This window comes from Streptomyces sp. NPDC002619, assembly GCF_042889305.1.
Classification (GTDB): Bacteria; Actinomycetota; Actinomycetes; order Streptomycetales; family Streptomycetaceae; genus Streptomyces.
This window is the reverse complement of sequence record NZ_JBIAQV010000022.1, coordinates 1-54,415: the sequence shown is the minus strand read 5'-3', so window position 1 is coordinate 54,415 and position 54,415 is coordinate 1. Positions and strand designations below refer to the sequence as shown.

The 54,415-nt window shown below is 69.8% G+C and carries 55 protein-coding genes, 1 tRNA gene and 2 pseudogenes (1 of these 58 cut by a window edge); 25 read left to right on the top strand and 33 right to left on the bottom strand.

Annotated features, from left to right (window positions below):
• Positions 1 to 177: the start of an alternative ribosome rescue aminoacyl-tRNA hydrolase ArfB gene (arfB, locus tag ACFYXB_RS28690; protein WP_389587218.1), read on the bottom strand. 294 nt of this gene lie to the left of the window's left edge; 177 of the gene's 471 nt are visible here — the first part of the coding sequence; its start codon is at positions 175 to 177; the stop codon falls past the left edge of the window.
• A gap of 164 nt (positions 178 to 341) precedes the next feature.
• On the opposite strand from arfB, the gene ACFYXB_RS28685 reads away from it, so the two are divergent.
• From ACFYXB_RS28685 to ACFYXB_RS28675, 3 genes are all read left to right on the top strand, one after another.
• On the top strand, positions 342 to 917 hold the full coding sequence (locus ACFYXB_RS28685; RefSeq protein WP_389587216.1) for a TerD family protein: 576 nt from the start codon (positions 342 to 344) through the stop codon (positions 915 to 917).
• A 112-nt stretch (positions 918 to 1,029) separates the two neighbouring features.
• A complete protein-coding gene (locus ACFYXB_RS28680) occupies positions 1,030 to 1,395 on the top strand; it encodes a hypothetical protein (RefSeq protein ID WP_389587214.1) in 366 nt (121 codons plus the stop codon).
• A 66-nt stretch (positions 1,396 to 1,461) separates the two neighbouring features.
• The gene (locus ACFYXB_RS28675; RefSeq protein WP_389587212.1) at positions 1,462 to 2,427 is read left to right on the top strand and encodes a GNAT family N-acetyltransferase; all 966 of its coding nucleotides are present in this window, start codon (positions 1,462 to 1,464) and stop codon (positions 2,425 to 2,427) included.
• Between the two features lie 109 nt (positions 2,428 to 2,536).
• On the opposite strand, the pseudogene ACFYXB_RS28670 reads toward ACFYXB_RS28675, so the two are convergent.
• Positions 2,537 to 2,734: pseudogene (locus tag ACFYXB_RS28670) on the bottom strand (heme-binding protein); the annotation flags it as partial.
• Between the two features lie 41 nt (positions 2,735 to 2,775).
• Between ACFYXB_RS28670 and ACFYXB_RS28665 the strand changes: the two are divergent.
• Positions 2,776 to 3,276, top strand: coding sequence for a hypothetical protein (locus ACFYXB_RS28665; protein ID WP_351355521.1), 501 nt, complete (start codon positions 2,776 to 2,778; stop codon positions 3,274 to 3,276).
• A 9-nt stretch (positions 3,277 to 3,285) separates the two neighbouring features.
• On the opposite strand, the gene ACFYXB_RS28660 is transcribed toward ACFYXB_RS28665, so the two are convergent.
• The gene (locus ACFYXB_RS28660; RefSeq protein ID WP_389587209.1) at positions 3,286 to 3,978 is read right to left on the bottom strand and encodes a pentapeptide repeat-containing protein; all 693 of its coding nucleotides are present in this window, start codon (positions 3,976 to 3,978) and stop codon (positions 3,286 to 3,288) included.
• A gap of 140 nt (positions 3,979 to 4,118) precedes the next feature.
• Here ACFYXB_RS28660 and ACFYXB_RS28655 point away from each other — a divergent pair, with 140 nt between their 5' ends.
• From ACFYXB_RS28655 to ACFYXB_RS28645, 3 genes are read left to right on the top strand one after another with little or no spacing between them, the layout of a single operon-like run.
• Complete coding sequence (locus tag ACFYXB_RS28655; protein ID WP_389587207.1) at positions 4,119 to 5,273, top strand: FAD-dependent oxidoreductase; 1,155 nt, start codon at positions 4,119 to 4,121, stop codon at positions 5,271 to 5,273.
• Positions 5,274 to 5,326: 53 nt separating this feature from the next.
• Positions 5,327 to 6,307 carry a zinc-binding dehydrogenase gene (locus ACFYXB_RS28650; RefSeq protein ID WP_389587205.1) on the top strand — a complete coding sequence of 327 codons (981 nt, stop codon included), beginning with the start codon at positions 5,327 to 5,329 and terminating at the stop codon, positions 6,305 to 6,307.
• A 56-nt stretch (positions 6,308 to 6,363) separates the two neighbouring features.
• Complete coding sequence (locus ACFYXB_RS28645; protein WP_389587203.1) at positions 6,364 to 7,860, top strand: MFS transporter; 1,497 nt, start codon at positions 6,364 to 6,366, stop codon at positions 7,858 to 7,860.
• Between the two features lie 11 nt (positions 7,861 to 7,871).
• Here ACFYXB_RS28645 and ACFYXB_RS28640 read toward each other — a convergent pair whose 3' ends face one another.
• From ACFYXB_RS28640 to ACFYXB_RS28630, 3 genes are read right to left on the bottom strand one after another with little or no spacing between them, the layout of a single operon-like run.
• Positions 7,872 to 8,354, bottom strand: a complete 483-nt coding sequence (locus ACFYXB_RS28640) for a GNAT family N-acetyltransferase (protein ID WP_389587201.1) — start codon at positions 8,352 to 8,354, stop codon at positions 7,872 to 7,874.
• A 20-nt stretch (positions 8,355 to 8,374) separates the two neighbouring features.
• Positions 8,375 to 9,781, bottom strand: a complete 1,407-nt coding sequence (locus tag ACFYXB_RS28635; RefSeq protein ID WP_351355503.1) for an FAD-dependent oxidoreductase — start codon at positions 9,779 to 9,781, stop codon at positions 8,375 to 8,377.
• Positions 9,782 to 9,790: 9 nt separating this feature from the next.
• Entirely contained in the window at positions 9,791 to 10,456 is a 666-nt protein-coding gene (locus tag ACFYXB_RS28630; protein WP_389587198.1) for a rhomboid-like protein, read from the bottom strand.
• Positions 10,457 to 10,466: 10 nt separating this feature from the next.
• On the opposite strand from ACFYXB_RS28630, the gene ACFYXB_RS28625 reads away from it, so the two are divergent.
• The 3 genes from ACFYXB_RS28625 to ACFYXB_RS28615 all read left to right on the top strand — a co-directional run bounded on the left by ACFYXB_RS28625 (position 10,467) and on the right by ACFYXB_RS28615 (position 13,634).
• Positions 10,467 to 11,357: an aminoglycoside phosphotransferase family protein gene (locus ACFYXB_RS28625; RefSeq protein ID WP_389587197.1), complete on the top strand. Its 891-nt coding sequence runs from the start codon at positions 10,467 to 10,469 to the stop codon at positions 11,355 to 11,357.
• Between the two features lie 60 nt (positions 11,358 to 11,417).
• Positions 11,418 to 12,542, top strand: a complete 1,125-nt coding sequence (locus tag ACFYXB_RS28620; RefSeq protein ID WP_389587195.1) for a nitrous oxide reductase family maturation protein NosD — start codon at positions 11,418 to 11,420, stop codon at positions 12,540 to 12,542.
• A 96-nt stretch (positions 12,543 to 12,638) separates the two neighbouring features.
• Positions 12,639 to 13,634, top strand: coding sequence for a methyltransferase (locus tag ACFYXB_RS28615; RefSeq protein ID WP_389587333.1), 996 nt, complete (start codon positions 12,639 to 12,641; stop codon positions 13,632 to 13,634).
• A gap of 86 nt (positions 13,635 to 13,720) precedes the next feature.
• Here the strand turns inward: ACFYXB_RS28615 and ACFYXB_RS28610 are convergent, their stop codons facing one another.
• The 7 genes from ACFYXB_RS28610 to ACFYXB_RS28580 all read right to left on the bottom strand — a co-directional run bounded on the left by ACFYXB_RS28610 (position 13,721) and on the right by ACFYXB_RS28580 (position 19,025).
• On the bottom strand, positions 13,721 to 14,044 hold the full coding sequence (locus tag ACFYXB_RS28610; RefSeq protein ID WP_351355488.1) for a TcmI family type II polyketide cyclase: 324 nt from the start codon (positions 14,042 to 14,044) through the stop codon (positions 13,721 to 13,723).
• 22 nt (positions 14,045 to 14,066) lie between these two features.
• A complete protein-coding gene (locus tag ACFYXB_RS28605) occupies positions 14,067 to 14,546 on the bottom strand; it encodes an SRPBCC family protein (protein WP_351355485.1) in 480 nt (159 codons plus the stop codon).
• Between the two features lies 1 nt (position 14,547).
• Positions 14,548 to 14,805 (bottom strand): acyl carrier protein, encoded by a 258-nt coding sequence (locus ACFYXB_RS28600; RefSeq protein ID WP_389587192.1) that lies wholly within the window; start codon positions 14,803 to 14,805, stop codon positions 14,548 to 14,550.
• Between the two features lie 99 nt (positions 14,806 to 14,904).
• Entirely contained in the window at positions 14,905 to 16,155 is a 1,251-nt protein-coding gene (locus ACFYXB_RS28595; protein WP_388505977.1) for a beta-ketoacyl synthase N-terminal-like domain-containing protein, read from the bottom strand.
• 12 nt (positions 16,156 to 16,167) lie between these two features.
• Complete coding sequence (locus tag ACFYXB_RS28590; protein WP_389587190.1) at positions 16,168 to 17,427, bottom strand: beta-ketoacyl-[acyl-carrier-protein] synthase family protein; 1,260 nt, start codon at positions 17,425 to 17,427, stop codon at positions 16,168 to 16,170.
• Positions 17,424 to 17,894 carry a cupin domain-containing protein gene (locus ACFYXB_RS28585; protein ID WP_389587188.1) on the bottom strand — a complete coding sequence of 157 codons (471 nt, stop codon included), beginning with the start codon at positions 17,892 to 17,894 and terminating at the stop codon, positions 17,424 to 17,426. Before ACFYXB_RS28585 ends, ACFYXB_RS28590 begins: the two co-directional genes overlap by 4 nt.
• Positions 17,895 to 17,951: 57 nt before the next feature.
• Positions 17,952 to 19,025, bottom strand: coding sequence for a SchA/CurD-like domain-containing protein (locus tag ACFYXB_RS28580; protein WP_389587186.1), 1,074 nt, complete (start codon positions 19,023 to 19,025; stop codon positions 17,952 to 17,954).
• Positions 19,026 to 19,236: 211 nt separating this feature from the next.
• Here ACFYXB_RS28580 and ACFYXB_RS28575 point away from each other — a divergent pair, with 211 nt between their 5' ends.
• A complete protein-coding gene (locus tag ACFYXB_RS28575) occupies positions 19,237 to 20,862 on the top strand; it encodes an FAD-dependent oxidoreductase (RefSeq protein ID WP_389587184.1) in 1,626 nt (541 codons plus the stop codon).
• 69 nt (positions 20,863 to 20,931) lie between these two features.
• On the opposite strand, the gene ACFYXB_RS28570 is transcribed toward ACFYXB_RS28575, so the two are convergent.
• The 3 genes from ACFYXB_RS28570 to ACFYXB_RS28560 form a co-directional block, all read right to left on the bottom strand.
• Positions 20,932 to 21,663 carry an NDP-sugar synthase gene (locus tag ACFYXB_RS28570; protein WP_389587182.1) on the bottom strand — a complete coding sequence of 244 codons (732 nt, stop codon included), beginning with the start codon at positions 21,661 to 21,663 and terminating at the stop codon, positions 20,932 to 20,934.
• A 121-nt stretch (positions 21,664 to 21,784) separates the two neighbouring features.
• Complete coding sequence (locus tag ACFYXB_RS28565) at positions 21,785 to 22,258, bottom strand: hypothetical protein (protein ID WP_389587180.1); 474 nt, start codon at positions 22,256 to 22,258, stop codon at positions 21,785 to 21,787.
• 227 nt (positions 22,259 to 22,485) lie between these two features.
• Complete coding sequence (locus ACFYXB_RS28560; protein ID WP_389587178.1) at positions 22,486 to 23,622, bottom strand: ABC transporter ATP-binding protein; 1,137 nt, start codon at positions 23,620 to 23,622, stop codon at positions 22,486 to 22,488.
• Positions 23,623 to 23,828: 206 nt separating this feature from the next.
• Between ACFYXB_RS28560 and ACFYXB_RS28555 the strand changes: the two genes are divergently transcribed.
• Positions 23,829 to 23,902, top strand: a tRNA-Thr gene (locus ACFYXB_RS28555).
• A gap of 81 nt (positions 23,903 to 23,983) precedes the next feature.
• Here the strand turns inward: ACFYXB_RS28555 and ACFYXB_RS28550 are convergent.
• On the bottom strand, positions 23,984 to 25,135 hold the full coding sequence (locus ACFYXB_RS28550; protein ID WP_389587176.1) for a tyrosine-type recombinase/integrase: 1,152 nt from the start codon (positions 25,133 to 25,135) through the stop codon (positions 23,984 to 23,986).
• A 489-nt stretch (positions 25,136 to 25,624) separates the two neighbouring features.
• Here ACFYXB_RS28550 and ACFYXB_RS28545 point away from each other — a divergent pair, with 489 nt between their 5' ends.
• Both ACFYXB_RS28545 and ACFYXB_RS28540 read left to right on the top strand, forming a co-directional pair.
• Complete coding sequence (locus ACFYXB_RS28545; protein WP_389587174.1) at positions 25,625 to 28,798, top strand: LuxR C-terminal-related transcriptional regulator; 3,174 nt, start codon at positions 25,625 to 25,627, stop codon at positions 28,796 to 28,798.
• Positions 28,799 to 29,003: 205 nt separating this feature from the next.
• Positions 29,004 to 29,732, top strand: a pseudogene (locus ACFYXB_RS28540) (transposase family protein); the annotation flags it as partial.
• Positions 29,733 to 29,986: 254 nt separating this feature from the next.
• On the opposite strand, the gene ACFYXB_RS28535 reads toward ACFYXB_RS28540, so the two are convergent.
• Positions 29,987 to 30,445 (bottom strand): MarR family winged helix-turn-helix transcriptional regulator, encoded by a 459-nt coding sequence (locus ACFYXB_RS28535; RefSeq protein ID WP_015663146.1) that lies wholly within the window; start codon positions 30,443 to 30,445, stop codon positions 29,987 to 29,989.
• Positions 30,446 to 30,610: 165 nt separating this feature from the next.
• Between ACFYXB_RS28535 and ACFYXB_RS28530 the strand changes: the two genes are divergently transcribed.
• Positions 30,611 to 31,576, top strand: coding sequence for an alpha/beta hydrolase (locus ACFYXB_RS28530; RefSeq protein WP_389587172.1), 966 nt, complete (start codon positions 30,611 to 30,613; stop codon positions 31,574 to 31,576).
• 450 nt (positions 31,577 to 32,026) lie between these two features.
• Here the strand turns inward: ACFYXB_RS28530 and ACFYXB_RS28525 are convergent, their stop codons facing one another.
• Positions 32,027 to 32,548, bottom strand: a complete 522-nt coding sequence (locus ACFYXB_RS28525; RefSeq protein ID WP_389587170.1) for a hypothetical protein — start codon at positions 32,546 to 32,548, stop codon at positions 32,027 to 32,029.
• Positions 32,549 to 32,918: 370 nt separating this feature from the next.
• On the bottom strand, positions 32,919 to 33,077 hold the full coding sequence (locus tag ACFYXB_RS28520) for a hypothetical protein (RefSeq protein ID WP_389587169.1): 159 nt from the start codon (positions 33,075 to 33,077) through the stop codon (positions 32,919 to 32,921).
• 516 nt (positions 33,078 to 33,593) lie between these two features.
• On the opposite strand from ACFYXB_RS28520, the gene ACFYXB_RS28515 reads away from it, so the two are divergent.
• Positions 33,594 to 34,544, top strand: coding sequence for a Ppx/GppA phosphatase family protein (locus ACFYXB_RS28515; RefSeq protein ID WP_389587167.1), 951 nt, complete (start codon positions 33,594 to 33,596; stop codon positions 34,542 to 34,544).
• Complete coding sequence (locus tag ACFYXB_RS28510) at positions 34,541 to 34,957, top strand: hypothetical protein (RefSeq protein ID WP_389587165.1); 417 nt, start codon at positions 34,541 to 34,543, stop codon at positions 34,955 to 34,957. The genes ACFYXB_RS28515 and ACFYXB_RS28510 overlap by 4 nt, the downstream gene beginning before the upstream one ends.
• 84 nt (positions 34,958 to 35,041) lie before the next feature.
• On the opposite strand, the gene ACFYXB_RS28505 is transcribed toward ACFYXB_RS28510, so the two are convergent.
• Both ACFYXB_RS28505 and ACFYXB_RS28500 read right to left on the bottom strand, forming a co-directional pair.
• Entirely contained in the window at positions 35,042 to 35,920 is an 879-nt protein-coding gene (locus ACFYXB_RS28505) for a hypothetical protein (protein ID WP_389587163.1), read from the bottom strand.
• A gap of 465 nt (positions 35,921 to 36,385) precedes the next feature.
• Entirely contained in the window at positions 36,386 to 36,850 is a 465-nt protein-coding gene (locus ACFYXB_RS28500) for a hypothetical protein (RefSeq protein WP_389587161.1), read from the bottom strand.
• Between the two features lie 341 nt (positions 36,851 to 37,191).
• Between ACFYXB_RS28500 and ACFYXB_RS28495 the strand changes: the two genes are divergently transcribed.
• Positions 37,192 to 37,425: a hypothetical protein gene (locus ACFYXB_RS28495; RefSeq protein WP_389587159.1), complete on the top strand. Its 234-nt coding sequence runs from the start codon at positions 37,192 to 37,194 to the stop codon at positions 37,423 to 37,425.
• A gap of 424 nt (positions 37,426 to 37,849) precedes the next feature.
• On the opposite strand, the gene ACFYXB_RS28490 is transcribed toward ACFYXB_RS28495, so the two are convergent.
• The 7 genes from ACFYXB_RS28490 to ACFYXB_RS28460 all read right to left on the bottom strand — a co-directional run bounded on the left by ACFYXB_RS28490 (position 37,850) and on the right by ACFYXB_RS28460 (position 44,531).
• Entirely contained in the window at positions 37,850 to 38,092 is a 243-nt protein-coding gene (locus ACFYXB_RS28490; protein WP_389587157.1) for a helix-turn-helix domain-containing protein, read from the bottom strand.
• A gap of 95 nt (positions 38,093 to 38,187) precedes the next feature.
• Complete coding sequence (locus tag ACFYXB_RS28485) at positions 38,188 to 39,891, bottom strand: DoxX family membrane protein (RefSeq protein ID WP_389587155.1); 1,704 nt, start codon at positions 39,889 to 39,891, stop codon at positions 38,188 to 38,190.
• 117 nt (positions 39,892 to 40,008) lie between these two features.
• Positions 40,009 to 40,950 carry a 23S rRNA (guanosine(2251)-2'-O)-methyltransferase RlmB gene (gene rlmB, locus ACFYXB_RS28480; protein WP_351361668.1) on the bottom strand — a complete coding sequence of 314 codons (942 nt, stop codon included), beginning with the start codon at positions 40,948 to 40,950 and terminating at the stop codon, positions 40,009 to 40,011.
• 95 nt (positions 40,951 to 41,045) lie between these two features.
• Positions 41,046 to 42,449, bottom strand: coding sequence for a cysteine--tRNA ligase (cysS, locus tag ACFYXB_RS28475; RefSeq protein WP_389587152.1), 1,404 nt, complete (start codon positions 42,447 to 42,449; stop codon positions 41,046 to 41,048).
• Between the two features lie 74 nt (positions 42,450 to 42,523).
• Positions 42,524 to 43,018, bottom strand: coding sequence for a 2-C-methyl-D-erythritol 2,4-cyclodiphosphate synthase (ispF, locus tag ACFYXB_RS28470; protein WP_388506287.1), 495 nt, complete (start codon positions 43,016 to 43,018; stop codon positions 42,524 to 42,526).
• Positions 43,008 to 43,757 (bottom strand): 2-C-methyl-D-erythritol 4-phosphate cytidylyltransferase, encoded by a 750-nt coding sequence (gene ispD, locus ACFYXB_RS28465; RefSeq protein ID WP_389587150.1) that lies wholly within the window; start codon positions 43,755 to 43,757, stop codon positions 43,008 to 43,010. The genes ispF and ispD overlap by 11 nt, the downstream gene beginning before the upstream one ends.
• A gap of 291 nt (positions 43,758 to 44,048) precedes the next feature.
• On the bottom strand, positions 44,049 to 44,531 hold the full coding sequence (locus ACFYXB_RS28460) for a CarD family transcriptional regulator (protein ID WP_003953493.1): 483 nt from the start codon (positions 44,529 to 44,531) through the stop codon (positions 44,049 to 44,051).
• 626 nt (positions 44,532 to 45,157) lie between these two features.
• Between ACFYXB_RS28460 and ACFYXB_RS28455 the strand changes: the two genes are divergently transcribed.
• A complete protein-coding gene (locus ACFYXB_RS28455; protein ID WP_389587148.1) occupies positions 45,158 to 45,823 on the top strand; it encodes a DUF461 domain-containing protein in 666 nt (221 codons plus the stop codon).
• A gap of 97 nt (positions 45,824 to 45,920) precedes the next feature.
• Here ACFYXB_RS28455 and ACFYXB_RS28450 read toward each other — a convergent pair whose 3' ends face one another.
• Positions 45,921 to 46,601: a response regulator transcription factor gene (locus tag ACFYXB_RS28450; protein WP_010358452.1), complete on the bottom strand. Its 681-nt coding sequence runs from the start codon at positions 46,599 to 46,601 to the stop codon at positions 45,921 to 45,923.
• Positions 46,598 to 47,872, bottom strand: a complete 1,275-nt coding sequence (locus ACFYXB_RS28445) for an ATP-binding protein (RefSeq protein WP_351361683.1) — start codon at positions 47,870 to 47,872, stop codon at positions 46,598 to 46,600. Before ACFYXB_RS28445 ends, ACFYXB_RS28450 begins: the two co-directional genes overlap by 4 nt.
• Before the next feature lie 222 nt (positions 47,873 to 48,094).
• Between ACFYXB_RS28445 and phoU the strand changes: the two genes are divergently transcribed.
• The 3 genes from phoU (at position 48,095) to ACFYXB_RS28430 (ending at position 49,524) form a co-directional block, all read left to right on the top strand.
• A complete protein-coding gene (phoU, locus tag ACFYXB_RS28440; RefSeq protein ID WP_389587146.1) occupies positions 48,095 to 48,784 on the top strand; it encodes a phosphate signaling complex protein PhoU in 690 nt (229 codons plus the stop codon).
• A gap of 165 nt (positions 48,785 to 48,949) precedes the next feature.
• The gene (locus ACFYXB_RS28435) at positions 48,950 to 49,105 is read left to right on the top strand and encodes a hypothetical protein (RefSeq protein WP_389587144.1); all 156 of its coding nucleotides are present in this window, start codon (positions 48,950 to 48,952) and stop codon (positions 49,103 to 49,105) included.
• Between the two features lie 167 nt (positions 49,106 to 49,272).
• Positions 49,273 to 49,524: an SCO4226 family nickel-binding protein gene (locus tag ACFYXB_RS28430; protein WP_389587142.1), complete on the top strand. Its 252-nt coding sequence runs from the start codon at positions 49,273 to 49,275 to the stop codon at positions 49,522 to 49,524.
• An 86-nt stretch (positions 49,525 to 49,610) separates the two neighbouring features.
• Here ACFYXB_RS28430 and ACFYXB_RS28425 read toward each other — a convergent pair whose 3' ends face one another.
• Together ACFYXB_RS28425 and ACFYXB_RS28420 are read right to left on the bottom strand one after the other, a co-directional pair.
• Complete coding sequence (locus ACFYXB_RS28425; protein WP_389587141.1) at positions 49,611 to 50,429, bottom strand: hypothetical protein; 819 nt, start codon at positions 50,427 to 50,429, stop codon at positions 49,611 to 49,613.
• Positions 50,430 to 50,641: 212 nt separating this feature from the next.
• The gene (locus tag ACFYXB_RS28420) at positions 50,642 to 51,013 is read right to left on the bottom strand and encodes a hypothetical protein (RefSeq protein WP_389587139.1); all 372 of its coding nucleotides are present in this window, start codon (positions 51,011 to 51,013) and stop codon (positions 50,642 to 50,644) included.
• Positions 51,014 to 51,428: 415 nt separating this feature from the next.
• Between ACFYXB_RS28420 and ACFYXB_RS28415 the strand changes: the two genes are divergently transcribed.
• The 3 genes from ACFYXB_RS28415 (at position 51,429) to ACFYXB_RS28405 (ending at position 53,954) form a co-directional block, all read left to right on the top strand.
• Entirely contained in the window at positions 51,429 to 51,839 is a 411-nt protein-coding gene (locus ACFYXB_RS28415; protein ID WP_389587138.1) for a cupin domain-containing protein, read from the top strand.
• Between the two features lie 1,123 nt (positions 51,840 to 52,962).
• Positions 52,963 to 53,388, top strand: coding sequence for a VOC family protein (locus tag ACFYXB_RS28410; RefSeq protein ID WP_351361705.1), 426 nt, complete (start codon positions 52,963 to 52,965; stop codon positions 53,386 to 53,388).
• Positions 53,389 to 53,447: 59 nt separating this feature from the next.
• Positions 53,448 to 53,954 (top strand): hypothetical protein, encoded by a 507-nt coding sequence (locus ACFYXB_RS28405; RefSeq protein ID WP_389587136.1) that lies wholly within the window; start codon positions 53,448 to 53,450, stop codon positions 53,952 to 53,954.
• Positions 53,955 to 54,415 lie beyond the last annotated feature (461 nt).

Genomic DNA, 54,415 nt, shown 5'->3' with positions numbered 1-54,415 from the left:
GTCGAAACGCAGCTCCACCTGCGAGTCGCTGGTGTTGACGTGCTGCCCACCGGGCCCGGACGACCGCGAGAAACGCCACAGAAGCTCGGCCTCGGGGAGCGAGACGGAGCCGCGGATACTGTGTTTTCCGGGGGTCGAACCCCCAGACCCCCGAGAAGGACCGGACATGCCGTCCATGTTCCCGGGTGTGTCCCGTCCACGTCACCCGGTTTTCCCTCGGTAAAAAAGGTAAAGGCATCCGGAACCGGCGGGACCCCCCTCGACGTTGTCCCGGGTGACGGTAGCTTCGTCCCCAGTACGAAGCCTTACGTACGAAAAACGAGGGAAGGGACTCCCAAACCATGGCTGTAAGCCTGTCCAAGGGTGGCAACGTCTCGCTCACCAAGGAGGCTCCGGGCCTGACCGCCGTCACCGTGGGCCTCGGCTGGGACGTCCGCACCACCACCGGCACGGACTTCGACCTCGACGCCTCCGCCATCGCGGTCAACACGGAGGGCAAGGTCTACTCGGACGGACACTTCGTCTTCTTCAACAACAAGCAGACCCCGGACAACTCGATCGTCCACACGGGCGACAACCGCACCGGCGAGGGCGCGGGCGACGACGAGGCGATCAACGTCAACCTGGCCGCGCTCCAGGCCGACATCGACAAGATCGTGTTCCCGGTCTCCATCTACGACGCCGAGAACCGCGGCCAGAACTTCGGCCAGGTCCGCAACGCGTACATCCGCATCGTCAACCAGGCCGGCGGCGCCGAGATCGCGCGCTACGACCTGTCGGAGGACGCGGCCACCGAGACGGCGATGGTCTTCGGCGAGCTGTACCGCAACGGCGCGGAGTGGAAGTTCCGCGCGGTCGGCCAGGGCTACGCCTCGGGCCTGGTGGGCATCGCGCAGGACTTCGGCGTGAACGTCTGACGTACCGCGCAGGCAGATTGAGGGCCCCCGGCGAAAGCCGGGGGCCCTTCTGTGTCACGCGGCGATGTGGCCGGTTTCGTTCGCTCCACTCCTCACCGAACGTGTCCGCATAGTGGCCGGCCGCCTCCGCGCTCGGCGGCGTGTCGTCGCCCTCGCGGGGCCGGCCCTCACCGGCGCGGGGTTCTCCGTCTGGGGCGTGGCCACGACGTCGTGGCGGCAGCGGCTGACCCCCGACCACCTCCGGGGTCGGGCGGATGCCCTGCACCGGATGATCTCCTTGGGCATCAACCCGGTCGGGAGTGTCCTCGGCGGACCGATGGCCGCCCGCTGTGGCAGCCGGCTGCCGTTCTTCCTGGTCGGCTGCACGCCGCTCCTCCTGATCCCGCTGTTCCTACGGCGTATCGACTGCCCCGAGGACCGCGCGGTCCCGGTCGACGCTGCGACGGCCACGGAGGCCACCGCGGAACCGGCCGGCTGACCGCGGGCAACCTTGTGCCAAGGCTGGTCAGCCGCGCCCCGCTCCACCGCCCAGTACCGTGCAACCGTGATCCTCGAGCCGCTGCACCTCACCCCCGACCACGACATCCCGCTCCCCCTCCTCACCGAACTCACCGCGCTCTACGCCTCCAACCGGGAGTTCCACGCGCTCAGCGGTGACTTTCCCGACCCGGACGACGTCACGACCGAGCAGGTGGCGACGGCGCTGGCCGACGAGTTGGCGCACCCGGATGCGGAGGTGCTGCTGGCGCGCAGCGAGGGGCGGCTGGTCGGGGTCGCGGTGACCCTCGCCCACCACCCGGACCCGGCCGACCCGGATCCTTGGATCGGGCTGCTGATGGTGGACGCGACCGTGCAGGGCCGCGGGCACGGGCGGCGGATCGCCGAGCAGGTCGAGGAACGGTTCCGCGCCGGGGGCCGTACGGCCGTACGCCTCGCCGTTCTCGACAACAACCCGAAGGGGCTGGCCTTCTGGACCGCCCTCGGATACGAGGTCGTCGACCGGCGGCCGGACCGCGCGCTCGGTCGGCCCTGCGCCGTCCTGCGCAAGGTGTTGCGGACTCCGCGGCAGGCGGCCAGGGTCGCCGTGGTGGACCCGGAGGGCGCGGTGTTCCTGTTCCGGTACGACAACGTCGAGGTCGGCGTGCACTGGGCGCTGCCCGGCGGTGGGTTGGAGGCCGACGAAGGCCCGCGCGAGGGCGCGCTGCGTGAGGTGCGCGAGGAGACCGGCTGGACCGATCTGGAGCCGGGGTCCCTGCTGTGCACATGGGAACACGACTTCACGCACTCCAGCATCCCGGTGCACCAGCACGAGCACGTCTATGTCACCCGAGGTCCGCACCGCGAGCTCGCCGGCCCCCAACTGGCCGCCGCGCACGCCGCGGACGGCATCCTCACCTGGCGCTGGTGGACCCGTAAGGAACTCGCCGAGGAGCGCGAGCCGGTGTGGCCGCCCGGTCTCGCCGGGCTGCTGGACGAGTGGGAGGCGCAGGGCCGGGGACGAACCGACTGACCCTCACCTCTGCCCGGCCGAACGCCGGGTGTGGACAACGCCTACCGTCGGGGTCGGTGATCGTGCTCGGGGTGCCCGCGTAGCGCACGGTGGTGCGGAACGTCTCGCCCTTGTCCAGCTCGGAGGTGGGCGTGTTCCAGGACACGGCGGTGTACGCCTCGCGCTCGGCCGACTCGTACGACTGCGGGCCCGCGCCGTCGCCACGGAGCATGACGACCGTGTTGCCGCTGCGGTCCACGACGGCGACGGTGACGCGCTGGTTCTGCTTCTCGGCGGCGTCGTTCGCGGCCCGCGCGGCCCGGGTGGCCGGCGCCGCGGCGGTCCCGCCGCCGTGACACCATCACACCCGTGCTCGACATCGGCTACGCCCTCTCCAACCGCTTCCCGGACCCTCCGCAGACCGACTACCGCCGTGCGGACGTCCACGCTCTGCGGCACGACCTGTTCTGCGGGGACGTCTATCTCGCCGACACCAAGTCGGACCGCGAGCTGTCCACAGCCTGGGGATGGGTGCCGGTGCTCGACTTCGCATGGGCGCTGTGCGACATCGTGGAGCGGCTGGACCGGGATCCGGCGGGCTCGCGCGCGTCCCGTCCCCAACGGGCGGAACTGGACTTCACGGAGTCGACCGACCGCATGCTCTTCGAGCGCCGCTTCGGCTGGGTGGACGTGGAAGCCGACTGGATGCCCGCGGAGGAGGCCCCGCTCACCTTCCCGCACACCGAACTGCGGCGGGAGGCACGGGACTTCCTGCACGACCTGATCGCGGACCTCACCGACCTCCATGAGGACCTGTCGGAGAACCCGGCGATCTGGACGCTGCAGGCCCGCTTTCCCCGGGTGCCGTGAGCAGCTCGCTCATTCCACCCTGATCCCCAGCTCCGCCGCCAACACCGGTGCCAGATCCAGCAGTTGCCCGGTACTGATCACCGCCCCCGCCAGCCGCTCCACCCCCCTCGCGATCTCCAGCGAAACGGCCCCGCGCAGGTCCACGTCCTTGAGTGTCGCCCCGCCGAGGTCCACGCCCTTGAGGGCGCAGTCCATAAACTCGACGCGCTCCAGGTGGGCGCCGCCGAAGTCGGGCTCGACCAGGACGCAGCCCTCGAAGACGACGTCCCTGAGCCTGGCCTTGCGGAGGTTGAGGTAGTCGATCTTCCCGCCTCTGACGACTACCCGCTCCAGGACGGCGCCGTGGAGCTGGGTGCCGCCCAGGCGGGCCTCGGTCAGTTCGACGTCGCGCAGGGTGGACTCGGCGAGGTCGGTGCCCACACCCCGGACCGCCGTGAGGGCCGTATCAAAGATGCGGGCATGGCGCAGTCTCGTCTCGTCGAGCGCGCAGCCCGTCAGCGCGCAGTCCATGAAGCGGGCCCCGGCCCCGTCCTGGCCGGTGAAATCCACCTCCCGGAACGCGAGTCCGTCGTAGTCCCCGTCCGGCTCCAACTCCGCCCCGCCATACGCCTCCAGCGGCGGCAGCCGCAGCTCCGGACGGCGGGCCGCGCGGACGCCGCTCCCGCCCGCTCCACCCGTTCCTCCAGTCGCTCTCCTCGCCATGCCCCCCATGCTGCACCCCTCCACTGACAATCGCCCCGACCTGCGAGAACCCATCTCGCCATCGGCTGATGTCACATTCCGCGGCACTCGACCCGTCATAGCCACGGAAAGTCGACCCGAGCAGAGGGAGACCCCCAGCCATGCACCGCATCACCGTCGTCGGCGGCGGCTTCGCCGGTCTCACCGCGGCCATCTCCGCCGCCGAGGCGGGCGCCAAGGTCACCGTGTACGAGGCCCACCACACCCTGGGCGGGCGGGCACGGACCGCGGAGGGGCCGTACCGGACGAACGAGGGCCCGCACGCCCTCTACAGCGGCGGCCCGCACTGGTCCTGGCTCAAGCAGCGCGGCCTCATCGGGCCGCCGGCCCCGAGTCCGCCCCTGGCCCGGCTCAGGCTCCGGCATCACGGAGTCCTGCGCCGCACCCCGCCGTTCGCGCTGCTCAAGCTGCTGCGCCGGGGCGCCCGGCAGGCGCCCGTCGACAGGGACTTCCTGAGCTGGGCGACCGAGGAGGCGGGCGAAGAGGGGGCACGGGCCGCCGCGCACTACTCGGCCGTGGCCCTCTTCCACCACGACCCGGGCGCCCTGTCCGCCGCGTTCGTGCAGGAGCGGCTGCGCCGGGCGGCCAGACTGCCGATCGAGGCGCACTGTCCGCGTGGCGGCTGGGCCACCGTCATCGACCGGATGGCCGCGCGGGCCTGGAACCTCGGGGTAAGGATGGAGACCCTGTCCCGCGTCGACACCCTGCCGACGGACACGCCCGTCGTCGTCGCCACCTCGCTGGACGCGGCCCGCCGGCTGCTCGGTGACGACTCGCTGACCTGGACCGGCGGCCGTACGGCCCTCATCGATCTGGCCGTGCGGACGCGGCGCGGTGACGCCTTCGCCGTGTCCGACCTGGACGCGCCGGGATGGATCGAACGGTTCACCGCACAGGACCGCTCCCTCGCTCCGGCCGGCGAGCAGCTGATCCAGGGGCAGTTCCCGATCGCCCCGCACGAGTCCCGCGCCGACGGCGCCACCCGCGCCGAACAGCTTCTGGACCTGGCGTTCGAGGGCTGGCGGGAGAGGGTGACCTGGCGTCGCGAGGCCGTGGCGAGCGGCCGTACCGGAGCCGTCGACCTGCCCGGCACCAGCTGGCGCGACCGGCCCGCCATCGACCGGGGCGACGGGGTCTATCTGGCCGGTGACCAGGTCGCCGCGCCGGGTGTGCTGTCGGAGGTGTCCTTCAACAGCGCCCTGACCGCCATGTCCCTGGCCCTCGGCCGGCACTCCCTTGACCTCAAGCACGCTTGAGGTCGAAGAGTGGATGGCCACAACAGCACGTACGTCTTGGGGGGGATTTGACCATGCACGCCATCCGTCTGCACGCCTTCGGCCCGGCCGAGAACCTCACCTATGAGCAGGTCGACGACCCTGCGCCCGGTCCGGGTCAGGTCCGTATCGCCGTCGCCGCCGCCGGTGTCCATCTGCTCGACACCGCCCTGCGCCAGGGCCACCGAGGCCCGCTGCCCGAGCTGCCCGCCCTGCCGACCGTGCCCGGCCGTGAGGTGGCCGGTGTCGTAGAAGCACTCGGCGAGGGGGTCGCCGAACTGTGGCTCGGCAGACGCGTGGTGGCCCATCTCGGGTTCGCGCCGGGCGGCTACGCCGAGTTGGCGGTCACCGACGTCGACCGCGTCCACGAACTGCCGCGGAACCTGGACTTCGCCGAGGCCGTCGCCATGATCGGCACGGGACGTACGGCGCTGGGGATCGTGCAGTTCGCCGAGCTGGGCCCGGACTCGGTGGCCGTCGTCCCGGCGGCCGCGGGGGGCCTGGGCACGCTGCTCGTGCAGTACGCCCGCAACGCCGGCGCCACCGTCGTCGGGCTCGCGGGCGGCACCGAAAAGGTCGCGCGGGTGCGGGACAACGGCGCCGATCTCGCCGTCGACTACACCGATCCCGCCTGGCCGGGGAAGGTCCGCGCGTATCTGGGCGGCCGGGTGGCCACCGTCGTGTTCGACGGCGTCGGCGGGGACGTCGCCCGCGAGGCGGTCGCACTGCTCGGCGACGGCGGCCGGCACCTCGTCTTCGGCTGGTCGGGCTCAGGCCTCGCCGACGGGCGGCCGTATCTCGTCGAGGGGGTCTCTCAACAGGTGCTCGGCCCGGCGATGTTCGCCCGCGTCGGCGGCCCCGACCCCCTGCGCGCCCTCGAGCTGCGCGCCCTCGTCGAGGCCGCCGAGGAACGCCTCACACCCGCGCTCACCCGCTTCCCGCTGGCCGGGGCGGCAGCCGCACACCGAGCACTCGAATCACGTCGAACCATTGGAAAGGTGGTCCTGGAACCGTGACCAGGAACAGCACATCCCGGGATGCGACGCCTCCCGTTTCGTGGTCTTCCGACCAGGTGAATATCACCCGAAAGGGTGAGCCCACCGGAGGAGCCGACCCCCGCCGCTGGTGGGGTCTCGTGGTCATCGCCCTCGCCCAGTTGATGGTGGTGCTGGACGCCACGATCGTGAACATCGCGCTCCCCTCCGCACAGCACGACCTGGGCATGTCCGACGCCAACCGCCAGTGGGTGATCACCGCCTACACCCTGGCCTTCGGCGGACTGCTCCTGCTGGGCGGCCGAATAGCCGATCTCGTCGGCCGCAAACGCACCTTCATCATCGGGCTGGTCGGCTTCGCGGCCGCCTCCGCGCTGGGCGGCGCCGCCACCGGCTCCGGCATGCTGTTCGGCGCCCGCGCCCTGCAGGGCGTCTTCGCGGCCGTCCTCGCGCCGGCCGCGCTCAGTCTGCTGACCACGACGTTCACCGACCCCCGCGAACGGGGCAAGGCCTTCGGCATCTACGGCGCCCTCGCGGGCAGCGGTTCGGCGATCGGGTTCATCGTCGGCGGTCTGCTCACCGAGTACCTGAACTGGCGCTGGTGCCTGTACGTCAACGTGCCCATCGCGATCGTCGCGGTCTTCGGCGCCTTCGCCCTGCTGCACGACCGCCCCCGCGCCGGCGGCGCCCGCCTCGACGTGCCCGGCGTCCTGCTGGGCTGCGGCGGACTGGTCGCGATCGTCTACGGCTTCAGCGAGGCCGAGCCGCGCGGCTGGAGCGACCCGCTGGTGCTGGCCCTGTTCGCGGGCGGCGCCTGTCTGCTCGCGGCGTTCGTGTGGTGGCAGACCCGGGCGCCCGTGCCGCTGCTCCCGCTGCACATCGTCAAGGACCGCAACCGCGCGGGCTGCTTCCTGACGATGGCACTGGCCGTGATCGGCATGTTCGGCCTGTTCCTCTTCATGACCTACTACCTCCAGGTCATCCTCGGCTACTCGCCCCTCAGGACGGGCCTGGCCTTCCTCCCGCTCACCGCCGCGATCATCGTCGGCTCCACGCAGATTTCCGCCCGGCTCCTGCAGCGGGTGGCCCCGCGCATGCTCATGGTCCCCGGCATGATCCTCGCGGCGAGCGGCATGCTGATCCTGACCCGGATGACGGTCGACTCCTCCTACGCCTCCGAGATCCTGCCCGCCCTGCTCCTGATGGGCCTCGGCATGGGCCTCACGTTCATGCCGGTGTTCGCGACGGCCACCGCGGGCGTCGCCCCGCAGGACTCCGGCGTCACCTCGGCGACCGTCAACACCGCCCAGCAGGTGGGCGGTTCGATCGGTACGGCCCTGCTCAACACGATCGCCACCACCAGCAGCGCCACCTACATCGCCGCGCACCTGCACAGCCCCGCGCAGAAGGCGGCCGTGTCCGCGGCGGGCGTGGTCCACGGGTACACGGTCGCCATCTGGTGGGCGGCCGGCGTGATGCTCCTGGCGGGCCTGGTCGCGGGCCTGATGGTCACACAGAAGGCGCCGGGGCAAGGTGCCCCGGCACAGGCACCCGTACCCGAGTCGGTGAGCTGAAGCGCCGCGGGTCAGTCACCTGACCCGCCCAGCTCGGCCAGCGCCCCGTCCGTCAGGCGGTACACCGTCCAGCCGTCCTGCGGGCGGGCGCCGAGGGCGTCGTAGAAGCCGATGGCGGGCTCGTTCCAGTCGAGCACCGACCACTCCAGACGCTCGTATCCGCGCTCCACGCACAGGCGGGCCAGCTCGGTCAGCAGGGCCCGGCCGTGCCCGGCGCCGCGGGCCTGCGGACGGACGTACAGGTCCTCCAGATAGATCCCGTGAACGCCGCGCCAGGTCGAGAAGTTCAGGAACCACAGAGCGCAGCCGACCGTCTCGCCGCTGGTGTCGTCCACCGCGACATGCGCGAAGACGGCCGGCCGCTCGCCGAAGAGCGCGTCGCGCAACTGCTCCTCGGTCGCCCGCGCCTCCTGCGGGGCCTTCTCGTAGGCGGCGAGTTCACGGATCAGGGCGAGGAGGGCGGGGACATCGGCGGGGGTCGCGGTGCGAATCATGGGGCGAGACTATTTGCCGGTCAGTGCCGCCCCGCCACCCGGTCCGCGATCCGCGCCAGCCGGGACGAGTCGGCGCTGTGGGTGCGGCGCTCGCGCTCGTCGGCGGCGCGGTAGGTGGCGTACATGCCCTGGACGCCCAGCCAGCGCAGCGGCTCGGGCTCCCATTTGCGGACCTTGTGGTCGACCCACGGCAGGTCGGTCAGCTCGGTGCGGCCGCCCTGTCCGGAGTCCTGCTGGACCAGGTCCCGCAGGGTGCGGGCGGCGAGGTTGGTGGTGGCGACGCCGGAGCCGACATAGCCGCCCGCCCAGCCGAGGCCCGTCGAGCGGTCCAGGGTGACGGTCGCGCACCAGTCGCGGGGCACGCCGAGGACGCCGGACCAGGCGTGTTCGACGCGCAGCCCGGCCAGGGACGGGAAGAAGCGGACCAGGATCTCCCGCAGTGCCTCGACGGTCGTCTCCTGGGTGCGGCCGTCGTTGTCGGTGCGCGAGCCGAAGCGGTACGGCACTCCGCGTCCGCCGAGCGCGATACGGCCGTCGGCGGTGCGCTGCGCGTACATGTAGGCGTGCGCCATGTCGCCCAAGGTCTCCCGGCCGTCCCAGCCGACCTGCGCCCACTGCTCGTCGGTGAGCGGCTCGGTGGCGATCATCGAGGAGTTCATGGGCAGCCAGGTGCGCTTCTGGCCCTTGAGCGAGGCGGTGAAGCCCTCGGTGCAGCGCAGGACGTAGGGAGCGCGGACGGTGCCGTACGGGGTGACGGCGTGCTTGGGCCGGATCTCGGTCACCGGTGTCGACTCGTGGATGGTCACGCCGAGCGCCTCCACCGCAGCCGCCAGGCCCTTCACCAGCTTCACCGGGTGCAGCCGGGCGCCGTGCGGGGTCCAGGTGGCGCCGACCGCGTCGGCAACGCGGATCCGCTCGCGCGTCTCGCGGGCGCCGTACAGCTCGCGGTCCTTCTCGCCGTACGACAGCTCGTGCGCGTGGAAGGCCTTCAGCCGCGCCAACTGCGCGGGCGTGGTCGCCACTTCGAGCACCCCGCCGCGGTGGACGTCGGCGTCGATGCCCTCGGCCTCGGTGACGGCGACGACCTCGGCGACGGTGTCGTTCATCGCCTTCTGCAGCCGTACGGCGGCCTCGTGGCCGTGCAGTTTCGCGTACCGGTCGCGGCCCGCGACGCCGTTGTAGAGCCAGCCGCCGTTGCGTCCCGAGGCGCCGTAGCCGCAGAACTTCTGCTCCAGGACGGTGATGCGCAGGAAGGGCGCGGCCGTCTTCAGGTAGTACGCGGTCCACAGTCCCGTGTAGCCGCCGCCGACGATCACGACGTCGGCGGACGCGTCGCCGTCAAGGGGCTCCCGTACGGCCGGGAGACCGTCGTCCGCGTACCAGAAGGAGATGCCACCGTTGACGACACCGCTTGCCGAGCTGCTCATGGCGGGACGTTAACTCCTGAGGGCGGCCAGTGTCTCCTTCGGATTCCATGCTTTTCCGCGGCCTCTGACCAGCGGATAGCAGGCGAGGCCGATCAGTATCGAGACAAAGTGCCCGAAGTCGGTGAAGGTGCGGTCGGTGGCGAGCGGGATGCCGTACAGGGCGAAGACGACCAGCAGGTACGGGTAGCGCCAGGGTGCGGCGATGCGGTAGCCGAGCAGGGCGATGACGCCGGCGAGGGCGTAACTCACGCCGATGTCCAGGGTGTTGACCGCCGAGATCGGGGCCATCCCCTCCCGGATGGCGTTCAGCAGGACGCCCTCGCTCAGCAGCGTCGCGAACACGTGCGCGGACGCGCACACCCCCAGCCAGCGCAGGGTGCCCAGCCAGCGTTCGACCTGAGCGTGGAAAACGGTGTACAGGAAGGCGTACGGCAGCCAGTGTCCGCCGTCGATCCACATCGCGCTGGAGATGAGCACCCGCACGGGGTTTTCGGACAGCTCACGGATGTTGGTCGAGCGCTGCCGCAGGAACTGCTGCTCGAACTCCGGCGACATGTGGTGCAGGGCGACGGTCGTGACGAACAGGACGAGCAGCCAGCCGTACGTTCCCGGGGCGCTGCGGAGGTAGCCCGCCACCGTCCCGAGCCCACGCCGAATCCGGATGACCCCGTTCACACAGGTCAGTATGGTCGGGAAGGTGATCGAGGTGCCTGGCGAACTGGCCGCTTCGCTGGAGAGGTGGAACGGGGCGGCCGGGCGCGCGTTCGCCGCGGACCTGCCCGGGCGGGCCCGGGAGTTCGCCGGTCGGTGGGGGCTGCGGGTCGACGGGCCCGCGATGTACGGCGTGTGCGCGCTGGTCCTTCCGGTGGTCCGGGACGACAACACGCGTGCGGCGCTGAAGCTCCAGCCGCTCGACGAGGAGACCGCGGGCGAGCCGCTCGCGCTGCGCGCCTGGGACGGTGCGGGTGCCGTACGCCTCCTGGAGCACGACGAACCCACCGGCACACTGCTCCTCGAGCGCCTCGACGATACCCGCACGCTCTCCGACGTGCCGGACGCCCGCGAGGCGGTGCGCGTCATCGGCGCGCTGCTGGCCCGGCTGACCGCCGTACCGGCCCCACCGGGACTGCGGACCCTCGACGCCGTCGCGCGGGCGATGCTCGAGCGGGCGCCGGCGGTGCTGGAGCGGGTGGGCGAGGCGGCGGACCGGCGGCTGCTGCGGGACTGTGTGGCCGCGGTGCGCGAGGTCGTGGCCGAGCCCGGCGACCGGCTGCTCCACTGGGACCTGCACTACGCCAACGTCCTCGCCGCCGACCGCGCCGACTGGCTGGCCATAGACCCCAAACCGCTGGCGGGCGACCCCGGTTTCGAACTGCTCCCGGCGCTCGTCAACCGCTACGACCCCGCCGAGACCCGGTGGCGCTTCGACGCCCTGACGGACGCACTGGGCCTGGACCGGGAGCGGGCCAGGGCATGGACGCTGGGGCGGGTACTGCAGAACTGTCTGTGGGAGGCGGAGGCGCACCGTCTGCTGGAAACCGTGCAACTGGAGACCGGGCGCGCGCTGCGCCGGTGACACGCCGCCGGACGGCCCATCCAACTGGCCTTGGAGCTAATCGGACTTACCTTACTCAACATGAAGAAATACCACATTACGTACCTGGCGTGCGCTGCCGCGCTCATCGGTACGGGGCTCGGCGCCACCCCGGCGACCGCCGCCCGCTCGGCCCTGGTGGTCCGCCCCGGGGATTCGATCCAGAAGGCGGTCAACGCCGCCCGGCCCGGAGACACCGTCCTGGTGGCCCCCGGCACCTACCGCGAGAGCGTCACGATCCGCACGCCCTGGGTGACCCTGCGAGGCATGGGCCGCGGCACCGTGATCGAACCGTCCGCCAAGAAGGCCGCCGGCAAGAAGGCCGCGGCCGAGAAGGGCGCCCCGAAGGAAGGCGGCACCAAGAAGGTTCCCAAGTCCTGTGCCGAGGGCGGCAACGGGATCTGCGTCTTCGGTACCAAGAAACGTGACGTCGAGGGCGTCACCGTCGCCAACCTGACCGTGAGGGGCTTCAGCAAGGCAGGCGTGTTCGGCATGGGAACCGACAGGATGACCGTGAGCGGCGTGTACGCCGTGAAGAACGGGGTGTGGGGCATCGCCCAGGAGCGCTCCGTCCGCGGCGTACTCCGCGGCAACTACGCCCGGGAGAACGACGACGCGGGCCTGTTCCTCGCCAACACCATCACGGAGGAGGCCGGCGCCCTGGACACCAAGGGCGCGGTCGTCGAAGGCAACTGGCTGGAGAACAACCGGATCGGCTTCTCCGCCCGGCGGGTGCGCAACCTCACCGTCGCGAACAACTACGTGACGGGCAACTGCGGGGGTGTCTTCGTCGTCGGCGACGAGAACAAGCCGCAGGCCGGCGCCCTGACCGTGCGGGGCAACCGCATCACGAAGAACAACAAGGTCTGCCCGAAGTCCGCCCGGCTGCCCGTCCTGCAGGGCGCCGGCGTCGTCCTGACCGGCGCCGAGGACACCCTGGTGACCCGGAACCTGATCACGGGCAACGCGGGCAAGTCGCCGTTCGCAGGCGGTGTCGTCCTGTTCAAGAGCATGGTGGGCGCCGTCAACACGCGGAACCGGATCAGCTACAACACGCTGAGGAACAACTCCCCGGCCGACCTGGTCAACACCGAGACCGCCAGGCGCAACGGCAACACCTTCACACGCAACGCATGCCGGGTCTCCAAGCCGTCCGGAATGTGCTGACCCCCCCACGCGAAGGAAGGAAGGCGGCACATGACGACCGCATCCGCCCCCAGGCTCTCGGCCCCGGCCGAACAGGGGGAAGCCCCACCACCGTCCATGCGGCTGAGAGAGCTGGTGTTCGGCGCGGCCTGTGCCGCTGCTGTCCGCGCGGCCGCCCGGCTGGGCGTCGCCGACGCCCTCGGCGACTCCCCCACGACCGTGGAGGACCTCGCGGTCGCGGTGAAGACCGACCCGAAGCCGCTGCGCCGGCTGCTGCGCGCCCTGTCCTGTTACGGCGTCTTCACCGAGCGGCCCGACGGCACGTTCGCGCACACGGACATGTCCCGGCTGCTGCGCGAGGACGACCCGAACAGCCTGCGTCACATCTCCCTGTGGTGCACCGAGCCGTGGACCTGGGACGCCTGGCCCAGGCTGGACGAGGCCGTGCGCACCGGCCGGAACGTCGTACAGGACCTGTACGGCAAGGAGTTCTTCGAGTACCTCAACGAGGACGCCCCCGAATCTGCCGACGTCTTCAACCGGGCGATGACCACGTCCAGTGAGCAGTCGGCGCGGGACGTGGCGGCCCTGCTCGACCTGTCCGGCGCAAAGTCCGTCGCGGACATCGGCGGCGGCCAGGGGCATGTGGTGGCGAGCTTGCTCGACAAGTACCCCTCGATGCGCGGCAGTCTGCTCGACCTGCCCCGCGTCGTGGAGAACGCCGTACCGCGGCTGCTCCCGGGCGGCGATCTCGCCGGCCGTGCCCGGATCGTGCCCGGCGACGCCCGGGTGTCCGTGCCGGTCGAAGCCGACGTCTACGTCATCAAGAACATCCTCGAGTGGGACGACGAGTCCACCGCGCGGCTGCTGCGCAACGTCATCGAGGCGGGCGGCCCCGGAACGCGGGTCGTGGTCATCGAGAACCTCGTCGACGACACCCCCTCGATGCGCTTCAGCACGGCCATGGACCTGCTGCTGCTCCTGAACGTCGGCGGTGCCAAGCACACCACCGCCAGCATGACCGGCCGACTGACCGCGGCGGGCCTCGTCATCGACAGCATCGGCCCGGTCAACCCGTATCTGCACGCGTTCGACTGCCACGTCCCCGGGTGACCCGGACGGCCCCCACGGGCCACCGGCCGCCGAACCCGCGATGCTGCGGGTTCGGCGGCCGGTGGCCTGTGGGGGTGTACGACGCCTCAGTCGCGCTCCCAGAGGTAGAAGCGCTGAGCCATCGCGTCCTTCGGAGAACGCCAGGTCTCCGGGTCGTAGGCGCTGACGTACGCCTGCAGGCGCTCGCTGATGCCGCGGAACTCGGGGTGGTTCGTGACCTTGGCGATGGCCGGGCCGGGCTCGCGCTCGGACTCGACGAGGTGCATGTACACATCGCCGAACTGGAACAGGCTGCGCCGCACGACCCCGACGAGGTGCGGGAGTTCACCCCGGTCGGACTCCTCGAAGATCTTGGCGATGTCCGGGGCGGAACCGGGGGCCATGCGGGCGACGATCAGGGCCTGGTGCATCGGATGCGTCCTTCCGTCCCGCTCAGTCGGCCAGGGCCGGCGCGGACCGGCGTCCGGCGGCGGCCTTCTCGATCTTGTCCCGGATCAGGGCCATCTGGACCTTGGAGTTCTTGTTGATGTTGTCGGTCATCCAGTCGTCGTCGACCGGGGCGTCCGGCTTCATCGCGAAGTCCTGCGTCCACACCATGCGGGTGCCGGCGGGGACCTCCTCGTAGTCCCAGCGGATGTCCATGTGGGCGAAGGGACCCGTCTCGACGCGGCGGGCCTTGACGGTGAGCTTCTCGCGGTCCGGCGTCCGTTCCGACACCCAGCTCCAGACGGTGCCGTTCTCGTCGGGGTGCATGGTCAGCCGGAACGTCGTCTTGTTCCCCTCGCGGGAGAGGACCTCGACGGCGGCGTACTCGCTGAACAGCCGCGGCCAGTTCTCCAGGTCGTTGGTCATGTCCCAGACGAGGTCCAGCGGCGCGCCGACGGTGATCTCGTTCTGCGTGTGTCCTGCCATCTCAGGCTCCTGCCATCAGTGTGCTGTTGACGAGGTCGAGGAACTGCCGCGGCGTCTTGCAGCGCTCCGCGTCCGGCGGCATCGGCGTGCCGTGCCGGTTCTCCAGTTCGCCGACGATGCCCAGCAGACCCAGCGAGTCGATGCCGAGGGCGTCGAAGCCGGAGTCGTACCGCTGCTCCAGGTCCTGTGGGGCGACGGTGACCCCGGCGGCCTGCTTCATGAGCCCGGCCAGCTCTTCCACGGTGATCGGAGCACTCATGGGTTCCTCTCCTTTGTTCGGGGACGGTTGCTCAAGGACGGTTTGCTCAAGGACGGTTTGCTCGGGGGCGGTTGCCCGGGGACGGTTGCTCAGGGGTCGTCAGGGTCGGTCCGCGGCGGCGTGCCGCAGCACCAGCGCCGAGTTCGAGCCCATGAGTCCCCGGCTGAGGACCAGCGCGGTGCGCAGCTCGGCAGCGCGGGCGCGGCCGGTCACCAGGTCGAGGTCGTGGCAGACGTCGACCACGTTGGGGGTGGGTGGGATCAGGCCGTGCTCCATCGCGAGCACGGCAGCCGCGGTGTCCAGCACGGGCGCCGCGCAGTAGCCCCGGCCGATGCCGGTCTTCGGCGCCGTGACGGGCACCCGTCTGCCCTGCGCGCCCAGGGCGTCCGCGATGGCCAGTGCCTCGGCGCGGTCCGCCTCCGGCACCCCGAGGGCGTCGGCGAAGACCACGTCGACGTCCTCGGGCGCACAACCGGCCTCGTCCAGGGCGCCGCGGATCGCCTGGGTGAGCCCCTCCCGGGACCGGTCCCAGCGCGAGGCGCCGGTGAACGTCGCCGCGTGCCCCGCGACGAAGGCACGGATGGTCGCGCCGCGTGCCCGGGCCGCGTCGTCCGCCTCGACCACGAGCATGGCGCCGCCCTCGGCCGGCACGAACCCGCAGGCCGCGTCGGTGAAGGGACGGTAGGCCCGGCTCGGGTCGACGACGGTGCTCAGCTCCTCGTAACCGAGCTGGCAGACCATCGAGTACGGGGCCAGCGGCGCCTCCGTCGACCCGGCCACGATCGCGTCGGTGCCGCGCCGCACCGCCCGCGCCGCATGGGCCAGGGCGTCCAGACCGCCGGCCTCGTCGGCGGCGACCACCGAGCAGGGTCCCTTCAGGCCGCGGCGGATGGAGATCTGGCCGGTGGAGGCGGCGTAGAACCAGGCGATGGACTGGTACGGGCCGACGTAGCGGCTGCCCTTGCCCCACAGCCGCTGCAGCTCGCGCTGGCCGAACTCGCCGCCGCCGGACCCTGCCGCGGTGACGACGCCGACGGAGAACGGCGCGGCGTCGGTGTCGGCCCGCCCCAGGCGGGCGTCGTCCAGGGCGAGGTCGGCCGCGGCCATGGCGTAGTGGGTGAACCGGTCGGTCTGGACGAGGAACCGCTCCTCGACCGCGGCGAACGGGTCGAAGGCGCGGACCTCGCCGGCCACCTTCAGGGGGAGCTCCTCGCAGCCCTCGCGGGTGATCCGGTCGAGGACGCTGAGCCCCTCCTGGGTGGCCTTCCAGAAAGTGTCGGTGCTGGTTCCGTTGGGCGCGACCACACCGATACCGGTGACGGCCGCGCGCCGTTCGTGGGCTGCGCTCATCGTGTCCTCTCGCTACTCCCTGGGACGGGTCAGGATCACCGCGGACTGGAAGCCGCCGAACCCGCTGCCCACCGAGAGCACGCTGTTCAGCTTGCGCTCGCGGGCGACGCGCGGGACGTAGTCCAGGTCGCACTCGGGGTCGGGGGTCTCATAGTTGGCGGTCGGCGGTATGACCTGCTTGGCCAGGGCCAGCACGCAGGCCACGACCTCGATCGCGCCGATCGCCCCGAGGGAGTGCCCCACCATGGACTTGATGGAGCTCATGGGCGTGTCGTAGGCGTGCTGTCCCAGGGCCCGCTTCACGGCGGCCGTCTCGTGGCGGTCGTTCTGCCGCGTGCCGGAGCCGTGGGCGTTGACGTAGTCGATGGCCGTCGGGTCGAGCCGGGAGTGGTCGAGGGCGACCTCGATCGCCCGGGCCATCTCCAGGCCCTCGCTGGTCAGGCCGGTCATGTGGTAGGCGTTGCCGTAGGTGGCGTAGCCGCTGAGCTCGCAGTAGACGTGCGCGCCGCGGGCCCTCGCGTGTTCCAGTTCCTCCAGGACGAGCACCGCGCCGCCCTCGCCCATGACGAACCCGTCACGGTTGTTGTCGAAGGGCCGGGAGGCGTGCGCGGGATCGTCGTTGTTGGGGGACGTGGCCTTGATCGCGTCGAAGCAGGCCATGGTGATCGGGGAGATCGGCGAGTCCGACGCGCCGGTTATGCAGACGTCGGCCCGGCCCTCCTCGACGGTGTGGAAGGCGTATCCGACGGCGTCGAGTCCGGAGGTGCAGCCCGTGGAGACGGTCTGCACCGGCCCCTGCGCGCCGAAACGTTCCGCCACCGCGGAGGCCAGCGTGCTCGGCGAGAACGCCCGGTGCAGCTGCGGATCCGCCCGCTCGTGATCCACGTCCCAGCGCTGCCCGCCATGGCTCACCAGGACGTAGTCGCGCTCGAGACGGGTGGTCCCACCCACCGCGCTGCCCAGGGACACCCCGACCCGCCACGGATCCTCCAGGGCCAGGTCGAGCCCGGAGTCCCGGACCGCCTCGTCCCCGGCGACCATGGCGAACTGGATGTACCGGTCCGCCCGCTCGACCTGCTCCGCGTCCAGCCCGTAGGCCTCCGGATCGAAATCGCACTCCGCCGCGATCCGCGAGCGCAGCCCCACCGGGTCGAAGAGCGTGATGCCCCGCGTCGCCGTACGGCCGCCGACCAGCAGATCCCAGAACGCCGGAGCACCGATCCCGCCCGGGGCCACGATGCCTATGCCGGTGACCGCCACCCGCCGGGTCATGAAGGAACCTGCCCTCGGCCGGCCACGTGCGAGGCGCCGGCTCCCGCCGCCTCCGTCACCACGGCGGCGGCGCCGATGACGTCCGTCTCCTCCGTGTCCACGTGCCCCAGCTGCGGGCGCGGCGCCAGCGGACCCAGATGGAAGACGATCCGCGCCTCCACCTCGCCCACATTGCGGAACCGGTGGCGGACATGAGCCGGGATCATCAGCCCCTGCTCGGGCCGCAGCGGCGATGCCTCGCCGTCCAGGTCGACCTCCAGCCGGCCGCAGACGACATACACGAACTCCTCGGAGTACGGGTGGTAGTGCTCTCCGATGCGCTCACCGGGCTGCACGATGGCCACGCCCATGAAACCGCTGGTGGAGCCCACCGTGGCCGGGGTGAGCATGGCGCGCAGATCGCCGCCGCGCCTGACGTTGGGCTCGACCTCACTCAGGTCGACGATTCTCGGACGGGGTTTGATCACGACGTTCCTCCGTATATGTGCTGCGTCGAGACGATGGACGTGGCCGCAGGCAGCCGTTCAGGCGTCCGGCGAACGACGGTCGGTGATGAGGTCCATGCGGACGGCGCCGCCGTACAGGAGCGACTTCAGCTCGGCACCCGCCGCCGACTCCGGCAGGACATCCACGCTGCGCCCCGCACGCACGTCGACCAGCCGTACGACGACGTCGTCACGCTGGAAGATCGTGCTGCGCAGCACCGGAGCATCGGCGACCTCCACCGCCGTCTCGTCGACCTGTGCCAGCAGCTCCGCCAGCCGCATCCCCTGCCCCGGCTTGGCCGGGTAGTACAGCGCGGACCGCTCACCCTCCGACAGCTCGTCCGACATCACGTGATGCACCGCCGGCAGTGCTGCCCGGGTGAAGAACACCCGCGCCGACGCCTGGTCGTTGAGATCCCGGTCCTGCTCCAGATACGGGTTGATGGCCTCCTCGACCGCCCGCACCTCCGGCTGCTGCGCAACGTGCCTCAGTGCCGAGAGCAGATCCCCGCGCACCTCGATCGCCCGCACCACCCGGTTGCCGTGCATGAACAGCGACGTGCGGCACAGCCGCGTCGTGTCGTCCACCTGCGCCTCGGGCGACGCGTAGTTCGAGAGCAGCTTCGCGACCTCCCGCTCGCTGCCCGGCTTCACTGTGAACGTCAGCGCGTGCCGGATCACACCGTCACCGATCCGCGGCGACGTCTGCAGTCGGTGCGGCTGGGACTGCCCGGCAGCGGTGCCGGTCTCACGCACCACGTGGAAACGCAGCGAACGGGTGTTCCGGACGCAGCTGTGCAGCGGCTGCACCATCTGCACGTGCTCCTCGCTGTTCACCCACGCGAGGAACGGCGGAGCGCTCTCCCACTCGCTGGTGATGAGCCATTGGGATGGATTCTCGATGGACTGGCAGAGTTGATCGCTGACATGGCCCGGAACCGCCGCAACCTGACTGCACAGTTGCTCGTATGCCTCCAGGAACTGCTGCTGGGCTCCGTCGTACACGTCGACCAGCAGGACGACCCGGAGGCTGGAGCCGTCGAACACGGACTGGGAGACTTTCGACACCTGCCGTGTCAGCGCTTCTGAAACACGTTCAGACGTAGTGGTCATCTCGCGGACATCTCCTTCACGGGGTCCTTGGCGGGGCAGAGGCGGACGCCGGCCGCGGGTGACGCGACGTCAGCGTGCCTTGATCCTGTGCCGCTCCCCACCAGTGCGCGACTCGTATGAACCACGTGGGTGACTGGGCACCAGGAGCCGCTCGCAAAGGGCAAGGAAGTCACCAGCCCCCATACACGTACCTCTGCACCTGGAGGCATCGATGCGCCAAAAGGCCGACCACCGGATTCCCGTCCTCATCGTGGGCGGCTCTCTGGTGGGCCTGTCCATGTCCCTCTTCCTGGGCCGGCTCGGCGTACGCCACATGCTCGTCGAGCGGCACTCCGGGACCTCACATCACCCGCGCGGACGCGGCAACAACGTCCGAACGATGGAACTCTTCCGCGTGGCGGGCATCGAGCAGGACATCAGGGCCGCCGCCTCGCTCCTCGCCGACAACCACGGCATCCTGCAGACCCCGACACTCGTCGGCGACGCCGGAGAATGGCTGTTCAAGCACATCGACCCGGGCGGCGGGCTCGCCAGGCTCAGCCCCAGCGGCTGGTGCCTGTGCAGCCAGAACGACCTCGAACCCGTACTCCTCGACAGCGCCCGCCAGCTCGGCGGCCACCTGCGCTACTACCACGAACTGGAGTCGTTCGAGCAGAGCGCCGGCAAGGTGACCGCCTACGTCCGCAACCGCGAGACCGACGAGCTGTACACCGTCCGCGCCGACTACCTCGTCGCCGCCGACGGCCCCCGCAGCCCCGTCCGCGACCGGCTCGGCATCACGCAGAGCGGCCCCGGCGAACTCTTCGCCAACGTCAGCGTCACCTTCCGCTCCAAGCTGCTCGCCGACGTCGTGGGCGAGCGCCGCTTCATCTGCTGCTACCTCACCGACGAGGAAGCCGACGGCGCCCTCCTGCCCGTCGACAACCAGGAACGCTGGGTCTTCCACGTCCCCTGGCACCCCGAGCACGGCGAAACCCTCGCCGAGTTCACCGAGGAACGCCTCGGGCGCCATATCCGCCGAGCCGTCGGCGCCCCCGACCTCGACATCGAAGTCACCGGCAAGGCCTCCTGGCGCGCCGCCGAACGGGTCGCCGACCGCTACGGCCACGGCCGCGTCCTCCTCGCCGGCGACTCCGCCCACGAGATGTCCCCCACCGGCGCGTTCGGCTCCAACACCGGTATCCAGGACGCCCACAACCTCGCCTGGAAACTCGCCGCGGTCCTGGAGGGCTGGGCAGGCCCCGGCCTCTTGGAGACGTACGGCGCCGAGCGCCGCCCGGTCGCCCTCACCACCAGCGCCCGCGCCTCCGCCCGCTCCGTCGAACACAGCCACCCCGGCTTCGCCCCCGCGCCCGGCGTCGGCGGCGGCAGGCGCGGCGGCATCCTCAACGTCGTCCTCGGCTACCGCTACCCCGAGGGCGCCGTCATCGGCGCCGACCGCGAGCAGCCCGTGGTTCCCGAGACCCTGCGCCTCACGGGCGACCCGGGCACCCGTGCCCCGCACCAGTGGCTACGGCGCGGCGCCAAGCGCCTGTCCACCCTCGACCTGTACGAACGCTCGCTGGTCCTGCTCACCGACGCCCGCAGCGACGCGGGCTGGCACGAGGCGGCCCGCCGCATCGCCGACACCGACGTCGTACACCTCGCCCCCTACCGCATCGGCACCGACCTCACCCCGGACGACGACACCGACTGGGCCACGGCGCACGGCACGACACCCGACGGCGCCGTCCTCGTCCGCCCGGACGGCTACGTGGCCTGGCGCGCGTCCGGGGCCGTACGGGACCCGGAACCGACACTGCGCAAGGTCCTGGCGACGCTGCTGTGCAAGGGCTGAACGGGGTCCTGGCACGAGAAGGCCACCCGCGCCGGCCGGTGCGGGTGGCCTTCTCTCGGTCGATGTGCCCTAGCGGCCCAGCGCTGCCAGTTCCTTGGCCGCCTCCGTCAGGTCCTTGGCCGTGTCGATGGCCCGCCAGTACGCCCCGTGCGGGATCGGGAAGCCGGCGAGCCGCAGCTCCCGCGCCAGATGCGGGAACGTGGTGCGCTCATGGTCACCGCGCTCCGGGAGCAGGTCGGCGAACTCGGGCGAGAAGACGTACACACCCGCGTTGATCTCGAAGGCCGACGGCGGGGACTCGATGAAGTCCGTGATGTGACCGAACCCGTCGGTCTGCACGGCACCCCACGGAATGCGCGGACGCGCCAGCGCGAGGGTGGCGACCGCGTCGCGCTCGGCGTGGAAGTCCGCCATCTCCCGAAGCGAGAAGCGGGTCCAGATGTCGCCGTTGGTGGCGTACCAGGGCCGCTCCGGGTGGGGCAGGTGGGCGGCCGCGTACTTCAGACCACCGCCGCGGCCGAGGGGCTCCGTCTCCACGACCGTGGTGACGCGGACGGGCAGGTCGGCCGTCTCCAGCCACTTCTGCAGCACCTCGGCGAGGTGGCCGCACGAGACCACGACGTCCGTCACGCCTTCTTCGGCGAGCCAGGTCAACTGGTGGCCGATGATCGGGGTGCCCGTACCGGGGATCTCGACCATCGGCTTGGGACGGTCGTCGGTGTACGGGCGCAGCCGGGAGCCCTGGCCACCGGCCAGGACGACGGCTTGAGTGGGGCGCGACGCGGCGTTCGGATCGGTCATGACCGAACTGTACGTGGCGCCCCGCTCGAGGCTTTCGCCTGCAACCGTTCCTTAATCTGGCGTAACCCTCTTCCCACCCGGCAGCCGCTCGCCGGCCGGTTCGGGGACGGTCCGGGGGCGGTCAGCTGTGGGCTGCCAGGACACCGGAGGCGAAGGACGTGTCGCACACGGGGCGCGCGTACGACTGGGCGCGCGAGGCGCCGTACAGGCGGACCGCGGCGCGGCCCAGGGACTTGGCGATGGCGGTGCAGTGCTTCGCCAGCTCCGGGTGACCGTTGACGGCCTGCTGGAGGTGGGTGAGGGCCGCGCCCGGGTTCTTCTCCTGGAGCTCGGCCAGCAGCTGGTCGCGCAGCACGTCCTGCGGGGCGCGGGTGACCGGCCGCGAGGAGACGGCGTTCGACGAGCCGACCGCCGACGAGACGTCCGAGGCGGCGAGCACCGAGTCCGCGGGGCTCCCCGACCAGTTGACCCGGGTGACCGCGAGGGTCCCGGAGAGCACCAGGACGACGGGCAGGACGAGGGCGAGGGTGCGGCCGATCCGGCGGGCAGGGCCCCGGCGGCTGGGTTGCGTCTGTTGGGTGGTGGAGTGCTTCACGCGTGTGAGAGTAGCGCCCGGTGATGATTTGGCGACATTTAGTCACTAGTTCGAGGGACGAGGGGCTCCATTTCTTGGGTACGGCGTTGACGCACGCCACTCGAAATGGCCGGACTTGCCGGGTACTTGTCGACAACGAAACGGGCCCCGCAGTGGTTTGCGGGGCCCGTTTCGTCAGCCTGGGTGAATTACCCGGGGTTGTTCCACACGATGTGGATCACGTCGGATCAGTCGGAGAGGCGCTCGCCCGTGGAGGTCGAGAACACGTGGGTCTCGCCCGCCCGCGGCACGACGTGCAGCTGGGAGCCCTTGTCCGGCACCCGGCGGCCGTCCACGCGGACGACGAGGTCCTTGGTCTCGCTGCCGACCTCGACGGTGCCGTAGACGTAAGCGTCGGCGCCGAGCTCCTCGACGACGTTCACCAGGACGGCGAGACCGGCCGGGGCGTCCTCGGCGTCCTTCGAGAGGGACGCGGCGGCGGAGCCGTCGTGCTCGACGATCTCGAAGTGCTCGGGGCGGACACCGACGGTGACCGTGCGGTCGCCCTTGTCGGCGGCGGCCTTGAGCGCGTCGCGGTTGACGGGCACGACGCTGTTGCCGAACTTCACGCCGCCGTCCGCGATGGGGACCTCGATCAGGTTCATGGCCGGGGAGCCGATGAAGCCGGCGACGAAGAGGTTGGCCGGGCGCTCGTACATGTTCCGCGGCGAGTCCACCTGCTGGAGGATGCCCTTGTCCAGCACGGCCACGCGGTCGCCCATCGTCATGGCCTCGACCTGGTCGTGGGTGACGTAGACGGTGGTGATGCCGAGACGGCGCTGCAGCGACGCGATCTGCGTACGCGTCGAGACACGGAGCTTGGCGTCCAGGTTGGACAGCGGCTCGTCCATGAGGAACACCTGCGGCTCACGCACGATCGCGCGGCCCATGGCGACACGCTGACGCTGACCGCCGGAGAGCGCCTTCGGCTTGCGGTCCAGGTACTCCGTGAGGTCGAGGATCTTCGCGGCCTCCTCGACCTTCTGCCGGATCTCCGCCTTGTTGACACCGGCGATCTTGAGCGCGAAGCCCATGTTGTCGGCGACCGACATGTGCGGGTACAGCGCGTAGTTCTGGAACACCATGGCGATGTCCCGGTCCTTCGGCGGCAGGTGGGTGACGTCACGGTCACCGATGTGGATGGTGCCGGTGTTGACGTCCTCGAGCCCCGCGAGCATCCGCAGCGAGGTGGACTTTCCGCAACCCGACGGGCCGACCAGGACGAGGAACTCGCCGTCCTCGATCTGGATTTCGAGCGAGTCGACGGCGGGCTTCGTGGAACCCGGGTAGATCCGGGTCGCCTTGTCGAACGAGACAGTGGCCATGGAGAGTGGGCCCCCTTCTACCGGCAGGAACGTGCCGGACGATCCGTTGTAGGAAGGTGGTTGGTGTAGTCCACACGAGTAGACTGATCCAGGACGGTACCTGGCGTTCGCCCAACTGTCAGTAGTTGGGGGACTGTGAACTTCGCGGGAATTCTCGACAAGGCGGGCCGGGGACCTGGGTACACTGCTCGGGCGCGCCCGCGCACGCCTCCTTAGCTCAGCTGGTCAGAGCGCCGCTCTTGTAAAGCGAAGGTCGTCGGTTCGAATCCGACAGGGGGCTCCCCTTCCCAGCAGTACCAACGCCCCGGACCATGATCGGTCCGGGGCGTCTGACATCCACGGGTGACATCAACGAGGACGGTCACTCACGCTCGAGGCGGCGCCTGAGCAGACGATCCATGTGGCTGATGGCCTCACGTTGTGTGTCCGATGTCACGTGCGTGTAGACATCCATCGTGATGCTGATCTGGCTGTGACCGAGGATCTCCATCACCACCCGGGGAGCCACGCCGGCCGCCGTGAGAAGCGTGGCGCAGCCGTGCCGGGCGTCGTGCAGACGAATGCGCCGAAGGCCCGCTGCGGCTGTGATGCGGAAGAACGACCGGTTGACGTTCTGCGGGTCGATCGGGCGGCCGGTGCGGGTGGTGAAGACGTACGAGGACGGGGAGAGCTCCACTCCCTTGCGCCGCGCCGCATCCGACTGTCGCATCCGGTGCCAACGGAGCGCCGCAAGGCAGATCAGGGGGAGGGGCAAGGGGCGTGCCCGGCCGCTCTTGGTGGTGTCCTCGTAGAGCTCCCCACCCACACGCTGCACCTGCTTGCTGACCCGCAACACGCGGTGTTCGAGGTCCACATCCGACCAGCGAAGCCCCAGGATCTCGCCGCGCCGCAGGCCCATGGAGACCGCCAGGACGAAGGCGGCGTACAGCGGGTCGCGGCGCGCCTGCTCCAGGAACGCCAGCGTCTCGTCCAGGTTCCACGGAGACAGGTCGCGACGGGGCACCTTCGGGGCCTCCACGAGCGAGGCGGCGTTCCGCGTCACCAGCTCCTCACGGCAAGCCGCGGTGAGCGCGGTCCTCAGCACGCGATGTGCCTCTTTGGCCGTGGCCGGGGAGGCGACGCGCGAGACCTCGGCGACGAACGTGCGCACGTGGCGGGGCCCTGGTGTCTCCAGGCTCTTGGAGCCGAGCAGCGGCACGAGGTAGAGGCGCACGTGCATGGCGTACTTGTTGTACGTCGTCCGCTTGCGATTGGGCTTGATGAAGTGGTCCAGCCAGTACGGCAGCCACTCGGCGAGCTTGGCCGACCGGGTGGGTACCGGGATGCCGTTCTCCACCTTGTCGAGCAGTTCACGGCGCTTGGCGTCACACTCAGCCCAGGTCTGGCCGTACGCGAACTTGCGGGCCCGCGTGCCGTCCGGCTGAAGCACGTAGACCGCGCACTGAAAGCGGCCGTCCTTGCGCTTGGTGATCGTGCCCGCACCGTTGGGGTTGCGCTTGCGCTGACTAGCCATCAGGCAGCCTCCTCGATCTGGCCGAGGATGAAGTCCCGGACGGCCTCAGCGGGAACGCGGCGAGCGCCGAAAGGCCGGCGGGGGACGCGCGCCGTGCCGCCGCTGTCACGGATGCGACAGCGTGAGCGGACCACCGCCGAGAGATGGGCTGAGGGGGAGCCGGCTGCTGCCGCGCTGTGGCTGAGCCCGTCGTGGGCGCTCCGCTAGGTGCACCGCCGTGGAGGCTGCAGGATCGTCGCGGCGACCACTGTTCCCGGCCACTATCGTCGGGGTCGATTGCTGTTGCCGGGAACATGGACGGCCGTCCGCCACGGCAGTGATGATTTTCCTCGCCGTAAAGCGGGCGCTCGGCCACGTTGGGACCATACGCCTCCAAACGTGCCGCTGTACGTCTTCGTTCCTGTGCTGTTCGTGGGCAGTGGGCGTGCCGCAGGCTAATTCAATTCAGCGACAACGTTGTCTGACTTTCCTTGCCGTGGAGGCCTGGCAATGTTGCGTGACTCCGCCTGTCCGCCGGCACCGCGGGGGAAGCGAAACTCGCTCCTGCTCCGCTGCGGCAGGGGCCGCGGACGTCTCAGGGCCGAGACGGTCGACGGCCGTGCGGGCCACGGGTCGACCGTCCACGAGAACCGTGCGGAAGGTGAGCGCTGGGATCGCCGGCGCCGCCGAGCCCGGTGGCCGGGCGTGGGGCCGGTTACGAGCCGGGCGTTGGTTGTCGCAGATCGAACGAGCATCAAAGGGAAGTCGTCCTTGCAATTCCAGCAGAGCTTTTCCGGCGAACACCATCATGATGAGCGGCTTGTAACCGCACGGCCCGGAGTGGACCTAGGGGGGCGCTCGGCCGAGCTGGAACTGATGGATTCGCTGTTCGTCACACCTGATCGGAGCGGCCCTGGCCTTCTGCTGCGCGGCGCCCCGGGGGTGGGAAAGACGGCACTGCTGGATACCGCCGCGGTACGGGCCGCAGACGTCGGAATGCGGGTATTGCGCGCCTCAGCCGTGGAGTTCGAGGCCGAGATGAGCTTCTCGGCGCTGCACCAGATGCTCTACCCGCTGCGGCATCACGCCGACCGGCTCGCCGTCCACCATCGCGATGTCCTTGACCGGATCTTCGGTCTCGCGTGGGGGCCGTCGCTGGACCCGCTGGCCGCCTCGGCGGCGGTACTCGCCCTGCTGGGCGAGGTCTGTGTCGAGCGTCCGCTGCTGCTGATCGCCGACGACGTGCCGTGGATCGATTGCGCCAGCGCGACCGTGCTGGGGTTCGTCGTCCGCAGGATCAGCGACGATCCGATCGTCTTCCTGGCCGCCATGCGGACCGGGGCGTCCGGTTTCTGGGACCAACTCCAGCTACCCGTGCGCGAGATCGGGCCGCTGGCCGCGCAGGCGGCAGCCGAGCTGCTGGACGCTCGATGGCCCGGGCTGGGGCCATCGGTACGGCGGCGGGTGCTGGCCGAGGCTGCGGGCAACCCGCTCGCGCTGCGGGAGCTGCCGGCGGCGCTGACCAGCCGACAGCGCTCGGGCCGAGACCCCCTGCCCGCGCTCCTGCCCCTTCCCGAGCGGCTGCAGGCGGCCTTCGCCCCGGCCATCGAAAGGCTGCCCGCACCGACCCGAAAGGTGCTGCTCCTGGCCGCACTGGACGCCGACGCCAGCCTGACCACAATACGCAAGGCCGCGCCAGACTCTCCGGCCGTCGACAACCTCACCCCGGCGCAGGAAGCGGACCTGGTACATGTCGATGCGGCCGACGGTGGCGTGTCATTTCGCCATCCGCTGATCCGCGCCGCGATCGTGCACCTGACACCGCCGGGTGAACGTCGGGCCGCGCACCAGGCCCTGGCCGCGGCCCTGACCGGCGAACCGTACCGGCGGGCGTTGCACCTGGCCGAGGCCGCGACCGGACCGGACGAGGCGGTGGCCCGGACGCTGGACGAAGCAGCCCTGTCCACCTGGCGGCGCGGCGACCCGTCCAGCGCCGCGGCCCGGGCGTCGGACGAGGCGGCCGTCTCCGACCGGCGGCGCGTCGGTGCATCCGCCGCGGTGACCACGCTCATACGGGCGGGTGAACTCAGCCCGCACCCGGGCGACCGGTCCCGCCGACTGGTCGAGGCCGCCTACCTCGCCAACATCACCGGCCAACTCGATCAAGTTCAACGCTTGTTGGCTGACGCCGGGCAGGCACCGGACACCCCGACCGGGCTGGTCTTCGCCGCCACGGCCCACTTCCTCACCAACAATGAGGGCGATGTCGATGCCGCCCACCGGCTCCTGGCCCGGGCGCTCGACGACGTCGCCGACACCAGCAAGCCCACCGACAACTGGGACTCCTACGGGATCCTGTACGCGCTGCTGCACGTCGGCTTCTATGTCGCCCGGCCGCAGCCGTGGGAGCTTCTCAACACCGCAATGGCCCGGTTCGAATCGGAGGCGGTAACCCCGTTTCGGCTGTGCTACGACGCGTTCGTCGATGGCGTCCGCACCGCTGCCACGGTCCGGGAAGGTCTTGACGACGCCTTCGCGGCACTGCCCGCCGACGCGGCACCCTGGCAGCTCACGCCCCTGGTCGCCGCGGCCTGCGCGACGGACGTCCTGTCCGATTACCGCCACCTGGTCCGCAGCATGATCGAACGGGAACGCGACCGCGGCGCGATCGCCCTCATCATTCACGGGTTGCTGTCGCTCAGCAGCGACTCCTGGGCCCGCGGGCGGTGGGACGAGGCCGAGAGCCTGGCGCGGGAAGGGCTGGACCTGGCGACGGTCTACGGCTACCACCTGTTCGAGGGTACGCTTCGGGCCCACCTGGCACTCATCGCCGCCGCCCGCGGCAACGCGGATCTCGCCCGATCCCTGGCCGACGAGCTCACGGCCTGGGCGGTGCCCAGCAGCATCGGGGTGACACAGGTGTACGCCCCGTGGGCTCGCACGCTCGCGGCCCTCAGTCAGGGCGACTACGAGGAGGCCTACGTACAGGCGTCCCGGGTCAACCCGCCCAGCACGCCCAGTCCCGGCATCCCCGGCCGCTGGATGGTGATGGACCTGGTCGAGGCGGCGGTCCGCACCGGTCGCATCGACCAGGCCCGCGCCCATGTCGCCGCCGTTCAACAGGCGGGCATCCACCGCATCTCCCCCCGCACGGCGCTGATGACCGCCGGGGCTGCCGCCTTGGCCGCCGACGACGACGAAGCCGGCGCCCTGTTCGAGGCAGCCCTGTCCCTGCCCGAAGCCGCCAAGTGGCCATGGGAACACGCCCGCATCCAGCTCGCCTACGGACAGTGGCTGCGCCGCACCCGCGCCCCCCGCGCCCGCCTGCACCTGAGCGCCGCCCTGGAAACCTTCGACCGGCTCGGCGCCACAACGATGGCACAGCGGGCCCGCAACGAGCTCCGCGCTACGGGCGTTGTCACCGCCACCGGGCCCGACGCGCCGACAGCCGCGCTGACCGTCCAGGAACGGCAGATCGCCGAACTGGCGGCCATGGGCCTGACCAACAAACAGATCGGCGAACGACTGTTCCTGTCCCACCGCACGGTCGGCTCCCACCTGCACCGGCTCTATCCCAAACTCGGTATCACCTCACGCGCCGCGCTCCGCGCCGCCCTCGAGACGATGGCACCCGGCGACGACGACCAAGACGGCGGGGAATCCCGTTCGCCCTCGCATGACTGAACAGCGCCGAATCGCATGACCAGGTGGTGGTCAACGCACTCATCGTGCTGAAGTGCCGGCGTTCCACCGATCACACCTCGCAATGCCCGCCTCGGCGTCAGCCGGTTGCTGCGGCTGACCATCCAGTCCCCACGCGCGCTGGTGGTTGCTGTACAGCAGCGGAGTACAGCAACCACCAGACACCAAGGTGGCCGCCAAGGTCGGAACCCGCCGCGGGCGCCGCGCCCTGGGCTGCTTCAAGCAGGCCGTGCTGATCCTGCGCTGGTTCATCGACGGCACCCGTCTGTCCCAACTCGCCCGCGACAACGCCCTGTCCACCTCCACCGCCTACCGATACCTGCACGAAGGGCTGACGGTCCTGGCGGCCGGGGCACCGGACCTGGCCACCGCGCTGGAACGGGCGAAGGCGGCCGGCCTGACCCATCTCAATCTGGACGGCACGGTCATCCGCACCGACCGCGTCGCCGCCCCGGGGCCCAACGGGGCAGACCTCTGGTGGTCGGGCAAGCACAAGCATCACGGCGGCAACGTGCAGGTCATCTCCGCCCCGGACGGCTGGCCGATCTGGGTCTCGCCGGTGCGGCCCGGCCGCGAGCACGACACTACCTGCGCCCGCCACCACGGGCTCGTCGATGCTCTGAACCGGCTCGCCGACCAACTGGGCACACTGACCCTGGTCGACCTCGGCTACGAGAACGCCGGAGACGGCTTCCGTCACCCGGTCAAGAAGCCCGCGGGCGGTGAACTCACCGAAGCCCAGCAGACCTTCAACAGGGTCATCCGAGGCATCCACGGGATGTGCGAACGCGCGAACGCCCTGTTCAAGACCACCTTCAAGGCCCTGCGGCGGGTCAGCCTCGATCCCAGCCACATCACCCAGATCGCCGCCGCAGCCCTCGTCCTGCTCCAGCTCGAATACGACCGCACCATCTGAACGATCACACACAGGCATGATCGCTTACCGGGAAAGGCTCAGTGGGTTGAGACTTCGAACGAAGAGGTCGTGCCAGACTCGTGTCAGATGGCACGGGGAACCGCGGGGAACACCGGGGAATCACCTGTTCACCAAGCGTCGATCCCCTTCCACCGCAGGCCAGCATCGCCGAAGTCACCAGCCTGCTCGCGCCCGGCAACAGCAGGCGCTGATAGTGCTGACCGCCTGTGTGCTGGTCGGCTCGCCCGGTGGGGTCAGTTGCGGGTGACGTTCGCGGTGAGCAGGCGGAGCAGGTGTTTGGCGGTGGTGTCCTGCTCGGGGGTCAGGCCCATGGCCTCGCCGATGGCCAGGGGGACGGTGCGGGCCTTCTCGCGGAGATCCGCACCGGCCTGGGTGAGGCGTATGGCGACGGAGCGTTCGTCGTCGGAGCGCCGCTCACGGTGGATCAGGCCGCCGGCTTCCAGACGCTTGAGCAGAGGGGAGAGGGTGCTGGACTCCAACTGGAGCGCGGTGCCCAGCTCGCGGACGGAGACCGAGTCCTGGTCCCACAGCACCAGCATGACCAGGTACTGCGGGTAGGTCAGCCCCAGTTCCTCCAGCAGCGGTCGGTAGCGCGTGGTGACCGACCGCGAAGCAGCGTACAGGGCGAAGCACAGCTGGTCCTGGAGCAGGAGTGAGCCCTGTTCTGCGGCGTGATGCGCGGCCTGGTCCATGACTCCGGTCCTAACGTCGAGTGATCAGCAGACTCCACCCTACATTCCAGGTCCCCGCGACCATATCTTGCTCGATTAAGTTGTGCACAACTTAATCGAGCAGTACTGTTCCTGTTGTACCCGTCGGCCGTCCCGACCGCCGACACGACCCACGAGGAGCACCCCATGTCCGAGACCACCACCAGGCCGGTGCTGGAGCCGGCCGCCGCCGCCTTCGCCGAGGCCACCGCGAACCCGCCGTACCTCTTCGACCTCGGTCCGGCCGAGGGCCGCAAGACCGTCGACGAGGTGCAGTCCGGTGAGATCAGCAAGCCGGAGATCGCCGAGGAATGGGTGACCGTCCAGGGCGGCCCCACCGGATCGGTCCGGGCCCGCATCGTCCGGCCGGCCGACGCCGAGGGGACGCTGCCGGTGATCGTCTACATCCACGGCGCTGGCTGGGTCTTCGGCAACGCCCACACCCACGACCGGCTGGTGCGCGAACTGGCCGTCGGCGCCCGGGCGGCCGTCGTCTTCCCCGAGTACGACCTGTCTCCCGAGGCCCGCTACCCGGTCGCTATCGAGCAGAACTACGCCGTCGCCCAGTGGATCGTCCGCGAGGGCGCGGCCAACGGCCTGGACGCCACCCGGATCGCGGTGGCCGGCGACTCCGTCGGCGGCAACATGTCAGCCGCGCTGACCCTGATGGCCAAGGAGCGCGGCGACGTACCGCTGGTACAGCAGGTGCTGTTCTACCCGGTCACCGACGCGGCCTTCGACACCCCCTCCTACCACCAGTTCGCGGAGGGGTACTTCCTGCGCCGCGACGCCATGCAGTGGTTCTGGGACCAGTACACCACCGACGAGAACCAGCGAGCCGAGATCACCGCCTCACCGCTGCGCGCCACCACCGACCAGCTGCGGGGCCTGCCCCCGGCCCTGGTCATCACCGGCGAGGCCGACGTGCTGCGCGACGAGGGCGAGGCCTACGCGAGCAAGCTCCGCCAGGCCGGTGTCCCGGTCACCGCCGTGCGCTACCAGGGCATCATCCACGACTTCGTCATGCTCAACGCCCTGCGCGACACCCACGCCGCCGAAGCCGCCATCAACCAGGCCGTCGCCACCCTGCGCACGGCCCTCGGCACCGCGTAACCCAGCCATCCCCCAGTCTGCGGCCCGGGCAGTACAGCTGCCCGGGCCGCAGAATCTTCTGCCGCCGAGGCAGGGCCCGCTTCACAACGCCTTGCCATGGCGAAGGTGTGAGTACACGACAACAGTCAGTCGTCCTCGGCGGCGTCCGGATGGCGCAAGGGCCGCATGCCACCGGGCAGCTCCGGCAGCTGGAAGGAGTAGCGGCCTAACAGCGGTGAGGTTGTCCGCACGCTGTATGACCGTCCCCGACCGATCTCTGTAGGGCGACGGATTGGAAGCTCCCCGTGCCACAGCCGTGCCAGATGCAGGGGTCAGCAGCGGTCAACAAGGGTGGCTGGCGGGTGCATCCGTGCCCGCTAGCTCGGCCGGCGAAGCGGCAGGCCACTGGCCCGGCGCCCCAGCCTCTCTCCTAGAGTGGTGGGTTCGCTACCTGGTTGCCGACGTTCGTGATCAGTGTTGAAGTGCCGCTTTGGCGGCCACGATGATCAGACCGAGCACGAGATTGACAGCGCCGGCGGACACCACGGTCGGTCGAGAGGCGCCGGCCCGTAGGACCGCTGCACTGGCCCACAGGACTTGCTGGCCCACAGCGACGCCGAGCGCCAGCCACGCACCGCCCCTGAGACTCAGGCTCAGCAGCGGGCTGATCGCGACAGCGACGGCTGGCAGAATCGCCGCCTGCGCGATCGGCCATTCCCTCGCGCAGACATGCCGGATCTCTCGCCACGTCACAGGCTCGTGCCGCGGGCGGTCGCCGACGAGGTGGGCGTAGGCGTGCGCGGCCCAGAACACCAATCCGGTGCAGAGCAAAAGCAGCACGAGATGGAGACGCGGAAATTGGCTTTGCGCACTGGCTCCAGCCACCACTGACGCGGCCAGGAGAGAGCCGTACACCGCGCCGGTGTAATCAGTACGGGCCGTTTCGGGCGGTTGCCGAGACGGGCGGTCATCATCGGTGGCGCGGCGGGTCACTCTTCCAGGATGACCGGAAAGGTCACTCGCTGAAGTCTGGGGACCCGCCACTCGGCCGAGTCGTCCCACGCAATGCCGCTCTCGGCCCGCTGAGCAGGGCGAGGTCAGATCAGGTGACATCACCAGCTGACATCAACGTCGCCGGACGACGACGGAGCCCGGCGCTCGGAGCCGGACTCGCAACGGCCTCAGAGCACGAGTCCGAGCAGCGCACGCGCGCCAGGGATCGAACTTGTAAAGCGAAGGTCGTCGGTTCGAATCCGACAGGGGGCTCCCTCTCTGACCTGCGTCGGAGCATCAAACAGGCCCATCGGAGACCGTCTCCGGTGGGCCTGTTGAGCGTCAATGGGAATGCCATGGGAACGAGGCGTCAGGCGGCGTCCTCGCTGGGAACGCCGGCGGGATTCTCGGCCGAGGGAGCACCGGCCATCGCGTCGGGCTCGTGAGCAACGTCACGGTGCGCCGGGGACCTGCGCGGGACCAGAGCAAGCGGAGCCTCGGCCTGGGCGTCCTCGAACTGCGGCAGCACGGACGTGTACGTGTCGGCGGTCAGCGAGTACGAGCCGTGCCCCAGCAGATTCTGGATGGCCCGTGCCTAAAGAAGGCCTGACCACGCGCGGGCTCGGCCGGGATCTCGGTACCGGCACGCGGATCGTCTCACTACTTTGCGGCTGGTGTCTGAGCTAGGACTCCGGGGCACAGAAGGAGCACGTCCAACGGGCCTGCCGTGCGGTGCGGGTGCAGCCGATCCCGGGGGATGCGCTGCGGATGGGGCTCTGCTTCGAGGTGTCGGGGCGGGCCCAGCCGGGCCATGCCGTGGGGGCCCGCGATCGACGCCCTGGGACTGCTGCGGGGGATGCCGGATCCTGGCCGCTCCTTTCGGGAAGCGGAGCTTGCTGCCCCGGCGGGTACGAACAGTGACTAAATGGTGACAGGGTGGATGCGGCGTGGTGTCTGCCGTGGCTCGTTTGGCAACGAGAGGTCTTGAGGACTCGGTCCGCCCTGTCGGGTGCGGGACCGTGCGGTGTCGAGGGAGGGCGGCTGGATGCGGCAGGCGAGTGTGCTCGATGTCGGGTGCCACAGCGCTTTCCTCACCGTTGTGCGGTGGCGACCGGGTGCGGAACTGGAGCCTGTCTTCTCGCACAAGGTGCGACTGCGACTGCACGAGACGCTCGACCGGCAAGGGCGCCTGGGCAGGGCCGGGGTTAAGAGTGTGCAGCGGGCGGTGGCCGAAGCGATCGGTGCGGACGCGCGCCTGCGTCCGCGAGAGGTCTTCGCATTTGCCACGTCCGTGATCCGGGATGCCCCCAATCGCGATGAGGTCATCGCACGGGTGGCCCTCTCGACCGGTACATGGCTGCGGGTGCTGCCCGGCGAGGAAGAAGCGCGACTGGCCTATGTGGCTGCACGCCAGTGGGCGGGTTGCGCGGGAGAGCCCTTGTTGGTACTGGACATCGGCGGTGGCACGATGGAGATCGCCGCGGGGACGGGTGATCAGCCCCGCGTGGTGCGTTCACTGCCGCTGGGCGCACGAACGATCACGCGCAATTGGCTTCCCGGCGGCACGGTCACGTCCACGCGGAGCCTGGCAGAGATCCGGCAGCATCTGCGCCGATCCTTGAGCCAGGCGCCTGGCGTGCCGAAGGCCGAGTGGGGTGAACGTGTTCTCGGCTGCTCCAAGACCTTCGAGCAGCTTGCCCGGCTCACCAACGCCCAGCGGGGCAAGCCACGGCGAAGGCCACGGCTGACGTTGCCTGAGCTACGCGCGGTGATTCCTTTGCTGGCCAGCGTCAATCCGGAGTGCCGTGCCGCCCTGGCAGGCATCTCACGGCATCGCGCCGAGCAGTCCCTGGCGGGAGCACTGGTCGCCGAGAGCCTCCTGGAAGTGTGCGGTGTGGAGAGTGTTGAGATCTGCCCCTGGTCCACCCGGGAGGGGCTACTTCTTGAACATCTGGGCGTCATCGGCAGCCCAGTCCATCACCGACGTACCAGTTGATCCCAACAGCCAAGGACCCCGGCGTCGTCACCGACCGCCTACTGCCCGTCTTCGACACCAAGCCCCTTTACGTCGGCCACCGCCCCTGGGACCCCGGGCCCGAAGCCGACGCCGACGCCCACGCCGACACCGAAGCGACCGCACCGGCCACCGCCGGCGCCACCGACCAGCCCGAGCCCCAGCCCCAGCCCCAGCCCGAACCGCAGGCCCCGGCCGAGCCCGCCGCCAAGCTCATCCCGATGCGGACCCGCCGCACCAAGCCAGCCGCCGCCAAGGTCGCCGACGGTGAGCCCAAGCCGCGCTCCGCCCGCAATCGCACCGCCGAGCCGGCCGCCGCCAAGGCCGAGCCCAAGCCGGGCCCGGCCCGCAAGCGCACCAGCAAGCCCGTCGCCGAGAGGCCCGCTACCTCTTGACCCACCCGGCCGGGCCGCCCTCACCAGGCGGGCGGCCCGACCCCACAACCGGAAGGAAAGAAAGAAAGAGGGAGACGCCCGCCATCACCCACCCCGGAGGGTGCTGAGCAGATCAAGGAATTGCTGCACCCGGCGCCCGTAGAGCAGTGTGAGTACGAAAATCCCGCAGGCGCCAATCACGTACGTGTCGGCACCAGCAGGCAGATGAACGAAGTTGATGCCTACTGCTGCGCCCGCTATCAACAGCGCAGCGACCACCAACTTGAACGGCTCCCAGTCGCGTACCGGTCGGAGGCTGTCGTCGAGGTCTTCTTCGTCGAGCAGCGCGCCTATCCGACCCACCGCAATGCGCTCGGCGACGGTCTGCACCATTGCGGCGAGTTGGGCCAGCGCCACGTCCCCATCACGGTCCACTCGAGCCTCGGCTCCTCGCAAGGCCGCTACCACAAGGCCAGCGTGTTGTTTGAGCTGGCGCCGCCGGTGCGACCTCACGGTGAGGTGACCGGTAGTCCGGTGCAGGGCCAGAATCTCGGGTTCCACGCGCCGGAGAGCACGTGCCATATGGCGAAGCGCACGGGGACGGCGGCGCCAGCTGGCGCTCTTCACCGCCACACAAGACGATATTGCTTTGGCGCACAGGGCTACTGGCTCGCAGCGGCGGAACAACACGGTCTCGCGGACATACGACCAGGGGCGCCCGAGTATGGTCGCCACTGTCCAGATGACTGGCCCCAGATAGACCGCGGTGGCCAGCGCGGCAAGGATCATTGCGAAGAGAACCGATCCGGCAATCAGGCCGAGCGCATCCTTGAACTGGCTGTGCTGCGCAGCGGGCCACGTGTCTGTGACCATGGCAGCCGCAGCGAGGTAGGTAGCGGGCACGACCCCGTTCCACGTCTCCTGGATCAAGGTGGTGGTCCAGTCCAGGAACGGAATGCCGACAAGCACGACGTACAGCACCACGATGTTCTCGGTCGCACGTTGTGTCCGCAGTGCGATTCTCACTCTCGGCGTGGCCGCAGGAAGCCCAAAGGCGTTCAGGTCACTGGCCAGCCTGGCTATCGCCTTGTCGCCGGCCCTCCGGGCTCTCCTGCGGAGCCGTCGGCGCAGATTTCGGATCACAGAGTCAGAGCATGGCAGCCATATGCCCTGACGCGAGAGGCAAGTGCGCAAGGTGCTCGTCCTCCCGCTAGGCCTGACGAAGCACATCCTCATCGTCCGCACCACCACCAAGCAGGTGCACCAGAGATCCGGCCGAGCGTCCTGTACGGACTGGTCCCGCAGATAAGCCCGGGCCGCTAACTTGTGTGCAGCGGCCCGAACAGTGCCCGACGGCCAGAGGCCCTACCCACGATCGGGGTACGCCGGCTACTTCGGTAGGGCATCGTCAACAACGGATCACCCCCACACGAGCGGAGAGCCGGGGCGTTAGTTCGTCTCCGCCACGTCCGTGACCTTGCCGGTCATCTTGGTGCCGGAACTCGCGGTGGACAAGGACGAGGGGTAGTACTCCATCGACGTTCCGTTGGTCAAGTTGATCGTCTCGATGACCGGTCCACTCTCATCACCGTTGATCTGGTACGTGATTTCGTACGTCTTGTCCGGGTCGATAGGCAGGATGCCCTCGTAAGACAGATCCGGCTCCACGTCCACGTTGCATCCGGCCGAGCCGAAGCAGTGCTTCCGCTTGACCTTGATCTTCATCGTGAAGTCGGAGGGACTCGGGTCGGCGTACGCCGGGGTCTCCGTGGTCGGGTCCGACACCGGCTCCGGGGAGGTGGTTGCCGCCGGGGCGGACGAAGACGGGGCAGCGGCATGCGGGGCGGCGGTGCAGGCGGTACCAAGGGGGAGGGCTATCAGGGCTATAGCGGCGAGCAGCTTACGAGTGGTCACGTGCGATCCTCTCCAAGTGTGCGGCGTATGCCGGGCATTCGTTTGCGTGGTAGAGGTTTTCGATGTGGCTGTGATCCCAGCCGCGCATCACCCCCGCGTAGGCGAAAGCGCGCTAGCGCCGTGGGGTCGGTGACGGTGGCGAGTCCGTCGAAGCGAACGAGGCCGTGCAGAGACCGACTTCGCCACTGCCGCGCAGGGTGCGCAAAGGAGTCGGTAATCCGGTGGTGCGCCCACGCGCCCATGTGACCTGCAGGTCAGCGCCAAGGCTGGTCAGGGCGCGGGGTCGGTCTTGGCGGTGTCGTTGACGTTGGTCAGGCAGGCTTTTCTCGCGGTCCGTCACAGTGGCCAAGCTGCGGCTGCCGCAGCAGGACATCTCCGAGCCGGAGAATCTGGAGAAGATGGACGCGCTGTCCTTCACGCCTTGGCGGGTCACCGCCGAGCACGCGCCCCTGGGCAACATCATGCGAGCCCGCAAGGAGGTCTACCGGCGATCCTCCATCGAGCGCCACAAGCTCAACCAACAGCCGCGCGCAGAGCCCCGAAGCGCCGACGAAGTATTTGGCCCGGCCCAATGATGCCGACTGATGCAACGGCAAGCGCCCACCCTGATCACAATCCCCTCTGTACAGCAGGGAAGTTCAGCGACCTCCATAACCGCAGCCGACCATCAACACCCCGCAACGACCGCCTGACCAGCCCAGCAGACCTCAGTGACCTTCGTGCCCATAGTTCGCATCGAGGGGGTCGGCGTCTTCCGAACCGGCGACGCCCTGGCGCGAACCGTCTCTGGGCCGTACGAGGTCAGCCGACGCCGACCAACAACGACAGAAGCCCACGGCATCTGAACTGGTCAGAGCCGTGGGCTTGTTCTGCCTCGCTGGTCAGCCGGACGGCTGATCAGTACACCGGCTACTGATCACGCTCGATGGCGCTTGGCTCGCCCACTGAGACTCCACGGCCGCACCTTCGGCCTGCCCCTACCGGGCGGGGGGACGCGTGTCACTGATCCAGTGCGCCGGTGACGGTGAACAAGTCGCCAGGCCGGCAGTCGAGGGCCTCGCAGATCCGGGTGAGCGTGGCGAAGCGGATTGCCCTGGCCCGGTTGTTCTTGAGGATCGAGAGGTTCACGACTGTCACACCCACTCGAGCGGCGAGTTCGGTCAGGGTCATCTCGCGTTCGGCGAGCAGACTGTCGAGGTGGCAGACCACCCGGTGCGGTTCGTCCGCGGGATCGGCTTTCATGTCAGACGAGCCCTTCGAATCCGACAGGGGGCTCCAGGAATCGCCAACGCAAAAGGGGTCCCGCACATCGTGTGCGGGACCCCTTTGCGCTGCCGCTAGCCGAGCAGTCCGCCCACGAGCCCCGGGCTGCCCGAGGAGGACGAGCCGCCGCCCGGGGCGCCGCTGGCGCCGCCTGTGCCGCCCGTGCCGCCGGACGTGCCGCCTCCCGACGTCGGGCCGGCCGAGGTGCTGGGCGCCTGGCCCGACGGGGACGTCTGCTGGGGCGGGGCCTGGCCCGCGGTGCCCTGGGTCTGGCTGGGTTGGCCGCCGGTCGCCGCGCCGGAGGAGTGGGCCGCGCCCGGCGTGGTCGCCGCGCCGGACGGGCTGGTGCCGGCCGTGGCGCCGCCGGACGGTGTGCTGGAGGCCGGCGGGGTCGTGCCGTGCCGTTGGCCGGACTCCTCGGGCAGGGGCGAGCCGGGGAGGTTGTTGCGCGGGGCCTCGCCGGGGCCAGGGACGACCACGCGGCTGGAGTCGCGTACGGCGCCGCCGAGCAGGGAGCCGATCAGAAGAGTGAGGCCGACCGTGACGGCGGTGATGAGGGCGCCGCGGCGCAGGACGTAGCGGCGCAGTTCCCAGATGTCGGAGCGGGGTCCGAGGGTGCGCCAGGCGCTGCCCGCGAGTCGGCCGTCGACGGAGTAGACCGGGGCGCCGGCGATGATCAGCGGGGACCAGGCGGCGAGGTAGATGATGTCCGGCGCGTCGTAGGCGGGGACGGTCTTCCAGCTGACGGTGACGATCAGCGCGGCCGACAGGAGCGCGCCGAGGACGGCGCCGACGCGCTGCCAGCAGCCGAGGATGGTCAGCACGCCGACGATGACCTGGACGAAGGCGATGACGAGGCCGGAGCCGACGGGGTGCTGGAGGGCGAACTGGCGTAGCGGCTCGGCGACTTCCCAGGGGTGCAGGGTGTTGAGCCAGGTGACCATGGAGCCGCGTTTGCCGCCGTCGAAGTAGAGGGGGTCGCAGAGTTTGCCCATGCCGGCGTAGATGGAGATGAAGCCGAGGAAGATGCGCAGCGGGAGCAGGACGACGCCGAGGTTCATCCGGCGGCCGGGGAAGTAGGCGTGCCGGGCGGGGTCGTCGGCGTGGCGCCTGCCGGAGGGGTCGGCGATCAGCTCGTCGGGGTCCTCGTAGTCGTCGAACTCGTCGTCGGCGTAGGCGGGTTCGTCATAGGCGGGTTCGTCATAGGCGCTGCCCACGGTCCGCATGTGGGGCAGGATGCGGGTCTCGCCGGAGCCGGCGGTGCGCTGGTGGCCGAGGACCGGGGTCTCGACGGTGCGGTCGAGGTCGCCGTAGTCGCCGTAACCGTCATAGTTGTCGTATCCGCGGTAGCCGTTGTCGGTGCCGGCGTAGTCGTCGTCGACGCGTGGGATGACCTGGGTGGCTCCGCCGTCGGTGGACGGCTCGTCGGCGTAGCCGAGGCTGCCGCCCCGTACGGCCTGGAGCAGGCGGTGGGCGCCGGTGTCGTCGGGGGCCGAGCGGCCGCTCCAGACGACCGGGCGGCGGCGCGCGCCGGTTGCGCCCGCGGTGCCGGCGACCGGGATGCGGGCGGTGGCGCCGGTGGCGCTCAAGTGCCGGGCGACCCGCGGGGATTGGGCAGGCCTCTGCGAACCGCCCAGCTGTACGCGGAAGCTCGCGTGATTGACGATGACCTGCGCCGGATCGCTCGCCACCTTCACCATGCTCAGCGCGGGAGCGTCGTCGAATCCCGACGAGCGGTCCCCCGTGGGTGTGCGGGGTGTTCTGGTGTCCACACTCATCTAACCGAGTGATGCGGAGTTAGGACACTGCTTCGGCGCGTCGGATCTGTCCGGACCGCGTCAAGGATGCCCGGGACACCCGAATTAGCCCGTACGGGTGAGGTTTCGTACCCGCGTTCAGTCGCGTCGGCGGGACGCCTCGTACAGCACGATGCCCGCGGCGACACCGGCGTTGAGCGACTCGGCACCGCCCGGCATCGGGATCCGTACCCGGAAGTCGCAGGTCTCGCCGACCAGTCGGGACAGGCCCTTGCCTTCGCTGCCGACCACGATGACGACGGGGCCCTGCAGGGCCTCCAGGTCGCCGAGCGCGACCTCTCCGTCGGCGGCGAGCCCGACGACCGTGATACCGGCCTTCTTGTACGACTCGAGAGCGCGGGTGAGGTTGGTGGCGCGGGCGACGGGGGTACGGGCGGCCGTACCGGCGGAGGTCTTCCAGGCACCGGCGGTCATGCCGGCGGCGCGCCGCTCGGGCACGACGACGCCGTGGCCGCCGAAGGCGGAGACGGAGCGGACGACGGCGCCGAGGTTGCGCGGGTCGGTGACGCCGTCGAGGGCGACGATGAGCGGGTCCTCGCCCTCGTCGTAGGCGGCGTCGGCGAGATCCTCGGGATGGGCGTACTCGTACGGCGGGACCTGGAGGACCAGGCCCTGGTGGTTGAGGCCGTTGGTCATGCGGTCCAGCTCGGGACGCGGGGCCTCCATGAGGTTGATGCCGCCGCGCTCGGCCGCGAGCTGGAGCGCCTCGCGCACCCGCTCGTCGTTGTCGATGAACTGCTGGACGTAGAGCGTGGAGGCGGGCACGCCCTCGCGCAGTGCCTCGACGACCGGGTTGCGGCCGACGACGAACTCGGAGGACGACTTGCCGCCGCCCCGGCGCTGCTGCGGACGCACCTGTGCGCGGCGCGACTTGGCGGTGGCGGCGCGCTGCTTGGCGTGACCCTTGCGCATCTCGGCGGGCGGGGTCGGCCCCTTGCCCTCGAGGCCCCGGCGTCGCTGGCCGCCACTGCCGACCTGCGCGCCCTTCTTGCCGGACATGCGGCGGTTGTTCGCGGCCATGACCTACCTGTTCTCTACGAATGTGTGTGTACGTCTATGCAGTGTGCCGCCCGGAAGGCCGGGCGGCACAATCGATCTTGCGTTGCCGCGGCGGCTCAGCGCGGACCGAGGGTCCAACGAGGGCCCTGCGGGCTGTCCTCGATGACCAGGCCGGACTGGTTGAGCTGGTCGCGGATGGCGTCGGCGGTGGCCCAGTCCTTGCGGGCGCGGGCGGACTCGCGCTGGTCGAGGACGAGTCGTACGAGGCTGTCGACGACACCGTGGAGGTCCTCGCCGCGGTCGGCGCTCTCCCCGGCCCAGTGCGGGTCGAGCGGGTCGAGGCCGAGGACGCCGAGCATGGCCCGCACTTCGGCGAGCCGGGCGACGGCGGCTTCCTTGTCGTCGGCGGCGAGGGCGGAGTTGCCCTGCCGGACGGTGGTGTGGACGACGGCGAGGGCCTGCGGGACGCCGAAGTCATCGTCCATGGCCTCGGCGAAGGCGGGCGGGACCTCGGCCGCGGGCTCGACGGCTCCCCCGGCCTTCTCGACGACGCGCTGGACGAACCCCTCGATGCGCGCGAACGCCGACTCGGCCTCGCGCAGCGACTCCTCGCTGTACTCGATCATCGAGCGGTAGTGCGGGGTGCCGAGGTAGTAGCGCAGGACGATGGGCCGCCACTGCTTGACCATCTCGGAGACGAGAACCGAGTTGCCGAGCGACTTGGACATCTTGTCGCCGGCGATGGTCACCCAGGCGTTGTGCAGCCAGTACTGGGCGAAGTCGTCACCGTAGGCCTTGGCCTGGGCGATCTCGTTCTCGTGGTGCGGGAAGATCAGGTCGATGCCGCCGCCGTGGATGTCGAAGGCGGAGCCGAGGTACTTGTGCGCCATGGCGGAGCACTCCAGGTGCCAGCCCGGGCGCCCGGGTCCCCACGGGGTCGGCCAGGTGGGCTCGCCGGGCTTGGCGGCCTTCCACATGGCGAAGTCACGGGGGTCGCGCTTGCCGGTCTCGCCCTCGCCGGAGGGCTGGAGCAGGTTGTCGAGCTCCTGCCGGGACAGCTGGAGGTAGCCGGGGAAGGAGCGCACGTCGAAGTAGACGTTGCCGTCGGACGCGTAGCCGTGGCCGCGCTCGATGAGCCCCTGCATCATCTCGATCATCTCGGGGACGTGGCCGGTGGCGCGGGGTTCGTACGTCGGCGGGAGGCAGCCCAGTGCCGTGTAGCCGTCGTCGAAGGCGCGCTCGTTGTCGTACCCGATCGACCACCACGGGCGGTGCTGCTCGTGGGCCTTGCTGATGATCTTGTCGTCGATGTCGGTGACGTTGCGGATGAACGTGACGTCGTAGCCGCGGTGGGTGAACCAGCGGCGCATGATGTCGAAGTTCAGCCCCGAGCGGATGTGTCCGATGTGCGGGGCCGCCTGGACAGTGGCGCCACACAGGTAGATCGAGACGTGACCCGGCTGGAGCGGGGTGAAGTCACGGATCTGCCGGGCGCTGGTGTCGTACAGGCGAATGGTCACCACACCAGGGTAGTGGGCGCATGACAGTGCCATGCGCCTTCCGGCCAGGAACGGCCCCTCGGAGGCTGTCGCGCTCAGTCCACCCGCACCACGAGCGCGGTGGCGATGGCCATCAGTCCCTCATCGCGTCCGGGGAAGCCGAGTCCGTCGGTGGTGGCGCCGGAGACGGAGACGGGCGCCCCGGCCGCTTCCGAGAGGAGCTTCTGGGCCTCGTCGCGGCGCTTGCCGATCTTGGGGCGGGGGCCGACGACCTGGACGGCGATGTTGCCGATGCGGAAGCCGGCCTCGCGGACGATCCGGGCCGCCTCCGTCAGCAGTGTGACCCCGGACGCGCCCGACCACTCGGGGCGCCCGGTGCCGAAGTGCTGTCCGAGGTCGCCGAGGCCGGCCGCGGAGAAGAGGGCGTTGCACGCGGCGTGGGCGACGACGTCGGCGTCGGAGTGGCCGGCGAGTCCGGGCCCCTCGCCCTCCCACTTCAGGCCGGCGCACCACAGTTCGCGGCCGTCCTCGAAGGCGTGGATGTCGGTGCCGATGCCGACCTGGGGAAGCACCACCTGCTCAGAAGCCATCGTTGAGCCTCCTGCGGGCCAGGACGGCCTCCGCGAGGACCAGGTCCAGCGGCCGGGTGACCTTGAAGGCCTCCTCGTGGCCGGGGACGACGACGACCGTCAGGCCGAGCCGCTCGACCATGCTCGCGTCGTCAGTGACGTCCTCGGTGACGCTCTCGTGGGCGCGGACCAGGGCCTCCCGGTCGAAGCCCTGGGGTGTCTGGACGGCCCGCAGGCGTGACCGTTCGGGCGTGGCGACCACCGGCTCCGGTCCGGGCACGGCCTGGGGCTCGACCTCCTTGACCGTGTCGGCGAGCGGCAGCGCGGGGACGACGGCGGGGGCTCCGTCGCGTACGGCCTCGATGACCGCGTCCACGGTGTCCACCGGGACGAGCGGGCGGGCGGCGTCGTGGACGAGGACGATGCCGTGGCCCGGGGGCAGTGCGTCGAGTCCGAGTTTCACCGACTCCTGGCGGGACTCACCGCCGGGGACGACGAGGAACTCCGTCCGCTCGGGCAACTCGTACGCGTCGAGCAGCGACTTGACCTCGGCGGCGCCGTCGGGCGGGGCCACGACGACGACGAGGGAGACGGAGCGGGAGGCGGCGAGCGCGCGCACGGCGTGGATGAGCATGGGCGTGCCGCCCAGCGTGCGCAGCGCCTTGGGGGCGCCCGGGCCCAGGCGTACGCCCCGTCCGGCGGCCGGGATCACGGCTGCGACCTGGGACTGAGCGGGCGCGGCAAGCGGTACGTCAGACATCGGTTCCTGTCAGGTTTGTGTGCTCGGCCTACGTGGGTATGGCCTGGAGGGAGTGCCGGGCGCGACGTCTTGACCGGACCCTTCCGTGACACCGGTCGAGTCGGCTGCCCGGGCCCGGCACATCAAGTATCGGGGGAATTCCTCCGTGGCATGCGGCATCCGGACACCCCTTCGTCCGACGCAGCCCGGCGTACTTTCCGGGGACGAACATGCCGCAGCGCCCGGCGACAGGTGAGTGTCATCGGGCACCGCGGCATTTGTGCTGAGCCGAGCGGGCGTTGCCTGCTTAGGTCAGGACGCGAGAACCTCGTCGAGCAGGGCCTCGGCCTTGTCCTCGTTGGTGTTCTCCGCGAGGGCGAGCTCGCTCACCAGGATCTGGCGGGCCTTGGCGAGCATGCGCTTCTCACCGGCGGAGAGTCCGCGCTCGCGCTCACGACGCCACAGGTCACGCACGACTTCCGCGACCTTGATGACATCGCCGGAGGCGAGCTTCTCCAGATTTGCCTTGTATCGACGCGACCAGTTCGTGGGCTCCTCGGCGTACGGCGCGCGCAGCACCTCGAAGACCCGGTCCAGCCCGTCCTGACCGACCACATCACGCACGCCGACGAACTCCGCATTGTCCGCTGGCACACGCACCGTCAGGTCACCCTGGGCGACCTTCAGCACCAAGTAGGTCTTGTCCACGCCTTTGATCTGGCGAGTTTCGATGGCCTCGATCAGCGCGGCCCCGTGATGGGGATAGACCACGGTGTCGCCAACCTTGAACGTCATGTGACAGGTACCCCTTCCGTGGCTATCCAGGGTAACACGGAAACGGCGGGTTCTGAATGGCGTTTTCGCAGGTCAGGGCATATCTCGGGGCTTGACAACAGCGACAGAAACGTGCTTCGGAAGGCCCGCGGAAGCAGGTATTCGCAGGTCGGAGCGGCTCTCCGGGCGAGGTGAAACGCGTACGTTACACACATCCGGAGCCCCCTCCAACCGGGCGAACGTCCCGTTTTGTCTGGTTCCAAGCGGGCGACTTCCGCTACTCCGTTCGGTGACCTGAGGCGGGTACGGGACGTTTTCAGAATTGATCACGGGCACTTCGCTGATCAGCGCCTGATCTGCGGATGATCTGCGGACGATCTGCGGCTGATCAATTTCCGTGACGGCCATGCATTCCTTCACGGAAATTTTGCGGACCAGGTTATGTGAATGGCGTACCAGCGTCGGACCAAAGTGACTCGGGAGTCACTTGTGCGGGGCGGGGGTACCCCCAGCCGGAGGGAAGCACGGTGCTCGGGGGAGGGTCGGGTGCAGCGGCTCGGGAACGGCTCGGTAACCTAAGGCCGCTGACAGACACTTAGGGCGGCTTTATAGGGAGTCGCCCCTGCGTTCAAGGAGTTGCCGCCGCCGTGAGCAGCAGCCTTCGACGCGGCGCCCTCGCCGCTTCCGCCATCGCGTTCTCGATCGCCTCGCTCGCCGCGTGCGGCGCCGGAAACGACTCCCAGACCCTGCAGATCAAGCCGGACAACGCGGCGACGAGCGTCGGTGCCATCAAGGTGCAGAACGCGATCGTCATCACCCAGCCCGACCTGCAGTCCACGGGCCCGGCCGTGATCTCCGCCACCGTCTTCAACACGGGCACCACCCCGCAGACGCTGCAGTCGATCGCCGTCCCCGGCACCAACAAGACGGCCGACCTCTCCCCCGCCAAGGGCCAGTCCCTGACGATCCCGGCCGGCGGCCGGCTGATCATCGGCGGCAAGGACAACGCCTCCGCCGTGCTGGCGAGCAGCCGCGAGTCGGTCCAGGACGGCAACGCCCAGAAGATCACCTTCACCTTCAGCGAGACCGGTGACGTGAGCCTGCGCGCCTTCGTCGTCCCGGCCGAGAGCTACTTCACCGGCTGGGGCCCGAGCGAGATCGCGACGCCGACGGCCACGGCCGCCGCGGGCGCGACGACAAGCGTCAAGCCGTCGAAGAGCGCCTCCAAGAACGCGACGGACAAGCCGACCGACTCCGCGTCGACGACCCCCGACGCCACCCCGACCGACTCGGCGTCGGCATCCGGCAACTGAGCGGCCGTACGACAGCCATCAGGCAGGCATACGGCGAAGGGCGGCATCCTCAGAGGGTGCCGCCCTTCGCCGTATGTCATGTCCGTCCGGGGCCGGTTTACGGCTCGAACTTGTAGCCGAGACCGCGCACCGTCACCAGGTAACGCGGAGCGCCCGGGTCCGGCTCGATCTTCGCGCGCAGGCGCTTGACGTGGACGTCGAGGGTCTTGGTGTCGCCGACGTAGTCGGCGCCCCAGACGCGGTCGATGAGCTGCATGCGGGTCAGCACGCGGCCCGCGTTGCGCAGCAGCATCTCGAGGAGGTCGAACTCCTTCAGGGGGAGGTCGACCTTCGAGCCGGAAACCGTCACCACATGGCGGTCCACGTCCATGCGGACGGGGCCGGCCTCGAGCGCGGCCGGAGTGACCTCCTCCGGCTCACCGCGGCGGCGCAGCACCGCACGGATGCGGGCGACGAGTTCGCGCGAGGAGAAGGGCTTGGTGACGTAGTCGTCGGCTCCTATCTCCAGGCCGACGACCTTGTCGATCTCGCTGTCCTTGGCGGTGACCATGATCACCGGGACATTGGAGCGGCCGCGCAACTGGCGGCACACTTCGGTGCCGGGCAGCCCCGGCAGCATCAGGTCGAGCAGGACGAGGTCGGCGCCGTTGCGCTCGAACTCGTCGAGTCCGTCGGGGCCGGTGGCCGCGACGGCGACCTCGAAGCCCTCCTTGCGGAGCATGTACGACAGGGCGTCGGAGAAGGACTCCTCGTCCTCGACGACGAGCACTCGGGTCACGGAAGGACCTCCGGGGCAGGAAGCGTTTCGTACGCGGTTGAGTCGGGGGAAATGGAGGATGACTTGCTGGTCTGCCCGTCCTCTTCGTCGAGGTCGGGATGCTGCTGGGCGCGGTCTCGGGCCGCACCCGCCTCCGGCAGCCGCAGAGTGAAAGTGGAGCCCTGGCCTTCGGCGCTCCACACCGTGACCTCCCCGCCGTGCGAGGCGACCACGTGCTTGACGATCGCGAGACCCAGACCGGTGCCTCCGGTGGCCCGCGAGCGGGCCGGGTCGACGCGGTAGAAGCGCTCGAAGACGCGCTCCTTGTCCTTCTCCGAGATGCCGATGCCCTGGTCCGTCACCGCGAGTTCGATCATGTCGCCACCGGGCGAGCCGACCCGGCGGGCGGCTATGCCGACGCGGGTGCGGGCCGGGGAGTAGTTGACGGCGTTCTCGACGAGGTTGCCCAGGGCGGCGGCGAGTTGGCCGCGGTTGCCCCAGACGTGCAGTTCGGCGGTGCCGCCGGCGGCCATGGTGATCTGTTTGGTGCCGGCCTGGTGGCGGCAGCGGTCGACGGCCTCGGCGACCAGTTCGTCCACGCGGACGGGCTCGGCGTCCTCCAGCGGGTCGTCGTTCTGCACCCGGGAGAGGTCGATGAGTTCCTGGACCAGGTTGGTCAGGCGCGTGGCCTCTATCTGCATGCGTCCGGCGAAGCGCTCCACGGCCTCCGGGTCGTCGGAGGCGTCCATGACGGCCTCGGACAGAAGGGAGAGCGCGCCGACGGGCGTCTTCAGCTCATGGCTGACGTTCGCGACGAAGTCACGCCGTACCGCCTCGATCCGCCGGGCCTCGGTGAGGTCCTCGACGAGGAGGAGCACGAGCCGCGACCCGAGCGGCGCCACGCGCGCGGACACGGCGAGGGCCTCGCCCCGTCCGGTCCCGCGGCGCGGCAGATCCAGCTCGACCTGCCGTATCTCACCGTCCCTGCGGGTGTCCCGGGCCATCTGGAGCATGGGCTCGACGGCGAGCTTGCCGCCGCGGACCAGTCCGAGGGCGTACGCCGCGCTGCTCGCCTTGACGACGGCGTCGGCCTCGTCGAGGACGACCGCGGAGGAGCGGAGCACGGACAGGACGGTGTCCACACCAGGTGGCAGCCCCGGATCCGTGTGCAGGGAGGTCCGCGTCGGGCGCTTCTGCTCCCGCTCGCTCCAGCGGAACGCCAGCATGGCGATCACGCCGGTGAGCACCCCGGCGATCGCTGCCGCTGCGGCGACCGCCGCGTTCACGTCCATGCACCCAGGTTAGGCATGCCCTACGACATACCCACAGCCGTCTAAGTGCGAGCAGAAACACTCGTCGCCCAGAGTTCACCTTGGAGCCAGTATTGGTTCATTTGGGGTGGCGGAAACGGACGCGTACGACCCGGAACGTGGGAGCGTGGGCTTCGCACCGCTGGTTTCGCCACGGGCCCCGGCCCCGGAAGCCACCCAAGACACGTAGGAGAGGGAACCCAGATGCGGGACGCGTACCACGAGGAACTCGACTCGATCGGCGACGGTCTGGTGGAGATGGCCCGGCTGGTCGGATCGGCGATCGGGCGCGCCACGACGGCGATCCTGGACTCCGACCTCAAGCTGGCCGAGAGCGTCATCGAGGCGGACAAGAAGGTCGACGAGCTCCAGCACGACCTGGAGGCCCGCGCGATAGCCCTGCTGGCCCGCCAGCAGCCGGTGGCCACGGACCTGCGGATCGTCGTCACCTCGCTCCGTATGTCCGCCGACCTGGAGCGCTCGGGCGACCTCGCCCAGCATGTGGCGAAGCTCGCACGCCTGCGCTTCCCCGATCACGCGGTCCCGCACGACCTGCACGCCACGATCCTGGAGATGGGCCAGCTCGCGCAGCGCCTGATGGCGAAGGCGGCCGAGGTCATCATCACCAAGGACGTCGACCTCGCGCTCCAGCTGGAGCACGACGACGACGAGATGGACCTGCTGCACCGCGCGCTCTTCCAGCACCTGCTGGACGACAAGTGGAAGCACGGCATCGAGACGGCCGTCGACGTCACCCTGCTCGGCCGCTACTACGAGCGCTACGCCGACCACGCGGTGGCGGTGGCCAAGCGGGTCGTGTTCCTGGTGACGGGCGAGCACGCGAACGAGCTCCAGCCGGACGTCCAGCCGGTGACGGGAGTCGAGGGGGCGTAGCCCTCCGGGGATCACCGGTGTTCCGCCGGGGGCTCGAAGACGTCCGCTCCGGGCGCCGGGGCGCCTCCGTGCGCCGTTGATGCGCCCGATGAAGTGGGCACGTAATGGGTACGGAATGGGCAAAGGCATCAGGCGCCCGAGCCTCCAGCCCTCCGGGAGGGACACATGGCCGAATCCCCCAGTACGACACCCGACCCCACGCAGGAGCGCGAGACCGAGCAGCCTGCCGAGATCAAGAGCCTCCCGCTCTTCGGCGCGTGCGGCTGCGGCTCGGGCTGCGGCTGCGGCTGCCAGTCGGGCAACCCCTGCCAGTGCGGCTGACGCCGTACGTTCGCGCGTACGAGGACGAAGGGCCCCGGTGATCGACACCGGGGCCCTTCGCCGTACGCCGGCGGGCAGCGTTCGCCCCTCGGGATGCCGAGGCGCAGCATGGAAGGGCGACGGGGAGACGGGGGCGCAGGAGAGGGAAGGGAAGGAGGCGCGCGGCGATGGCGCAGTTCATGGATATCCACCACGGGATGAAGGGCATCACCGACGAGATGCTGAAGCAGGTGCACCAGGCCGACCTGGACGTCGAGAAGGACGAAGGCGTGCACTTCGAACGAGCCTGGGCGGACCCCGAATCCGGAACGGTCTACTGCCTGTCCGAGGCGCCCGACGCAGAAGCGGTCCAACGCGTCCACGAACGCGCGGGCCACAAGGCGGACGAGGTCCATCCGGTGCCGTTGTCGATCTGGTGACGGCACGACGGTAGGTGTACGGGGGTGGCCGGGGCGGGCGGAGGGCGTTGCACACGCCGTCCGCCCGCCCCGGTTTCGCGTCTCGGTCAGCCGAGGAAGCGGATGGACCTCACAGCCGGGAACCCGATGGCGGACAGGTCGTTGACGTCGCCCTGGACGACCAGGGACTTGCCGGTGCAGTCGGGGCCGTCCCAGATCTTGGCGGCGCCGCTGATCTGCAGCGAGCCGGAGAAGCGGACGGGCTTGCAGCCCGGGCCGGTGATGCCCTCGGCCGGGTCGGCGAAGTCGGCGGAGTCGAAGAACGTGGCGCTGGTCGCGGGCGACGCGGTAGGGGCCGTAGTAGCGCCGTCTCCCCCGTCGGCGGCCTGGCCGGCCTTCTGCCCGTCGGGCGTCACACCGAACCAAGTCCCGCCCACGCCCTGCCCGTTGGTGTCGCCGGGCTTGGTGTCCTTGCTGAACAGGTAGACCGGCCGGCCGCCGATCGTGACCTGGAAGGCGCCGTCGCGCGGGATGAAGCCGACGGCCGACTTCTGGATCCCGTCGATGAAGGCCTTGCCGCCCTTGGCGACCAGATACGGCGGCCAGGTGGTGGCGCAGGCGTCGAAGCAGTTCGACTTGGACGGGTTCGCGGTGTCCTTGTCGAAGCGGTACAGCGTGAACCCGGCCCCGTTGATCACGACGGGGTCCAGCGCGTCCGCCTTGCCGGCGGACAGCTGCACCCACTTGCGGGCCACGGGCTTCTTCGCGGCGGCGGTGGGCGCGGCGCCCGGCGCGAAGTCACCGGTGTTCGGCCGGGCGTTGTGCTGCTGGGCGGTGCCGTTCTGGAAGGCCAGATCGGCCGAGCCGCCCGCGGCGGCGGCGTTGCCGTCCCCGTCGGTGCCGTTGCAGGCGGAGAGCAGGAGCATCCCGACGGCGGCGAGAGAGGCGAGCGTCGTGGCACGAGTACGGAATCCCGGTGATTCGGTTCGGTGGGCCGCCCCGGCGTCTCCGGGACGGTGCCACCCCCAGCTGCGAACCACGTCACGGGCACTCTCAGCCGATCATCGGCCTGAGACACAACGGCGATGGATCCCGAACTGGCTGGTGACAGACGGGATGTTCCCGAGAACACGGGGGCTCATCGGTAGTCCTCGGGGTGGCCCTGCATCCACGTATTGATCTTGTCTCGCGTTCCGGTGAGGAGGTCCTGGTGCTTCTTGAGGTTCTCGAAGGAACTGTCGTCGCCAAGTCCGGTCCGCAGGGCCGCGATCCACGCGAGGGGTTCCTTGAAGTGTGCGGGGCCCTGGGGGTCCGCTTTCATCGCCTCGTCGAGGCTGCCCAGCTCGTCGAGCACCCGCCCCAGGAAGTTCTCGCAGTTCCCCGGGGTCGTACACCCGTCGTTGTAGGTGGCCTGAAGCCTCGCGAACACATCGCGGACCTTCTCGACTCCCGGTGTCGGCTCCACCGTCTCCGGGGTGGGCAACTCGTCGGTCGCCGGAGTCGAAGCCACCTTGCGGACATCGCCCGTCGGCGACGCCCCGTCGCTCGGAGACCTGCCCGGACTTCCGGAGCAGGAGAGCAAGACCGACGCCAGGGCAACGACGAGGGTGGGGGCCACGAGGGTACGCCGAACGCGCATGCTGATCATGCCGCGTACGACGCTTCAGCGGGGTCACTGGTTGTGCGCTCCTCGGCCCAGAGACGGCCCCAGCACAGCAACAAGCCCCCTACCCGAGGAAAACCCGCAGGCAGGGGGTTGATCGATCAAGCTTCGATCACCAGGGTCGATGGGCAAACCGAGCGCCCTCACCCGCTCGGGAGACCGGATCTCCGGCGCGGCCCTGGGCGGGTCCGCCGCGTAGGGCTGTCACAAACGGGGAGGCCGTCTTGTCCTCACTGCGGACAGTCTCTGTTTGGAGGAATACATGAGCGCTGAGCACGCACACCAGCCGCCAGGCGTTGAGGTGATCACGACCCTGCCGGACGCGGCGGCCGTCATCCCGGCCGGCGCCGAGGCCAGGACCATCCGTGTCACCCTGCCGCCCGGTGACCCCGGCGCGCCGCCGCACCGGCACCCCGGGGCACTCTTCGGCTACGTGACCCAGGGCGAGATCCTCTTCGAGCTGGAGGGGCAGCCGCCCCGGGTGCTCAAGGCCGGTGACGCCGTGTTCGAGCCCGGGGGCGACGTCATCCATTACCAGGGCGCCAACAACCTTCCGGACGCGCAGTCGCAGCTGGTGGTGACCATGTTCGCGCCGCCCGGTACCCCGGTTCTGACCGTGGTCAGCGCGGAGGAGCTGGCCGAACGACGACACCTGCGGGCTACCCAGCCATGATGACCACCAGCATTCCCCCGGCGTGGCTGCCGATCGTCGCCGCCGTCCGTGCTCATTGATGTCAACATTGGATGTCAGCGGAACAGCCCCGGGACCGGGCAGACCTCCATTGGTTCGTCCGGCCGGTCTGCCCAGCTCCACCAGACCTGTCGGCCGACACACCTCCACAGCGATCGGCAGGTCTTGGAGATCACCGGGCCGCCGGACTTCATGGGCTGGCTTCACTCGGGACAAGCCCGGGCATCGCGCACCGTAACCGAGTGACCTCGTCGTCCTGAAGCAACATGAGCAGGCTGCGGATCGCGTGAGGTGGTCTCCCGCTGGCACGCTGCCCTCATGGACCACGCAGAAGTACTGCTCATCGGCGGGCGGGCGGGTGGTGACGGACGGACGGCCTGTCGTGGACATCGCGCGAGAGGGGGTGGCCATCACCGGTTGGGCCGGGCCGCACTTCGTCCACAAATCGTGAGGGTCCAGGGTGGACCCAGGCCACGAAAATGCCTCCCATCCGCGCCGAACGCGCAGGTGGGAGGCATGATCACAAAACCTACTTCTTCTTGCCCTGGGTCTGGCGGGCCCGTTTTTCGGCCCTGGTCAGCGGGGTGCACGCCCCAACTGACCTGCGGCTGAGCGGTTGTTGGTGGTCGTCGTTGGTCGTTGCCGGTCGTCGTCGGAGGTCCCACAGAGGTCCCGGCTCGGGGCCCGTCGTGGCCTCTAGCGGCCGGACCCGGCGAGCACCGTCGCCGCGAGTCGTTAGGCCGGCTAACGTTAGCGGCTCTGATAGCGACTGCCCCTTACATCCGAGTCGCTGTCGATAGCGGCAGGGGTCGCTAACGATAGCGACCCTGATAGCGACCAAAACCGCAGGTGACCAGTACGTTAGCGGTGAGCGAGCCGTCTGGTCAGACCCCGGAATCGGGCCGTTAGGCGCCTCTGAGAGGGGCGCCGCCGGATCGCTATCGGGTCGGGCCGTGCCGTGTGCCCCCCCGGCTTCGGCCTGTCGCTCGATGCGAGTTCCGAAATCCACCGATGAGTTCCGCAGGCTGGGCCTGTCTACCCGGTCGTACACCATCGAACCTCGGACTGGAGACCCACCATGACCACTCCCGCACACGCCGGTCGCATGCTGTTCGTGAACATCCCCGTGGCGGACATCGAGCGCAGCAAGGCGTTCTTCGCGCGGCTCGGGTTCAGCTACAACCCGATGTTCACCGACAAGACCGCCGCCTGCATGCTGGTCGGCGAGCAAGCCTCCGTCATGCTGCTCAGCCACGAGACGTTCGCGCAGTTCGCGAAGCTGCCGATGGCCGATCCCACCACGCACACGCTGGCGCTCTACTGCTTCAGCGTGTCAGCCCGCGATGAGGTTGACACGGTCGCTGAGGCTGCGCTCGCCGCGGGCGGCTCCGAGGCGGATGGCCCCGAGGACCACGGCTTCATGTACTCACGCAGCTTCTTCGACCTCGACGGCCACGGCTGGCAGGTCATGTGGATGGATCCGTCGAGCACCTCGGACAGCTCGACTTCCTACACGCCCGCGAGAACGTGATCCTGTTTTTCTGTTGTACCGCATCTCCGGCTGTCAGTGCTGCATGGCACTGTGCCGGCATGACGACAACGACAGAGCTCACCCTCTTCGCCGACTACTTCCAGATACACGTATCCGATGCGGATTCGGACGGTGATCTAAGCGACGCGTGGACGGATCAGGCCGTTGCTGATCACCTCGCGGTTGTACAGGATGCGCTGGGCATCGGCACGGCGGTCAATGTCAACGTATCCGTCACTGTTGTCGTCCTGCCTCAGGAGCCGAGTGATGACAGCTCGGAATTCGATCACGTGGTTGAGGCCAGCCTCGATGTGTCGTTGGGTCGCCTGATGGTTCTGGGCTGCACGGATTACGCCCCCGATGCGGCTACGTTCGAGGTCTTGCCAGGCTGGAACCGCGTCCGCGTGTCCCGGGGCAACTTGGCTCGGGCAGTTCAGGCCGACATCGACTCTGACGAGAGCCCCGAAACCACTGAGAAGATCCGTATCCAGGTGTGGCCAGCCCCGGAATTTCCAGCAAAGATCATCAAGCGGTGGTCACAGCCCGGCGACGAGCTCGACGCATAGGTCGGCGGAGTCTTTAATGGCTGGCTCGTGTGCCCGTCCTTCGCGCCGCACTTTCGAACCTGCGGCCAAGCGCTTAGAAGAGACTGGCGCGCTTGCTTGTGATCACGGCCTTGACCTGCTGCTTAGGCGATACCCAACAGTACGGCTTGGCGATGTCACCGGGTATTCACCGGAAGCGAGTGTTCCGGGTGGGCGCCAAGGGCCTGGCTGGAGCTCGACCTCTTCGTCCCGAAGCAACTTGGGCGTGTGCCTGACCTGGAGCCGCCGCGCCTCTCACCTCATGCGATGGTCCGCAAGCGTCCGTGCTTTAGTTGTCCGCAGCTGCGTGTTGGCGTTGTCACGCGGTTAGACACACACCCTGGTTCGCTAGCCTCGATCGTTCATGAGTCTCCGTGGGTTCACTGACGGGGACTCAGTATTTGTGTGGTTCGGTCGTTTCGGCGCCGGGACAGGTTGAGGGC

What these genes read in the sequence shown, in the direction of transcription:
- ACFYXB_RS28685 (WP_389587216.1), top strand. Translation starts at nt 342, where the DNA reads ATGGCTGTAAGCCTGTCCAAGGGTGGCAACGTCTCGCTCACCAAGGAG.
- ACFYXB_RS28660 (WP_389587209.1), bottom strand. Translation starts at nt 3,978, where the DNA reads ATGGCGAGGAGAGCGACTGGAGGAACGGGTGGAGCGGGCGGGAGCGGC.
- ACFYXB_RS28655 (WP_389587207.1), top strand. Translation starts at nt 4,119, where the DNA reads ATGCACCGCATCACCGTCGTCGGCGGCGGCTTCGCCGGTCTCACCGCG.
- ACFYXB_RS28650 (WP_389587205.1), top strand. Translation starts at nt 5,327, where the DNA reads ATGCACGCCATCCGTCTGCACGCCTTCGGCCCGGCCGAGAACCTCACC.
- ACFYXB_RS28640 (WP_389587201.1), bottom strand. Translation starts at nt 8,354, where the DNA reads ATGATTCGCACCGCGACCCCCGCCGATGTCCCCGCCCTCCTCGCCCTG.
- ACFYXB_RS28635 (WP_351355503.1), bottom strand. Translation starts at nt 9,781, where the DNA reads ATGAGCAGCTCGGCAAGCGGTGTCGTCAACGGTGGCATCTCCTTCTGG.
- ACFYXB_RS28625 (WP_389587197.1), top strand. Translation starts at nt 10,467, where the DNA reads ATGGTCGGGAAGGTGATCGAGGTGCCTGGCGAACTGGCCGCTTCGCTG.
- ACFYXB_RS28620 (WP_389587195.1), top strand. Translation starts at nt 11,418, where the DNA reads ATGAAGAAATACCACATTACGTACCTGGCGTGCGCTGCCGCGCTCATC.
- ACFYXB_RS28615 (WP_389587333.1), top strand. Translation starts at nt 12,639, where the DNA reads ATGCGGCTGAGAGAGCTGGTGTTCGGCGCGGCCTGTGCCGCTGCTGTC.
- ACFYXB_RS28610 (WP_351355488.1), bottom strand. Translation starts at nt 14,044, where the DNA reads ATGCACCAGGCCCTGATCGTCGCCCGCATGGCCCCCGGTTCCGCCCCG.
- ACFYXB_RS28605 (WP_351355485.1), bottom strand. Translation starts at nt 14,546, where the DNA reads ATGGCAGGACACACGCAGAACGAGATCACCGTCGGCGCGCCGCTGGAC.
- ACFYXB_RS28600 (WP_389587192.1), bottom strand. Translation starts at nt 14,805, where the DNA reads ATGAGTGCTCCGATCACCGTGGAAGAGCTGGCCGGGCTCATGAAGCAG.
- ACFYXB_RS28595 (WP_388505977.1), bottom strand. Translation starts at nt 16,155, where the DNA reads ATGAGCGCAGCCCACGAACGGCGCGCGGCCGTCACCGGTATCGGTGTG.
- ACFYXB_RS28590 (WP_389587190.1), bottom strand. Translation starts at nt 17,427, where the DNA reads ATGACCCGGCGGGTGGCGGTCACCGGCATAGGCATCGTGGCCCCGGGC.
- ACFYXB_RS28580 (WP_389587186.1), bottom strand. Translation starts at nt 19,025, where the DNA reads ATGACCACTACGTCTGAACGTGTTTCAGAAGCGCTGACACGGCAGGTG.
- ACFYXB_RS28575 (WP_389587184.1), top strand. Translation starts at nt 19,237, where the DNA reads ATGCGCCAAAAGGCCGACCACCGGATTCCCGTCCTCATCGTGGGCGGC.
- ACFYXB_RS28570 (WP_389587182.1), bottom strand. Translation starts at nt 21,663, where the DNA reads ATGACCGATCCGAACGCCGCGTCGCGCCCCACTCAAGCCGTCGTCCTG.
- ACFYXB_RS28560 (WP_389587178.1), bottom strand. Translation starts at nt 23,622, where the DNA reads ATGGCCACTGTCTCGTTCGACAAGGCGACCCGGATCTACCCGGGTTCC.
- ACFYXB_RS28550 (WP_389587176.1), bottom strand. Translation starts at nt 25,135, where the DNA reads ATGGCTAGTCAGCGCAAGCGCAACCCCAACGGTGCGGGCACGATCACC.
- ACFYXB_RS28545 (WP_389587174.1), top strand. Translation starts at nt 25,625, where the DNA reads ATGTTGCGTGACTCCGCCTGTCCGCCGGCACCGCGGGGGAAGCGAAAC.
- ACFYXB_RS28535 (WP_015663146.1), bottom strand. Translation starts at nt 30,445, where the DNA reads ATGGACCAGGCCGCGCATCACGCCGCAGAACAGGGCTCACTCCTGCTC.
- ACFYXB_RS28530 (WP_389587172.1), top strand. Translation starts at nt 30,611, where the DNA reads ATGTCCGAGACCACCACCAGGCCGGTGCTGGAGCCGGCCGCCGCCGCC.
- ACFYXB_RS28515 (WP_389587167.1), top strand. Translation starts at nt 33,594, where the DNA reads ATGCGGCAGGCGAGTGTGCTCGATGTCGGGTGCCACAGCGCTTTCCTC.
- ACFYXB_RS28490 (WP_389587157.1), bottom strand. Translation starts at nt 38,092, where the DNA reads ATGAAAGCCGATCCCGCGGACGAACCGCACCGGGTGGTCTGCCACCTC.
- ACFYXB_RS28485 (WP_389587155.1), bottom strand. Translation starts at nt 39,891, where the DNA reads ATGAGTGTGGACACCAGAACACCCCGCACACCCACGGGGGACCGCTCG.
- rlmB (WP_351361668.1), bottom strand. Translation starts at nt 40,950, where the DNA reads ATGGCCGCGAACAACCGCCGCATGTCCGGCAAGAAGGGCGCGCAGGTC.
- ispF (WP_388506287.1), bottom strand. Translation starts at nt 43,018, where the DNA reads ATGGCTTCTGAGCAGGTGGTGCTTCCCCAGGTCGGCATCGGCACCGAC.
- ispD (WP_389587150.1), bottom strand. Translation starts at nt 43,757, where the DNA reads ATGTCTGACGTACCGCTTGCCGCGCCCGCTCAGTCCCAGGTCGCAGCC.
- ACFYXB_RS28460 (WP_003953493.1), bottom strand. Translation starts at nt 44,531, where the DNA reads ATGACGTTCAAGGTTGGCGACACCGTGGTCTATCCCCATCACGGGGCC.
- ACFYXB_RS28445 (WP_351361683.1), bottom strand. Translation starts at nt 47,872, where the DNA reads ATGGACGTGAACGCGGCGGTCGCCGCAGCGGCAGCGATCGCCGGGGTG.
- phoU (WP_389587146.1), top strand. Translation starts at nt 48,095, where the DNA reads ATGCGGGACGCGTACCACGAGGAACTCGACTCGATCGGCGACGGTCTG.
- ACFYXB_RS28435 (WP_389587144.1), top strand. Translation starts at nt 48,950, where the DNA reads ATGGCCGAATCCCCCAGTACGACACCCGACCCCACGCAGGAGCGCGAG.
- ACFYXB_RS28430 (WP_389587142.1), top strand. Translation starts at nt 49,273, where the DNA reads ATGGCGCAGTTCATGGATATCCACCACGGGATGAAGGGCATCACCGAC.
- ACFYXB_RS28425 (WP_389587141.1), bottom strand. Translation starts at nt 50,429, where the DNA reads ATGCTCCTGCTCTCCGCCTGCAACGGCACCGACGGGGACGGCAACGCC.
- ACFYXB_RS28415 (WP_389587138.1), top strand. Translation starts at nt 51,429, where the DNA reads ATGAGCGCTGAGCACGCACACCAGCCGCCAGGCGTTGAGGTGATCACG.
- ACFYXB_RS28410 (WP_351361705.1), top strand. Translation starts at nt 52,963, where the DNA reads ATGCTGTTCGTGAACATCCCCGTGGCGGACATCGAGCGCAGCAAGGCG.
- ACFYXB_RS28405 (WP_389587136.1), top strand. Translation starts at nt 53,448, where the DNA reads ATGACGACAACGACAGAGCTCACCCTCTTCGCCGACTACTTCCAGATA.